Source organism: Amycolatopsis sp. WQ 127309 (genome assembly GCF_023023025.1).
Lineage (GTDB): Bacteria > Actinomycetota > Actinomycetes > Mycobacteriales > Pseudonocardiaceae > Amycolatopsis.
In genome coordinates this window covers 2994372-3049356 of record NZ_CP095481.1, presented here as the reverse complement: position 1 = coordinate 3049356, position 54985 = coordinate 2994372, and the positions used below count along the sequence as shown (strand labels likewise).

Annotated in this window: 58 protein-coding genes, 3 tRNA genes and 1 pseudogene (2 of these 62 only partly in view); 26 read left to right on the top strand and 36 right to left on the bottom strand. The window is 70.7% G+C overall.

Going from position 1 to position 54985, the window contains the following annotated elements; translation table 11 throughout:
• The 3 genes from MUY22_RS14090 to lanKC all read right to left on the bottom strand — a co-directional run.
• Positions 1-723 carry the 5' end (the start) of an ABC transporter ATP-binding protein gene (locus MUY22_RS14090; RefSeq protein ID WP_247060103.1) on the bottom strand. 945 nt of this gene lie to the left of the window's left edge, so only the first 723 of its 1668 coding nucleotides appear in the window; the start codon lies at positions 721-723; the stop codon falls past the left edge of the window.
• A gap of 128 nt (positions 724-851) precedes the next feature.
• A complete protein-coding gene (locus tag MUY22_RS14085) occupies positions 852-995 on the bottom strand; it encodes a SapB/AmfS family lanthipeptide (RefSeq protein WP_155548626.1) in 144 nt (47 codons plus the stop codon).
• A gap of 37 nt (positions 996-1032) precedes the next feature.
• Complete coding sequence (gene lanKC, locus MUY22_RS14080) at positions 1033-3597, bottom strand: class III lanthionine synthetase LanKC (protein ID WP_247060101.1); 2565 nt, start codon at positions 3595-3597, stop codon at positions 1033-1035.
• A gap of 444 nt (positions 3598-4041) precedes the next feature.
• Between lanKC and MUY22_RS14075 the strand changes: the two genes are divergently transcribed.
• The 3 genes from MUY22_RS14075 (at position 4042) to MUY22_RS14065 (ending at position 5730) form a co-directional block, all read left to right on the top strand.
• Positions 4042-4407: a hypothetical protein gene (locus MUY22_RS14075; protein WP_247060099.1), complete on the top strand. Its 366-nt coding sequence runs from the start codon at positions 4042-4044 to the stop codon at positions 4405-4407.
• 22 nt (positions 4408-4429) lie between these two features.
• Positions 4430-4801 (top strand): hypothetical protein, encoded by a 372-nt coding sequence (locus MUY22_RS14070; protein WP_247063877.1) that lies wholly within the window; start codon positions 4430-4432, stop codon positions 4799-4801.
• 224 nt (positions 4802-5025) lie between these two features.
• Positions 5026-5730 carry a trypsin-like serine protease gene (locus tag MUY22_RS14065; protein ID WP_371827612.1) on the top strand — a complete coding sequence of 235 codons (705 nt, stop codon included), beginning with the start codon at positions 5026-5028 and terminating at the stop codon, positions 5728-5730.
• Here MUY22_RS14065 and MUY22_RS14060 read toward each other — a convergent pair.
• Together MUY22_RS14060 and MUY22_RS14055 are read right to left on the bottom strand one after the other, a co-directional pair.
• Complete coding sequence (locus MUY22_RS14060; RefSeq protein ID WP_247060097.1) at positions 5727-6215, bottom strand: histidine phosphatase family protein; 489 nt, start codon at positions 6213-6215, stop codon at positions 5727-5729. The genes MUY22_RS14065 and MUY22_RS14060 overlap by 4 nt on opposite strands.
• Before the next feature lie 144 nt (positions 6216-6359).
• A tRNA-Lys gene (locus MUY22_RS14055) sits at positions 6360-6432 on the bottom strand.
• Between the two features lie 108 nt (positions 6433-6540).
• Here MUY22_RS14055 and MUY22_RS14050 point away from each other — a divergent pair.
• Positions 6541-7086, top strand: coding sequence for an AAA family ATPase (locus tag MUY22_RS14050; protein WP_247060095.1), 546 nt, complete (start codon positions 6541-6543; stop codon positions 7084-7086).
• Positions 7087-7104: 18 nt separating this feature from the next.
• Here the strand turns inward: MUY22_RS14050 and MUY22_RS14045 are convergent, their stop codons facing one another.
• Complete coding sequence (locus tag MUY22_RS14045) at positions 7105-7953, bottom strand: hypothetical protein (protein ID WP_247060094.1); 849 nt, start codon at positions 7951-7953, stop codon at positions 7105-7107.
• A gap of 210 nt (positions 7954-8163) precedes the next feature.
• Here MUY22_RS14045 and MUY22_RS14040 point away from each other — a divergent pair, with 210 nt between their 5' ends.
• Entirely contained in the window at positions 8164-8697 is a 534-nt protein-coding gene (locus MUY22_RS14040; RefSeq protein WP_247060093.1) for a DinB family protein, read from the top strand.
• Here the strand turns inward: MUY22_RS14040 and MUY22_RS14035 are convergent, their stop codons facing one another.
• Positions 8698-9330: a TMEM175 family protein gene (locus tag MUY22_RS14035; RefSeq protein ID WP_247060092.1), complete on the bottom strand. Its 633-nt coding sequence runs from the start codon at positions 9328-9330 to the stop codon at positions 8698-8700.
• Between the two features lie 549 nt (positions 9331-9879).
• Between MUY22_RS14035 and MUY22_RS14030 the strand changes: the two are divergent.
• Positions 9880-11448, top strand: a pseudogene (locus MUY22_RS14030) (adenylosuccinate lyase family protein); the annotation flags it as partial.
• A gap of 267 nt (positions 11449-11715) precedes the next feature.
• Positions 11716-12711, top strand: coding sequence for an SCO0930 family lipoprotein (locus MUY22_RS14025; RefSeq protein WP_247060090.1), 996 nt, complete (start codon positions 11716-11718; stop codon positions 12709-12711).
• Between the two features lie 18 nt (positions 12712-12729).
• Here MUY22_RS14025 and MUY22_RS14020 read toward each other — a convergent pair whose 3' ends face one another.
• From MUY22_RS14020 to MUY22_RS14010, 3 genes are all read right to left on the bottom strand, one after another.
• The gene (locus MUY22_RS14020) at positions 12730-13428 is read right to left on the bottom strand and encodes a DUF4383 domain-containing protein (RefSeq protein WP_247060089.1); all 699 of its coding nucleotides are present in this window, start codon (positions 13426-13428) and stop codon (positions 12730-12732) included.
• Between the two features lie 167 nt (positions 13429-13595).
• A complete protein-coding gene (locus MUY22_RS14015; RefSeq protein WP_247060088.1) occupies positions 13596-14804 on the bottom strand; it encodes an esterase family protein in 1209 nt (402 codons plus the stop codon).
• A gap of 147 nt (positions 14805-14951) precedes the next feature.
• A complete protein-coding gene (locus MUY22_RS14010; protein ID WP_247060087.1) occupies positions 14952-15914 on the bottom strand; it encodes an alpha/beta hydrolase in 963 nt (320 codons plus the stop codon).
• Positions 15915-16073: 159 nt separating this feature from the next.
• On the opposite strand from MUY22_RS14010, the gene MUY22_RS14005 reads away from it, so the two are divergent.
• From MUY22_RS14005 to MUY22_RS13995, 3 genes are all read left to right on the top strand, one after another.
• Positions 16074-16532, top strand: coding sequence for a MarR family winged helix-turn-helix transcriptional regulator (locus MUY22_RS14005; RefSeq protein WP_247060086.1), 459 nt, complete (start codon positions 16074-16076; stop codon positions 16530-16532).
• A 55-nt stretch (positions 16533-16587) separates the two neighbouring features.
• Entirely contained in the window at positions 16588-17430 is an 843-nt protein-coding gene (locus tag MUY22_RS14000; RefSeq protein WP_247060085.1) for an SAM-dependent methyltransferase, read from the top strand.
• A gap of 84 nt (positions 17431-17514) precedes the next feature.
• Positions 17515-17979, top strand: a complete 465-nt coding sequence (locus MUY22_RS13995) for a hypothetical protein (protein ID WP_247060084.1) — start codon at positions 17515-17517, stop codon at positions 17977-17979.
• On the opposite strand, the gene MUY22_RS13990 is transcribed toward MUY22_RS13995, so the two are convergent.
• Positions 17976-18905: a patatin family protein gene (locus MUY22_RS13990; protein WP_247060083.1), complete on the bottom strand. Its 930-nt coding sequence runs from the start codon at positions 18903-18905 to the stop codon at positions 17976-17978. The two genes, MUY22_RS13995 and MUY22_RS13990, sit on opposite strands and share 4 nt — an antisense overlap.
• Positions 18906-19009: 104 nt before the next feature.
• On the opposite strand from MUY22_RS13990, the gene MUY22_RS13985 reads away from it, so the two are divergent.
• Genes MUY22_RS13985 through MUY22_RS13975 form a run of 3 tightly spaced genes read left to right on the top strand, consistent with a single transcriptional unit; the run spans position 19010 to position 22568 of the window.
• Positions 19010-19552, top strand: a complete 543-nt coding sequence (locus tag MUY22_RS13985; protein ID WP_247060082.1) for a PadR family transcriptional regulator — start codon at positions 19010-19012, stop codon at positions 19550-19552.
• Entirely contained in the window at positions 19552-21564 is a 2013-nt protein-coding gene (locus tag MUY22_RS13980) for an NADPH-dependent 2,4-dienoyl-CoA reductase (RefSeq protein ID WP_247060080.1), read from the top strand. The genes MUY22_RS13985 and MUY22_RS13980 overlap by 1 nt, the downstream gene beginning before the upstream one ends.
• Before the next feature lie 26 nt (positions 21565-21590).
• Complete coding sequence (locus MUY22_RS13975) at positions 21591-22568, top strand: prephenate dehydrogenase (RefSeq protein ID WP_256475894.1); 978 nt, start codon at positions 21591-21593, stop codon at positions 22566-22568.
• A 64-nt stretch (positions 22569-22632) separates the two neighbouring features.
• On the opposite strand, the gene MUY22_RS13970 is transcribed toward MUY22_RS13975, so the two are convergent.
• Both MUY22_RS13970 and MUY22_RS13965 read right to left on the bottom strand, forming a co-directional pair.
• A complete protein-coding gene (locus MUY22_RS13970; protein WP_247060078.1) occupies positions 22633-22869 on the bottom strand; it encodes an antitoxin in 237 nt (78 codons plus the stop codon).
• Between the two features lie 23 nt (positions 22870-22892).
• The gene (locus tag MUY22_RS13965; RefSeq protein ID WP_247060076.1) at positions 22893-24860 is read right to left on the bottom strand and encodes an FUSC family protein; all 1968 of its coding nucleotides are present in this window, start codon (positions 24858-24860) and stop codon (positions 22893-22895) included.
• Between the two features lie 68 nt (positions 24861-24928).
• Here MUY22_RS13965 and MUY22_RS13960 point away from each other — a divergent pair, with 68 nt between their 5' ends.
• Together MUY22_RS13960 and MUY22_RS13955 are read left to right on the top strand one after the other, a co-directional pair.
• On the top strand, positions 24929-25378 hold the full coding sequence (locus MUY22_RS13960; protein WP_247060074.1) for an SRPBCC family protein: 450 nt from the start codon (positions 24929-24931) through the stop codon (positions 25376-25378).
• Between the two features lie 143 nt (positions 25379-25521).
• Positions 25522-26262 carry a polysaccharide deacetylase family protein gene (locus MUY22_RS13955; RefSeq protein ID WP_247063870.1) on the top strand — a complete coding sequence of 247 codons (741 nt, stop codon included), beginning with the start codon at positions 25522-25524 and terminating at the stop codon, positions 26260-26262.
• Here MUY22_RS13955 and MUY22_RS13950 read toward each other — a convergent pair.
• The 4 genes from MUY22_RS13950 to MUY22_RS13935 all read right to left on the bottom strand — a co-directional run bounded on the left by MUY22_RS13950 (position 26259) and on the right by MUY22_RS13935 (position 28938).
• Entirely contained in the window at positions 26259-26732 is a 474-nt protein-coding gene (locus tag MUY22_RS13950) for a carboxypeptidase regulatory-like domain-containing protein (protein ID WP_247060072.1), read from the bottom strand. The genes MUY22_RS13955 and MUY22_RS13950 overlap by 4 nt on opposite strands.
• Positions 26729-27334, bottom strand: a complete 606-nt coding sequence (locus MUY22_RS13945; protein WP_247060070.1) for an RNA polymerase sigma factor — start codon at positions 27332-27334, stop codon at positions 26729-26731. Before MUY22_RS13945 ends, MUY22_RS13950 begins: the two co-directional genes overlap by 4 nt.
• 422 nt (positions 27335-27756) lie before the next feature.
• Entirely contained in the window at positions 27757-28434 is a 678-nt protein-coding gene (locus MUY22_RS13940) for an SGNH/GDSL hydrolase family protein (protein ID WP_247060068.1), read from the bottom strand.
• Between the two features lie 9 nt (positions 28435-28443).
• Positions 28444-28938, bottom strand: coding sequence for a GbsR/MarR family transcriptional regulator (locus MUY22_RS13935; RefSeq protein WP_247060066.1), 495 nt, complete (start codon positions 28936-28938; stop codon positions 28444-28446).
• 93 nt (positions 28939-29031) lie between these two features.
• Here MUY22_RS13935 and MUY22_RS13930 point away from each other — a divergent pair, with 93 nt between their 5' ends.
• Both MUY22_RS13930 and MUY22_RS13925 read left to right on the top strand, forming a co-directional pair.
• Complete coding sequence (locus MUY22_RS13930; protein ID WP_247060064.1) at positions 29032-29928, top strand: ABC transporter ATP-binding protein; 897 nt, start codon at positions 29032-29034, stop codon at positions 29926-29928.
• Positions 29925-31559: an ABC transporter permease gene (locus MUY22_RS13925; protein WP_247060062.1), complete on the top strand. Its 1635-nt coding sequence runs from the start codon at positions 29925-29927 to the stop codon at positions 31557-31559. The genes MUY22_RS13930 and MUY22_RS13925 overlap by 4 nt, the downstream gene beginning before the upstream one ends.
• Here MUY22_RS13925 and MUY22_RS13920 read toward each other — a convergent pair.
• The 3 genes from MUY22_RS13920 to MUY22_RS13910 all read right to left on the bottom strand — a co-directional run bounded on the left by MUY22_RS13920 (position 31556) and on the right by MUY22_RS13910 (position 33667).
• The gene (locus MUY22_RS13920) at positions 31556-32554 is read right to left on the bottom strand and encodes an IS481 family transposase (protein WP_247060060.1); all 999 of its coding nucleotides are present in this window, start codon (positions 32552-32554) and stop codon (positions 31556-31558) included. The two genes, MUY22_RS13925 and MUY22_RS13920, sit on opposite strands and share 4 nt — an antisense overlap.
• 125 nt (positions 32555-32679) lie before the next feature.
• Entirely contained in the window at positions 32680-33006 is a 327-nt protein-coding gene (locus MUY22_RS13915) for a hypothetical protein (RefSeq protein WP_247060058.1), read from the bottom strand.
• A 115-nt stretch (positions 33007-33121) separates the two neighbouring features.
• Complete coding sequence (locus MUY22_RS13910; RefSeq protein WP_247060056.1) at positions 33122-33667, bottom strand: TetR/AcrR family transcriptional regulator; 546 nt, start codon at positions 33665-33667, stop codon at positions 33122-33124.
• Positions 33668-33764: 97 nt separating this feature from the next.
• On the opposite strand from MUY22_RS13910, the gene MUY22_RS13905 reads away from it, so the two are divergent.
• Entirely contained in the window at positions 33765-34238 is a 474-nt protein-coding gene (locus MUY22_RS13905) for a nuclear transport factor 2 family protein (RefSeq protein ID WP_247060055.1), read from the top strand.
• Here the strand turns inward: MUY22_RS13905 and MUY22_RS13900 are convergent.
• The 3 genes from MUY22_RS13900 to MUY22_RS13890 form a co-directional block, all read right to left on the bottom strand.
• Positions 34201-34989 carry a metal-dependent hydrolase gene (locus tag MUY22_RS13900; protein ID WP_247060054.1) on the bottom strand — a complete coding sequence of 263 codons (789 nt, stop codon included), beginning with the start codon at positions 34987-34989 and terminating at the stop codon, positions 34201-34203. The two genes, MUY22_RS13905 and MUY22_RS13900, sit on opposite strands and share 38 nt — an antisense overlap.
• A 59-nt stretch (positions 34990-35048) precedes the next feature.
• The gene (locus tag MUY22_RS13895; RefSeq protein ID WP_247060053.1) at positions 35049-35402 is read right to left on the bottom strand and encodes an STAS domain-containing protein; all 354 of its coding nucleotides are present in this window, start codon (positions 35400-35402) and stop codon (positions 35049-35051) included.
• A gap of 229 nt (positions 35403-35631) precedes the next feature.
• On the bottom strand, positions 35632-35940 hold the full coding sequence (locus MUY22_RS13890; RefSeq protein WP_247060052.1) for a WhiB family transcriptional regulator: 309 nt from the start codon (positions 35938-35940) through the stop codon (positions 35632-35634).
• A 162-nt stretch (positions 35941-36102) separates the two neighbouring features.
• Between MUY22_RS13890 and MUY22_RS13885 the strand changes: the two genes are divergently transcribed.
• The 3 genes from MUY22_RS13885 (at position 36103) to MUY22_RS13875 (ending at position 37779) form a co-directional block, all read left to right on the top strand.
• Positions 36103-36519 (top strand): anti-sigma factor, encoded by a 417-nt coding sequence (locus tag MUY22_RS13885; RefSeq protein WP_247060051.1) that lies wholly within the window; start codon positions 36103-36105, stop codon positions 36517-36519.
• The gene (locus tag MUY22_RS13880; RefSeq protein WP_247060050.1) at positions 36516-37295 is read left to right on the top strand and encodes a SigB/SigF/SigG family RNA polymerase sigma factor; all 780 of its coding nucleotides are present in this window, start codon (positions 36516-36518) and stop codon (positions 37293-37295) included. Before MUY22_RS13885 ends, MUY22_RS13880 begins: the two co-directional genes overlap by 4 nt.
• Positions 37296-37359: 64 nt before the next feature.
• Entirely contained in the window at positions 37360-37779 is a 420-nt protein-coding gene (locus MUY22_RS13875; RefSeq protein WP_247060049.1) for an ATP-binding protein, read from the top strand.
• Here the strand turns inward: MUY22_RS13875 and MUY22_RS13870 are convergent, their stop codons facing one another.
• Entirely contained in the window at positions 37780-38265 is a 486-nt protein-coding gene (locus MUY22_RS13870; protein ID WP_247060048.1) for a MarR family winged helix-turn-helix transcriptional regulator, read from the bottom strand.
• A 33-nt stretch (positions 38266-38298) separates the two neighbouring features.
• Here MUY22_RS13870 and MUY22_RS13865 point away from each other — a divergent pair, with 33 nt between their 5' ends.
• Together MUY22_RS13865 and MUY22_RS13860 are read left to right on the top strand one after the other, a co-directional pair.
• Complete coding sequence (locus MUY22_RS13865) at positions 38299-39276, top strand: aldo/keto reductase (RefSeq protein WP_247060046.1); 978 nt, start codon at positions 38299-38301, stop codon at positions 39274-39276.
• A gap of 18 nt (positions 39277-39294) precedes the next feature.
• Positions 39295-39933: a nitroreductase family protein gene (locus MUY22_RS13860; protein WP_247060045.1), complete on the top strand. Its 639-nt coding sequence runs from the start codon at positions 39295-39297 to the stop codon at positions 39931-39933.
• A gap of 303 nt (positions 39934-40236) precedes the next feature.
• Here the strand turns inward: MUY22_RS13860 and MUY22_RS13855 are convergent, their stop codons facing one another.
• The 3 genes from MUY22_RS13855 to MUY22_RS13845 form a co-directional block, all read right to left on the bottom strand.
• On the bottom strand, positions 40237-40986 hold the full coding sequence (locus MUY22_RS13855; protein WP_247060044.1) for a 3D domain-containing protein: 750 nt from the start codon (positions 40984-40986) through the stop codon (positions 40237-40239).
• Positions 40987-41119: 133 nt separating this feature from the next.
• Positions 41120-41758, bottom strand: a complete 639-nt coding sequence (locus MUY22_RS13850) for an alpha/beta fold hydrolase (RefSeq protein WP_247060043.1) — start codon at positions 41756-41758, stop codon at positions 41120-41122.
• Positions 41759-41768: 10 nt separating this feature from the next.
• Positions 41769-42461, bottom strand: coding sequence for an HNH endonuclease family protein (locus MUY22_RS13845; protein ID WP_247060042.1), 693 nt, complete (start codon positions 42459-42461; stop codon positions 41769-41771).
• A gap of 179 nt (positions 42462-42640) precedes the next feature.
• Between MUY22_RS13845 and MUY22_RS13840 the strand changes: the two genes are divergently transcribed.
• The gene (locus MUY22_RS13840; RefSeq protein WP_247060041.1) at positions 42641-43696 is read left to right on the top strand and encodes a tetratricopeptide repeat protein; all 1056 of its coding nucleotides are present in this window, start codon (positions 42641-42643) and stop codon (positions 43694-43696) included.
• A 73-nt stretch (positions 43697-43769) separates the two neighbouring features.
• Here MUY22_RS13840 and MUY22_RS13835 read toward each other — a convergent pair whose 3' ends face one another.
• Entirely contained in the window at positions 43770-44681 is a 912-nt protein-coding gene (locus tag MUY22_RS13835; RefSeq protein ID WP_247060040.1) for a LysR family transcriptional regulator, read from the bottom strand.
• Positions 44682-44768: 87 nt separating this feature from the next.
• Between MUY22_RS13835 and MUY22_RS13830 the strand changes: the two genes are divergently transcribed.
• On the top strand, positions 44769-46097 hold the full coding sequence (locus tag MUY22_RS13830) for an aspartate aminotransferase family protein (protein WP_247060039.1): 1329 nt from the start codon (positions 44769-44771) through the stop codon (positions 46095-46097).
• Here the strand turns inward: MUY22_RS13830 and MUY22_RS13825 are convergent.
• The 8 genes from MUY22_RS13825 to MUY22_RS13790 all read right to left on the bottom strand — a co-directional run bounded on the left by MUY22_RS13825 (position 46084) and on the right by MUY22_RS13790 (position 54703).
• Positions 46084-46467 carry a VOC family protein gene (locus tag MUY22_RS13825; RefSeq protein ID WP_247060037.1) on the bottom strand — a complete coding sequence of 128 codons (384 nt, stop codon included), beginning with the start codon at positions 46465-46467 and terminating at the stop codon, positions 46084-46086. The genes MUY22_RS13830 and MUY22_RS13825 overlap by 14 nt on opposite strands.
• A gap of 115 nt (positions 46468-46582) precedes the next feature.
• Positions 46583-47938, bottom strand: coding sequence for a cellulose binding domain-containing protein (locus MUY22_RS13820; protein WP_247060034.1), 1356 nt, complete (start codon positions 47936-47938; stop codon positions 46583-46585).
• Positions 47935-49563 (bottom strand): glycosyl hydrolase family 18 protein, encoded by a 1629-nt coding sequence (locus MUY22_RS13815; protein ID WP_247060033.1) that lies wholly within the window; start codon positions 49561-49563, stop codon positions 47935-47937. Before MUY22_RS13815 ends, MUY22_RS13820 begins: the two co-directional genes overlap by 4 nt.
• Positions 49564-49985: 422 nt before the next feature.
• A tRNA-Arg gene (locus MUY22_RS13810) sits at positions 49986-50059 on the bottom strand.
• 41 nt (positions 50060-50100) lie between these two features.
• Positions 50101-50190: transfer RNA gene (locus MUY22_RS13805), tRNA-Ser, on the bottom strand.
• Between the two features lie 65 nt (positions 50191-50255).
• Entirely contained in the window at positions 50256-51971 is a 1716-nt protein-coding gene (locus tag MUY22_RS13800; protein WP_247060032.1) for a phosphatidylglycerol lysyltransferase domain-containing protein, read from the bottom strand.
• A gap of 37 nt (positions 51972-52008) precedes the next feature.
• Entirely contained in the window at positions 52009-53988 is a 1980-nt protein-coding gene (locus MUY22_RS13795; RefSeq protein WP_247060031.1) for an acetoacetate--CoA ligase, read from the bottom strand.
• Positions 53989-54073: 85 nt separating this feature from the next.
• Positions 54074-54703, bottom strand: coding sequence for a dienelactone hydrolase family protein (locus MUY22_RS13790; RefSeq protein WP_247060028.1), 630 nt, complete (start codon positions 54701-54703; stop codon positions 54074-54076).
• 127 nt (positions 54704-54830) lie between these two features.
• Here MUY22_RS13790 and hisC point away from each other — a divergent pair, with 127 nt between their 5' ends.
• Positions 54831-54985, top strand: the 5' end (the start) of a protein-coding gene (hisC, locus tag MUY22_RS13785; RefSeq protein WP_247060027.1) for a histidinol-phosphate transaminase. It continues 901 nt past the right edge of the window; the window shows 155 of its 1056 coding nt (coding positions 1-155); its start codon is at positions 54831-54833; its stop codon lies beyond the right edge, outside the window.

Sequence of the window (54985 nt, the reverse complement as noted above, 5' to 3'; positions counted from 1 at the left end):
GCGCCAGACCATGCGGGCCTGCGTGCGCCAGATACCCATCCCGGCCAGGGTCAGCTTCGGCAGCGGGCGCAGCACGCGTTCGGCTTCGCGGTCGGCGGTGCCGGACGCGGCGATCGTGCGCAGGCCGACGACGGCGTCGACCATCCGGGCCGCGAGCTCGCCGGAAACCTGTTGGTAGGCAAGGACATCGTCGGCGGTGTGCTTGAGATGACTGCGAGCGAGCAGCAACGCGAACGGGATGCTGCCGAGGAACACGAGCGCGAGCCGCCAGTCCAGGAACGCGAGCAAAACCACCGCGCCGGACGAGATGACCAGCATCGAGCCGCACTGGACGACGATCGTGACGATGCCGCCGGCGCCGACGCAGTCGCCGGTGAGCCTGCTGATCGCGTCGCCCTCGGCGAACTTCGACCGCGTGCCGAGCGCGAAGAGCTTGTCCGACAGCGTGCGGCGCAGCCACGCGGACGCGGTCGCCGTCACGCGGGTGGTCAGGATCCCGCCGACGACGTCCGCGGCGATTTCCGCGCCGCCGACGAGCAGCAGCCACGAGACTTCAGGCCAGCTGGGACGGCCCGCGACGACGGCGTCCACCGCGGCCGCGAGCGCACTGGGCAGGAGCAGCCCGGCCGCGGTGGCGACCAGGGCCGTGACGACGATGGCGGCGAGTCTCGGTCGATCGAGGCCGGCCACCCGGGCCAGCAGCCGATCGGCGGAGCCGCGCATCTCACTCCTTCGGACGAGGTTCCGCGAAGGCGGAACCGGGGCCACAATGAACGTGCGGGAGCGGCGCACTTGGCCTGTGCCGCTCCCGCACTGTTCACCTAGGCACTACTTGCGTGCGATCCGCCAGGTCAGTGGCAGGTCAGCAGCGAGAGCGTGCTGTTGGTGCAGGAGGCCAGCAGGCTCAGGTTCGACGGCGCGCCGCCGCCGCCACCGTGACCACCGTTGAGCACCTCGGGGGTCTCCAGGGCCTGCAGCTCCAGAACGAGTTCCATGGTGTTCCTTTCGATTGTTCTTCGATTCCGCCGGTCCTCAGCGACCGGAGGTGTGGGGGGACGGCGTGCTGCCCAGGAAGGGCAGCACCTCCTTGCCGTCCAGGAGGCCGGCGAGCGAGAGGAGGATCCCCGCGCCGCCGGTGGTGACGTCCATCGACAACCGCAGCAGCTGGTTGCCGGGGAAGGCAAGCCCGCCGCGGAACGGCACCGCGTACCAGGCCAGCCGGGCCAGGTGCAGGTCGATCGCGTCGCGAACGCGTTGCTCGGGTTCGGCGCCCATGCCGAGCGCGACCGCGAGCCCGGACCGGCCGTAGAGCAGGCCGGGGTGGATGACGAACTCGCCGCGGCACGACTGGCGCAGCTCGGGCAGGCTCTCGCAGGCGTCGGCTTCGGGCCGGTGCCGCGCCAGCTGCTCGGCGACCATCAGGATGCCCGCGCTGCCGATGCCGGCGTACGGGAGCGTGCGCGTCGCGCCGTCCCGGACCTGCAGTGACGCGTCGTCGGCGAGCACGCATTCTTCGAGGTCACGGCTGAGCGCCTGGTCCGCGAACGCCAGCCAGGCGGGCTCGCCGGTGCGCTCGAACAGCCGGATGAACAGCAGCGCCGGCCCGGACCAGCCGGACAGCAGGCCCGCACGGGCGAACTTCCCGGGCGGCGCCGCGGTTTCGAGCGCCTCGGCCAGCCGGACGGCGGTGGTGAGCGCTTGCCGGCCGAACTCGTTGTCCTGCCGGGCCGCGGCGAAATGCAGCAGGGTCAGCCCGATGCCGGCCAGCCCGCCCTCGAGCGCGTGGTCGGTGGTCTGCTCGACGAGCCGCGCCGACGACGCCAGCAGCCGGCTCGCCTCGTCGTGGTGCCCGAGGTTCTCCAGCACGTAGGCGATGCCGTAGCTGCCGTCGTAGAACCCGGGCCGGGTCGGCGGGTCGCGGCGGACCGACTCGATCAGCCAGTGCTCGTGCTCGGGGAACCGTCCGACGCCGGTGACGTCGAGGGCGTGCAGCACGCCCGCGGCGCCGACGCCGAAGCAGGCGCCGCCGACCCGGAACTGCTCGATGTCGCCGGGGAAGAGCCGGTCCTGGCGCTGCGGTGTCGCGCTCGCGAGGATCGCCTCGGCGATCTGCTTGCGGACCAGCGGCCAGTCGGGTTTCTCCTGGTCGAGCTCGGTGTGGACCGGTGCCGGCTCCGTGGATTTCGCACGCGGAGCCAGCACCGCGACTGCGGCGTCGGCGTAGCCCTCGGGCAGGCCGAACCGGCGTTCGACGAAGTCGGCGATGCCGCGCAGCTTCGCCGGCGCCAGCTCCAGCAGCGCGGACAGCGGCAGGAAGAGCCACAGCCGCAGCGCCGCGAGAGCGTGCTCGTCGATTTCGAAGCCGACCCGGTCGGCCGGCGCGCGGAAGCCCGGCGCGCCGAGCGCGGGCCGTTCGCCGGACTCGACGTCGGCGGCCATCTCGAAGTCGATCAGCGAGACGCGGCTCTCGTCGTCTTCGTCGATCAGGATGTTCAGCGCGTGCAGGTCACCGAAGACGAAGCCGCGGGCGTGGATCGCCTCGACCGTCTCCTCGACCTTCGCCAGCACGGCCAGCGCGCGTTCGGCGTAGGCGGTGAGGTCGGCTTCGGTGGTGTCGCGCCTGGTCAGCGGGTAGTTGCGGGCCAGCCAGTTGCCGAGCGACGTGCCGGGCATGTACTCCATGGCGAGGTAGTGGTGCTCCCAGACGGTGAACTGTTCGATGGTGCGGGGCACCCCGGGGATGCCGGTGAGCTTGTCGAGCACGTCGTGCTCGCGCCGCAGCCGTTCGACGGCGTCGATCTGGGCCCGGTCCAGCCCGGCGTGGGGCCGCGCCTCCTTGAGGACGACCTGGTCGCCGCCCGCTTTCGGGTCCGCCAGGTAGACGCCGCCGCCGTTTGAGAAGTGCAGGGAACTCGTCACCTGGTACGGGAACTGCGACGGGTCGCCGGCCTTGCGCGCCGTGATGCTGCTCTGCAGGCAGGCCGGAATCTTCACCCAGTCGGGGACCGAGAACGTGGGTTCCCGTTTGTCCGGCACGAGCCTGCCGTCCGGCTTGCGGATCGCCAGGACGCGGTTGCCGTCGTGTTCGACCCACTGCTCGGCGAATCCACCGTAGCGGACGTACAGCGGGCCCGCACCGTAACGCAGGTCGCTCAGGATATAGGCCCCGTGCTCGCCTTCGAGGCGCACCGAAAGATCGTCGAGCACCCGCTTGAGCTCGTCTTCATTCGCGGGATAAATCGTGATCAGTTTCCCGCTGCCGTCGCGGGGCGCGTATTTCGAGTTCCGGGCGAGCAGGATCAACGGGGAGCGCAAGTGCTTGTAGGCGACCCGGTACTCCAGACAGTACTCGTGCACCCGCAGGAGCACCCGCCGAGCGTTCCCCAGGCCGGCCGAGACGTGGATTTTCCAGCCCTGACCGGGAAGTTCCCGGCCTTCGGGGTGCAGGACCCGCCACACGCCGCGCTGGGCCTCGATCCAACCGGCGTCCGGTGCGGGCAGGGCCGTGGCGTACTCGTCGACCGACGCACCGATTTCCTGTTGTTCGTCGTAGAACAACGGATCGGCGAAGCAAAATGCTTCGTAGCGCAGGTCCATCGAGATTGCCCCTCTGTGCGTTCCCCGGTGCGGCGTGGCCCGGGACGAGGAATATTCCCCCATGCCGAGCGGTCCCGCGCCAATCCGCCAACCCGGGGGTTCAACTGGGCTATCCGAGGTAGGCAAAAGCGACACTTACCAGGCAGTAGCTGAACACTGCGTGATTTCCACCAGGCAACCAACCACCCTGTCGGGGTGTAACACGAAGGTTTTTCGTCATTCCCGCAGGTCCGAACAAGAGCCCGCCGGAATAAACCGCCGAATTGGCAGAATGCCATCAAGGACACCTGGTGATCAATTTTCCCGGTATCGCGAGGTCAGGTCGGTTGTCCGGTCCACTGTGGATCACCCGGACGTGGCCCGCGCCACGCCCGCGGCCCTCGCTCGGCGGGCCGGCCGGTACCCCGGAGTAAGTTGACGCCCGCGGACCGGAAGGAGGAACTGGTGATCTTCGGATTCGCCGTGACGGTGGCCGTGGCCGCCACGCTCGTCGCGCTCTGGAGCTTCGTCCAGTCGGCCCGCAACCGGGAGCCGGACAACGCGCTCCTGATCGCGCTCGCGGTCATCGAGGTGCTGCTGGTCGTCCAGCTGGTGATCGGGATCGTGCTGCTCGCCGGCGGTGAGCGCCCCGGCAGCCTGGCGACGTTCCTCGCCTACCTGATCGGCTGCCTGGTCGTGCTGCCCGCCGGCGCCGCCTGGGCACTGGCCGAGCGGAGCCGGTCGAGCACGGTCGTGCTCGGCATCGCCTGCCTGGCCATCCCGGTGATGGTGCTGCGACTGAACGAGGTGTGGAGTGGAGCAACAGCGTAGGACGGCCACCGGCCCCGGACGGGTGCTCGTCGCCGTGTACGCGATCTTCGCGCTGGCGGCGACGTCGCGTGCGGGCGTCCAGATCAGCACGAAGTTCCACGAAGCGCCGCTCGCGTACATCCTCTCGGCGTTCGCCGCGGTCGTCTACATCGTCGCGACGATCGCACTGGCCCGCCGCGGCGACGGCTGGTGGCGCGTGGCCCTGACGGCCTGCTCGATCGAGCTGCTGGGCGTCCTGACCATCGGCACGCTGAGCATCGTCGACGCGGCCGCGTTCCGGCACCCGACCGTCTGGTCGGTCTACGGCGAGGGTTACCTCTTCATCCCGCTGGTCCTGCCGGTCATCGGCCTGTACTGGCTGCGCAAGACGGCCCCGACGCGCGTCACGGCCTGACGACGCGGTCGAGCAGCACGCCGGCCGTCGACGCGTCCGACCCGGGATCCCCGCCCTCGGGGTTGAGCACGGGAACAATAGGTAGCCCTCCTCCCGGAAATAATTGAGGGTTCGCCGGACGACTTTCGTCGGTTCCGGAAATTACCCGAACAATCGGACAATCCTCACGTTCGGTCCCCACCGGCCTTTTCCGTGCGGGTCTTCCGCACCCATGAGGAGTGAGCGTGAAAGTACGCTTCGGCAAATTGGTCCTGCTCGCCGCCAGTACGGCATTGGCGGTGGTCGGTCTCGCCGGCCCCGCGACGGCCCAGACGTCGATCATCGGCGGCAGCAACGCGTCGAGCGGCCCCTGGGCGGCGCGGCTGTTCGTGAACGGACAGCAGAACTGCACCGCGACGATCATCGCGCCGCAGTACATCCTGACGGCGAAGCACTGCGTCAGCAGCGCCGGCACGTACACGTTCCGGATCGGCAGCCTGGACCAGTCCAGCGGCGGCACGACGGCCACCGGCTCGACGATCACCCGCTACAACGGCGTCGCCGACCTGGCGATCGTCCGCCTGACGACGTCGGTGAGCGCGACGTACTCGCCGCTCGGCAACGTCGGCGACGTCTCGGTCGGCCAGAACGTCTCGGTCTACGGCTGGGGCGCGACGAGCCAGTGCGGCTCCGAGATCAACTGCCAGTCGCGGTACCTGAAGGTCGCGACGGTCCGGGTGAACTCCATCGGCTGCAGCGACTACACGGGCGGCGTGGCGGTGTGCGCCAACCGCGTCAACGGCATCACCGCGGGCGGCGATTCGGGCGGCCCGATGTTCGCCTCGGGCCGCCAGGTCGGCGTCGCCTCGACCAGTGACAGGTCGAACAACACGGCGTACACGAACATCACGCGTTACCGCAGCTGGATTTCCCAGGTGGCCGGAGTTTAGTTTCCCGGCAAATCCCGCGGCCGGAAGAATGCGGTCAGCTGGGCCCGGTCGAGCCGGGCCCAGCTTTCCGTGACTTCGAATACCGCGACGGCACCGGTCGGGAACGCGTCGATCGCAGTTCTTCCGGCAAGCTGGAAAGTCACTTCGCTGACACTGGGCTCGTGCCCGACGATGGCGAGCCTGGTGACGTCGTCGGGTGTTCGACGCGCGATCTCCAGGTAGTCACCGCCGTAGAGCGCATCGTCGTACTCGACCGGCGGCTGCTGTTCGAACTCCCCGGAGACGAGCTGCCAGGTCTCCCGCGCCCGGCGGGCGGTGGAGCAGCGGACACGCTCGGGCAGGTAGCCGTGTTCCTTCAGCCAGCGCCCGGCCTTGGGAGCGTCCTTGAGCCCGCGCGGCCCGAGAGGACGTTCGTGGTCGTCGACACCTTCCGGCCAAGCCGACTTGGCGTGCCGAAGGACGAGAAGCAACCGGGTCTGATCCACGTCACGACCTTCCCACAGGCACCGGCCGCACTCGACGGCTCGCGTGGAGACAGTCGGCCACCGATCGGTTCCGGTCCACGCGCGAAGCCTCCCACGCAACCGTGCCCGCCGGCGACGTGATAGCCGCCGAGCAGGGAACTCGAGTGGGCCGCCTGGGGCTCGAACCCAGAACCTACGGATTAAAAGTCCGCAGCTCTACCAATTGAGCTAACGGCCCGTGCTACCAGCTTAGCCGGGGCCCGCTCAGCCGCCCTCCGCGGGTGGATCAGGCCGCCTGGAAGGTCAAGACTGGTCTTGGCCGGCGGTGGTGCTCATGATGGCGTCCATGCCTGACGACGCCGGTTCGCTGCTGATCCTCACGGGCCCGCCCGGGGCCGGGAAGTCCACCGTTGCCCAGATGGTCGCCTCGGAGGCTGCGCGGGCGACCGTCCATCTGCACACCGACAGCTTCTACGTCTGGATCCGGACCGGGTTCGTGCCGCCGTACCTGCCCGAAGCCGCGCGGCAGAACGAGATCGTGCTCGGCGTGCTCGCCGACGCCGCCTGTGGCTACGCCCGTGGGGGTTATGACGTCGTCCTCGATGGCATCGTCGGGCCGTGGGCACTTCAGCCGTTCCGCGACGCCGTCGAGCGGGACGGTCTGGACCTGTTCTACGTCGTGCTACGACCGAGTCTGGAAGTGACCCTCGCGCGCGGGACCGCTCGTGAAGGACGGGAGCTCACCGAGGTCGAGCCCATCAAGGGGATGCACGGCGCGTTCGCCGCGCTGGGTGAGCTCGAGCGGTTCGTGCTGGACACCTCCGAGCAGAGCGTCGAGGAGACCGCGTCCGCCGTGCGGCACCGGGGCCGCACGGCGGACTTCGCGCTCTGAAGCTCCCTTATGGACGGATCAGCACGTCACGTACAGGCCCGTGTACGCCGTGCACTTCTTCGACGCCGCGTCGTTGGCCGTGTTCGGGTCGGCCGGGGTGCTCGCCGCGCGCTGGGCCGTGGCCGTGAACGCGCCCCAGGCGAGGATGCCGCCCTCGGACGTGAACTTGGCCGTCGCCGAGGCGCCCGGGGCGAGGGTGCCGATCGTGCAGCTCAGCGTCGCTCCGGTCTTGGTGCAGCCGGTCGTCGAGATGACCGAGCGGTTCGCACCCGGGTTGACCGTCACGCGGACGCCGGTCGCCGCGGCCGGGCCGGTGTTCGAGGCCGTGACCACGTAGTCGACGCGGGCGAACACACCGATGCGCGGGGTGGCCGTGAGCGCGACCTTGACGTCGGCCTTCGGCGCCGCCGTGATCGTGACGGCCGGGCCGTCCTCGACGCCGAACGCGTAGTTGTCGCCCGCGAACTGGTGCTGCAGCGTGAACTGGCCGCCGGTGGCGTCGTCCTTGACCTTGAAGGTGAACGTCACCGACCCGCTCTCGCCCGGGCCCAGGTCACCGACACCGCCGCGGTAGCTGCTGAAGTACGGCCCGCACGGCGCGATCGAACCGGTGCACGACACCAGGTCCACCAGGTCGACGATCGGCGATTCCTTGGTGTAGACCGCCGCTTTCGCCCCGGTGACCGTGAAGTCGGTCGGGTTGTAGAGCTGCTCCGTGACCGTGAACGTGTCGCCGGCGTGGAGGCTCGTGTCGCTGACGTCGATCGCGCTGGCGGGCGGGGCCGCGGACGCGACCGCGGGTGCCGCCAGCATGACCGCCGCGGCCAGCGCGGCCAGAACGGCGGCTCTTCGACCGGTTCGCTCCATAGTTTGTTCTCCTGTTTCCGAACCGAAGGGTGCCGCTCCGACCGGTGGGGACTGGTACCGCGCAGCAGGTGACGAAGATCAGATCGCCACTCCCGAAGATTCGTTACCTGGTCCGCGAAACCGTGTCTGAACTGGGCTTATCGGCCGTTGCCCGGTCACCGGCCGGCGCCGCGAACCGAAATTGTCGTACCCCTCTGGCACGCTCCGCACATGACCGAACACATCGTCTACGGGCCGCGGCTCACCGGTGAGCGCGCCGAGCTGACCCAGGTCGCGGGCGAGCTGCAAGCTCTGACCGAGACCGTCGACTACTACCGGCGCACGTTCGAGCTGAAGTGCGCCGGACTGGCTCCAGCGCAGCTGTCGAAGCGCTCGGTATCGCCGTCGACGCTGTCGCTGCACGGGCTGCTGCGGCACCTCACCGGCGTCGAACGGTGGTGGTTCCGGATCCAGTTCGCGGGCGAGGACGTCCCGAACCTCTACACCTCCGACGACGACCCAGACTTCGAGTTCACCGTGCTGGATGGTGACGTCGAGGAGGCGTTCGCCCTGTGGCACGCCGAATGCGAGCGGTCACGAGCGATCGTCGCGGCGAGCACAGTGGACTCGACCGGCACCCGGATCAGCACCGGCACGCCGTTCACCTTGCGCTGGCTGATGTTGCGGATGGTCGGCGAGTACGCGCGCCACTGTGGACAAGCCGACTTGATCCGCGAACGGGTCGACGGCGTGACGGGCGAGTGATCAGGCTTTGCGGAACCGAAGGAGGAGACCGGACACGAGCGGAACGACGATCCAGCAGGCGTAGGCCCACTGCGTGAAGAAAGCGACCGGGATCGACACGGCGAAGGCGGCGATCATCACGCCGGACCCGCGGTAAGTCCTGCCGAAGAGCTCCGGCGGGGTGTCCGTGCGGTACAGGTGGTGACGCTGGATCTGCCAGACCATCAGGAGGAACGCGGTCATCGCGATGACCTGCACGACGGCGTAGAAGACGAAGCGGAATTCGAACGCGCCGTCTTCGCCGATCACCTTCGTGGCGAAGGGCATGATCACCTGCATCAGCAGCCAGCTGAAGCTGATCCTGATCAGGCCGGCGTTCACCGTGGTGACGTGCTCGAACAGGCGGTGGTGGGCACGCCAGTGGCCGCCGATGACGGCGAAACTGATCAGGAAGGAGACGTATTCGGACTTGTGATCGCCGAGTGAGCGCAGCAGCTCGGTGCCGGTGATGCCCTCCGGCAGCGGCAGCTCGAGCGCGAGCAGGGTGATGGCGATGGCCACGACGGCGTCGGAGAAGAAGACGAGCCGCTCGGCGGCGAACAACCGTTCCTCGGATGCGGCGGCGGTGTCTTCGCCGGGTGTGGCGTCACTCATGGACGGAGAGCGTGCCAGACGCGACCGGGTGACAGCGGCGGAGGTCGTCTGACGTTCTCGGTGAGCCCGTTGCGCTTCCGGACGGCTTGCCTGGGTGAGGCATGCCCGCGCTCTTCGGCTGGTTCGCCTCGGTGAGTCCGCACGCGCCTCCGGCTGACGCGGCTCGGTGGCCCACGCTGACGGCGACTCGCCTTGGTGAGGCGCGCCCGCGGCTTCGGCTGGCTTTGCCCGGCGAGGCACGCACGCGGCTTCGGCTGGCCTTGCCCGGTGGGGCACGCTCCCGTCGACGGCTCACCGCCTGGCGAGGCACGCTCTGGCTCTCGGCTCACCGGCTTGGCGAGGCATGGCGGCGCTCTCGACGTACTGGCCTGGCGAGGCACGCTCACGCCTTCGTGTGCTGGTCTGGCGAGGCACGGCCGCGCCCTCGGGCTTACCGGCCTGGCGAGCGACGCTCGCGTCTCGACTGACCGGCTGGCGAGGCGAGGCACGGTCGCGCCTTCGGGGACTGCTCGGCCGGGCGGGAGGGCGGATGCGTGCGATGCTGGCGCTATGACCGTCGACCCCGATTCCGGGCTGTTGTCTCCGGTGCGGGCCGGGACTCCGGCCGAGACGTCGACCGGTGACGGAGCCTGGCTGCGCGCCATGCTCGATGCCGAAGCGGCGCTGGCGAGGGCGCAGGCTCGGCTCGGCACCGTGCCTCCGGCGGCCGCGGATGTGATCACCGAGGCGGCGGCTAGCGCGCGGATCGACGTCGTCGAGCTGGCGCGGGGGGCGCGGGCTACCGCGAACCCGGTCGTCGGGCTGGTCAAGGCGCTGACGTCGGCCGTCGGCGCGGTCGCGCCTGAGGCGGCCGAGTACGTGCACCGTGGCTCGACCAGCCAGGACATCTTCGACACCGCGATGATGCTGGTCGCCGACCGGACGCTGCGTCCGCTCGCCGATGACCTCGACGCCACGGCTGAGGCGCTGGCCGATCTGGCTCGCGCGCACCGGGACACGGTCATGGCCGGGCGGACGCTGACCGCGCACGCCGTGCCGACGACGTTCGGGCTCAAGGCCGCGGGCTGGCGCCGGCTGGTGCTGGACGCGGCGGTCCGAGTCCGGCGCGTACTGGACGGTGGGCTGCCGGTCTCGCTGGGTGGCGCGGCCGGAACGCTGGCGGCGTACGTCGAGTACGCGCGCCTCGCCGACGCCGAGCGTGCTGACGGAGGGCTCGGCAACGGCGGGCATGCCGCCGGCGTGCCCGCCGACGCTGGATCTGCCGGTGCCGGGACTGTCGGTGCGGTGCCGGCCGCTGGCGTGCCTGCCGACGATGGACTCGCTGACGCAAGCGTGGCCGGTGCCGGGGCTGCGGGCACCAAGCCTGCGGGCGTCAGCGCGGCCGACGGTGACTATGCGCAGCGGCTGACTGCGGCCTTCGCCGAGGAGACCGGGTTGGCCACGCCTGTGCTGCCGTGGCACTCGCTGCGGACGCCCGTCGTGGACCTTGCCGGTGCGCTTGCGTTCACTGCCGGTGCGTTGGGGAAACTGGCGGTCGACGTCGAGACGCTTACTCGGACCGAGCTGGGCGAAGTCGCTGAGCCGGCCGCAGCTGGGCGGGGTGGGTCTTCCGCGATGCCGCACAAGCGCAACCCGGTGCTGGCGACGTTGATCCGCTCTGCCGCGCTGCAGGTGCCTGTGCTGGCTGCAGGGGTTACGCAGTCGATGCTGGCCGAGGATGAGCGTTCGGCCGGGGTTTGGCATGCCGAGTGGCAGCTCGTCCGGGAGTGTCTGCGGCTGACCGGGGGTGCTGCTTACACGGCCGTCGAGTTGGCGCGGGGGTTGACCGTGCTGCCTGAGCGGATGCGGGACAACTTGGCGTCGACGCATGGGCTGATCGTCTCCGAGCGGTTGTCGGCTGCGCTCTCGCCGCTGCTTGGGAAGGCGGCGGCCAAGGAGTTGCTCGGCGAGGCGTCCCAGCGCGCGGTTCGTGAGGACCGGCCGTTGCGCGAGGTGCTGGACGAGCTGCCCGCGGTCACCGGTGTGCTCACCCCGGCGGCGCTCGACGCGCTCCTCGACCCGGCCGGCTACACCGGCGCGGCGGCCACGCTGGTCGACCGGGCCCTGGGCGACGGCGAACCGGCGGGCAACGCAGCGGCCACGACGGCGGGCAAAGCACCAGCCACCACGACGGGCGAGGCTGCGGCCACGACGGCCGACAAAGCCGCGGGCCGCGACGCGTAGTAGAGGACCGCACCTGGCCGCGTGGGCGGGCTCAGGGGGCCCGACCTGCGTCGGAAGGTTCGTGAAAATACTTTGAACCGCCTCCGCGGAGTGTCCGTGTAGTGGGTATCAGGCAGCCGCACCGAGCGGCGGACAATCCCAACGGACACAAGGAGAACTTCCATGCTTCGCACGCGCATCGCCGTCTCCGTCGCCGCTGCGGCAGCCGGGCTGGCAGTGCTCACCGCTTGCTCGGGCGCCGAAACCGCACAGCCCGTCATCGCTCCGGCGGCGGCTGGTGGCACCGGTGGCGGCCAGCTGGGCAACGCGGCCCCGGCATCGAACGAGTCGAAACTCGTCGTCGCCGATGTCGCCGCTGTGGGACAGGTACTGACCGACCAGAACGGCATGACCCTCTACCGCTTCGACAAGGACACGGCCAAGCCGCCGAAGTCCAATTGCGACGGTGACTGCGCCAAGGCTTGGCCGCCGATGCTGGCCACCGGGGACGTGCAGGTCCAAGGCGTCGACAAGAGTCTCGTCGGGAAGGTGACCCGGACCGACGGCACCGAGCAGATCACCGTCGGCGGGTGGGCGCTCTACCGCTACGCCAAGGACGCCAAGGCCGGTGACGCGACCGGCCAGGGTGTCGGTGGCGCCTGGTACGCCTCGAACGCCAAGGGTGGCAAGGCCGGCCAGCAGGCCGCGACCGGGACCGGCACCGAAGCCGGCGTCGTGAAGCTCAGCGCCACCAAGATCGACGGCCTCGGCGACGCGATCACCGACCAGAACGGCATGACGCTCTACCTGTTCACCAAGGACACCAAGAAGGCCAAGACGTCCGCCTGCAACGGCGACTGCCAGAAGACCTGGCCGCCGGTGCTCTCCAACGGCAAGGTCGAACTGCAGGGCATCGACTCGAAGCTGCTCGGCAGCATCAAGCGCGCGGACGGCACCGAGCAGGTCACCATCGGCGGCTGGCCCGTCTACACCTTCTCGAAGGACCTGAAGCCGGGCGACGCGAACGGCATGGGCGTCAACGGCACCTGGTTCGTCATCGAGCCCGCCGGCTGCAAGCTCGGCACCAACCCCGCGACCGCCGCCACCAGCCAGGCTCCGGCCAGCAGCGGCGGTACGGGGAGCAGCAGCTCCAGCGACTCGGGTGGCTACAGCTACTGACCACCCGAACCCACTGATCTAGTGCGCGAGGCCCGGCGGACGCTCTTCACGAGCGGCTTCCGGGCCTTGCTCGTTGCGGTCACGACGCAGGAACGGCCGGCGACGACGGGGCGCCTCGGTGTCCGCGACGGCGACGCGGTCGCGGTCGGCGGCGGAACCCTCGACGACCGGGACGCGTTCGGTCACCCGGTCGTTGTCGACAACACGATCACGGTCGGTGCGCTGCTCGACGACGGTCGGCTCGTCGGCCACCTCGTCTTCCTCGGGCACGAGAATGGTGCGGCGGGCCGGCAGGACGGCGATCAGCAGACCGAGCGCGGCGACACCGAGGTGCAGCCAGGTGTCGGCGGGACCGAGGTCCATCGGGTTGCCGGCGTTGGCGAAGGGGTTGTTCGAGATGAGACCGTCGATCATCAGGCCCCACACGAACAGGGCGCCGTAACCGATGAACAGCAGCCAGCCGAACGTCCGGGCGCGGCCCGAACCGAACGCGAGCAGCAGGCCGACCACGCCGGTGACGACGCGGACGAGGCTGGTCAGGGGATTGCCGGAGAACCGCCACAACCCGGCGTCGTGGTGACCGGCGAAGTTCCCGACGCCCGTCCTGGTGAATCCGATGATGCCGACGATGATGAACGCGATCCCGGCCAGTCCGGCCAGTACCTGCGCCGGCTGCAGGCCGCGAACCCGGATGCGTGCGCCTTTCGCGTGAGCCATGACTCCAGTCCTTCCCAGCATGTGGTGACGACTGTCACCGCACCCAGGTACCCCGCGACCACTGTGCGCGAAACGAGGCGAAAATCCCCAGACGTCCGATCACTGGCACCACACCGATGACAACGATGTCGGAAATCACCGGACCGTCCTCAATGGACGGTGAACGGCTACTGGTCGGTGTCGGCGAGCGCGCCGTGCGCACCCGAACGCGGCAACGGCCAGGGCTGCACGCCGCCGGTGGTCTCGACCTGTCGGCCGACCGGGCCGGGAGCCGTGCTGTGCGCGCCGATCCACGCGAGGACATCGGGAATCTGGGACTTGAAGGTGTTCATGTTGTGGCCGGCATCCGGGATCTTCCACGACGAAAACCGCAGTGGCGGCCGGGCCGCGTTGCGGATCTGGTCGATCGCAAAGCTTTCGTAGCTCTCTTTGTCGCCCGCGATGGCCAGGATGTCCACCGGCGACGGGTGCAGGCGCACGTTCAGCCGGACGTTGTTGGCGTCGTTGATGTCCTGCCGGCCGTGGAAGAGGTCCTCGGTCTCGGAGTCGACCTGCGCCTTGTCGTACCCGCTGACACTCACCGCCTGTCCGTACCACTGCGGGTGCCGGGTCACGAGGTTCATCGCGCAGTACCCGCCGGACGACCAGCCCGCGATCGTCCAGGCCCGGCGGTCCGGCGCCGCGCCGAGCTTCTGCAGCGCCCAGTCCCGCAGGTCCGCGGTCAGGTACGTGTCGTTCGCGGTGCCGTTCACCTCGTCGACGCATTCGGTGTCGTGGCCGACCTTCGGGACGCCGGTCGGGTCCGGCACGATCACCACGGTCGGCGGCAGCACGCGCTTGCCGATCGCCGCGTCCAGCTGCTCCGGCAGGTGGTAGCCGGCGGTGACGACCTCGGGGCCGGACGGGTAGTTCGGGATCCACTCGACCACCGGGAACTTGAGCTCCTTGAAGCCCGCGTCGAAGTACTGCGGCGGCAGGTAGACGGTGACGTCGCGGGTGATCTTGGTCCGGCGCCCGGTCACCTTCATGTGGACGACCGTGCCCTTGCCCTCACGAGCGTGCGCCACCGCGGTGTCCCGCAGCTTCTCGAGGTCCTCGCCGTTCTGCGCCGCCTCGGCGTCGGTGCCCGGCGCGGAGTAGACGCCGGTGCCGAGCAGCGAGCCGACCGTCGGGAAGAACCCGCCGATCATGTTGCCTGCCATGCCGGTGGAGACGACCAGGAGGACGACCGCGAGCAGGATCGTCGCGCTGCGCCACAGCCGCTTGCGCTTCCAGCGGTCCCAGAACCACGGCACCGCGATGATCGCGAGCAGCGTCAGCACGACCACGATGATCATGTTGACCGGCGAGTCCAGCCGGATGCTGCTCAGGTGCATGGGACGGGTCCTTCCAGGCGGGCAAAACGCGCGCCCGGATTGCGGGACTCGCGTATATAGCACGTTTGACCCACCACCCGCGTTGCGGCCCTGTGAGTTCCGTCATAGGGCCGCAACGCGTCGCGCACTCAGCGCTCTCTCAGGAATTCACTTCGCGAAAGCCCGCGACAGCACGGAGATCGCCTGCGTGATCGCGCCTTCGGCGGCGTGCGTCTCGCGCATCGAGTTCACCATCACGAAGTCGTGGATGATCCCCTGGTACCGCACGGCCGTGACGGGCACGCCGGCCTGACGCAGCTTCGCCGCGTACGCCTCGCCTTCGTCGCGAAGGACGTCCGCCTCGCCGGTGATCACGAGGGCCGGCGGCAGCCCGGCGAGCTCTTCGAGCGACGCGCGCAGCGGCGACGCCGTGATCTCCGCGCGCTGGGCCGGGTCCGTCGTGTACTGGTCCCAGAACCACTTCATGCCCTCACGGGCGAGGAAGTAGCCCTCGGCGAACTCCGTGTACGACGCGGTGTCGAAGTTCGCGTCGGTGACCGGGTAGAAGAGCACCTGCTGCAAGAAGGTGACGTCGCCGCGCTGCTTGGCGAGGATGGTGAGCGCCGCGGTCATGTTCCCGCCGACCGAGTCGCCGGCGACGGCGATGCGCGTGGTGTCGAGCCCCTTCCCGGCCCCGTGCTCGGCGACCCACTTCGCCACGGCGTAGCTCTGCTCGATGGCGATCGGGTAGCGCGCCTCCGGCGAGCGGTCGTACTCCGGGAAGACGACGGCGGCACCGGTCCCGGCGGCCAGCTCGCGCACCAGGCGCTGGTGGGTGTGGAAGTCACCGAAGACCCAGCCCGCGCCGTGGACGTAGACGATCACCGGCAGCGGACCCTCGACACCCGCCGGGCGGACGATCCGGGTCTCGACCTCGCCGGTCGGCCCACCGGGCACGGTCAGCACCTCGATCTCGGCGTCGGCCATGGCGATCTCGCCGTCCTGGACGCCGTCGACGGCCTTGCGACCCTCTTCCGGCGGCAGCTGGAACAGGTACGGCGGCTGGTCGGTGGCCTCGGCGAACGCCTGCGCGGCCGGTTCCAGAGCGATGTGGTGCGGGTTGGCGGTCATCTCTGCCTCCTCGGGGCGGGTGGAGCAAGCTGATGTCGTAAAGGTAGCTCTCAACCGGATTGTGCACAACTTAATTAAGCTCAATGAGATCAGGGGCACTTAAGTTGCCACGCACCACCCGATCGGGGACCATGGAGAGTTACGAGAGAGGAGGCCGCCATGACGGAGAACGGCTCACTGCGCCTGGACGACCAGCTCTGCTTCGGCCTGTACTCGGCGTCCCGCGCGGTGACGTCGCTGTACCGGGTCGTCCTCGCGGAGCTCGACCTGACCTACCCCCAGTACCTCGTGATGCTGGCGCTTTGGGAGCAGGACGACCGCCTGGTCAAGGAGCTCGGCGCCGAGCTGAACCTCGACTCCGGCACGCTGTCGCCGCTGCTCAAGCGGCTGCACGCGGCCGGGCTCGTGCTGCGCAACCGGCAGGTCGACGACGAGCGCGCGGTCATGGTCAGCCTCAGCGACGCCGGGAAGGCGCTGCGCGCCAAGGCCGTCGGCGTCCCGGACGCGATCGGCGACGCGATGGGCCTCGACGCAGCCGGACTCGCCCGGATGCGCGGCGAACTCGACCGTTTGACGGCGTCCGTGAACGCCTATCGGGAGGCGTTGTCCCCGGCGTGATCAAGACGCCGGCCTGGGTGGTTAGCATGGGCCACGAAGCAGGCAGGGGACGCGAATGATCAACCACGACGACGCGCTCAAAGCCGTCGAGAGCAGTCTCGACCGGCCCTCCGCCGCCCGGATCTACGACTACTTCATCGGCGGGAACACGAACTACGCGATCGACCGCGCGTTCGCCGAGAAGGTCCGCGCCCGGCTGCCGCTGATGGGCGAGTACTGCCTGACCAGCCGCCAGTTCCTCGGCCGCGCGGTGCGCGAGTGCGTGCGCGCCGGCATCCGCCAGTTCGTCGACATCGGTTCCGGGCTGCCGACGGCGGGCAACGTGCACGAAGTCGCCGACGAGACGCGCGACGAGCTCGACACCCGCGTGCTCTACATCGACAACGAGCCCATCGCGCTCGCGCACTCGACGCTGCTGCTCGCCGACACCGCCGACCCGGAGCGCCACCACGCGATCGCGGCGGACTTCCTGCAGCCCGAAGACCTCTGGGAGCGGGTGGCCGCCTCGGCCATCATCGACGTGCGGCAGCCGATCGCGCTGGTGATCAACGCCGTCATGCACTTCATCAAGGACGACCGGAACCCCGACCGGCTGCTCGCCTTCTACCGCAAGAAGCTCGCCCCCGGGTCGCTGCTGGTGCTGTCGCAAATGACCAACGAGAACCCGGTCAACGACGACGAGCGGCAGGCCCTGATCGACCTGCTCGAGTACTACGAGACCACGACCAACCCGGGGTTCCTGCGGCCGATGGCCGAGTTCGAGCGCTTCTTCGGCGGCTGGCCGATGCTGGAGCCCGGGCTCGTCTACGCGCCGGCGTGGCACCCGGACGACCAGACCGTGTTCGCCGGTTCGCCGTCCGAGTCGCGGGTGATCGGCGGCATCGCCCGCAAGCCCTGATCCACCCGGCTTCCACCCCCGGGTTGACGCTCCGGGGCGCCGGCGCGAGCACCGTGGTGTCCACGCACCGCGGAAGGGACGCTCGTGAACAGCTCGGTCAACATCCTCATCGGAATCGTCGTCGTGGCCTGGATCCTGTGGCGCCAGACGCAGAAGCGCCCGGTCCGGGAGGATCGCAAGCCGACCGTGCTGCTGATCCTGCTGGTGCTCGGGGTGCTCCAGCTGAGCTCGTACTTCAAGTCCGCGTCGTCGACGGGCCTGGTGATCGGCCTGCTCGTCGGCAGCCTGGTGCTGGCCGCGGGGTTCGGCGTGGTCCGCGGGTACACCGTGCGGCTCTGGCGCCAGGACGGGCAGCTGTTCCGCCAGGGCACCTGGCTCACGATCGTGCTGTGGCTGGCCGGGATCGGCGTCCACATCGGACTCGACGCGCTGATCGACAGCAGTGCGAAGGGCCTGGGCAGCGCGTCGATCCTGCTCTACCTGGCCGTTTCGCTGGGCACGCAGCGGCTGGTCGTCCAGTCGCGCGCGAACCACGCCGTGCGCGTCTAGGACGCTTCGCGCAGGACGTCGAGGACGGCGCTCTTGCCCAGGTCGACGGCCTTGCGCAGCACCTCGGGATCGCGTTCCAGCACCGCGACGTCCGGTGCGCCCATCGGCGGCCGGACGCTGAGGATGCGCGGGTCGGTCGCGAGGATCTCCTCGTCTTCGACGTCGCGGCGGTAGGTGTCGTGCCAGGCGGTGATCGTGCCCGGCGCCTGGCGGCGCAGGAACCGCGGCACGACGACGTCCTGCACCCGCGGCGGCCGCACCGGCAGCTCGTCCATGCGGCGGGTGCGCAGCACCAGCACATCCGTGGCGTCCTGGGCGAGCGCGGTGCGGAACGGGATCGGCTCGGCCACCCCGGCGTCGACGAACCGGCGCCCGGCCAGCGGGATCGGCGGCCCGGCCAGCACCGGCATGCAGGACGACGCCGCGAGCGCGACCTTGATCGCGTCGACGTCGTCGATGAAGGGGTGCAGGTCGGTGGACTCGCCGGTGTCGGCGTCGGTGGCCAGCGGGTGGAACGTCACCGGGTTGGCCAGGATCGCCGGGAAGTCCATCGGCTCCAGCACCGAATAGACCTGGTGGACGAGGTATTCGAGGTCGATCACGGCGCGACCGCGCAGGGTGTGCAGCGGGTTGATGATCCGGCGCATGACGACCGGGTTCCACCAGGTCCGCACGCCGGTCGAGGAGCGGCCGCAGAGCAGCCAGGCGCCGTTCAGCGCGCCGGCCGACGAGCCGTAGACGGCGTCGAACGCGGGTGTGACGCCCAGTTCGTCCAGCGCCAGGACCATGCCGCTCGAGTAGGTGCCGCGGCTGCTGCCGCCCTCGATGGCCAGCGCGAGGCGCCGGCCGTCCGTGCGTTCGCCCGGGACACTGCCGGTCGCCAGCCGTTCGGAGATCAGTTCGAGTACCGGGTGCACTCCTCCCATCCTGGTCTTTTACGGCGATTCGTCGACCCGTTTTGCCCCACCCGGGTGGGTGAAGTGATGCGCGCCTCGTTGCACTGCACCTAGTTGCATAGCACCCTCGGACCATGGCTTTGGAGCACGCGATCCTCGTTTCGCTGTCCGAGCGCGCCGGCTCGGGCTACGAGCTCACGCGCCGGTTCGAGAAGTCGATCGGGCTCTTCTGGAGCGCCACCCACCAGCAGATCTACCGCGTGCTGAAGCGGATGGAAGAAGCCGGCTGGGTCGCCGTCGACGTCGTCGCGCAGTCGGGGCGGCCGGACAAGAAGGTCTACACGGTCGGCGAAGGCGGACGCGCCGAGCTCGTCCGCTGGCTGGGCGAACCGGACCCGTCGGCCGGGCCGGTAGAACTCGCGGTCAAGATCCGCGGCGCGAGCTTCGGGGATCCCGGCGCGGTCGCCGCGGAGATCGTCCGGCACCGCTCCGCGCACGCCGAACGCCTCGACGTCTACCGCCAGATCGAGAAGCGCGACTTCCCCGCGCCCGGCGCCCTCCACGGCCGGCACCTGCACCAGTACCTGGTCCTGCGCGGCGGCATCCGCGTCGAGGAGGGCCAGGTCGAGTGGTTCGACGAAGTTCTCGCTGCTCTCCACCACGAGAAGGACGCCTGATGACCGACTACCCGAACTTGCTGGCCCCGCTGGACCTCGGCTTCACGACGTTGCGCAACCGCGTGATCATGGGGTCGATGCACACCGGCCTGGAGGACAAGGCCGCGCACTTCCCCGAGCTGGCCGAGTACTACGCCGAACGCGCCCGCGGTGGGGTCGGGCTGATCGTCACCGGCGGCTTCGCGCCGAACCGCACCGGCTGGCTGCTGCCGCTCGCCTCGAAGCTGACGACGGCCGCCGAGGCGCGCGAGCACCGGCAGCTCACCGCGCCGGTGCACGAGGCAGGCGGCAAGATCGCGCTGCAGATCCTGCACGCGGGCCGCTACGCCTACCACCCGCTGAGCGTCTCCGCGTCGAGCCGCAAGGCGCCGATCAACCCGTTCCGGCCGCGCGCGCTGACCGGCTACGGCGTGCGTCAGCAGATCCGCGCCTTCGCCGACTGCGCCGCTCTCGCGCGCGTAGCGGGCTACGACGGCGTCGAGATCATGGGCTCCGAGGGCTACCTCATCAACCAGTTCCTGGCCGAGCGCACCAACAAGCGCACCGACGCTTGGGGCGGCACGGCCGAGAAGCGCCGCCGGTTCGCCGTCGAGATCGTGCGGCGGACGCGCGAGAAGGTCGGGCCCGACTTCGTCATCATCTACCGGCTTTCGGTGCTGGACCTGGTCGAAGGCGGCCAGCGCTGGGAGGACGTCGTCGCGCTCGCGAAGGACGTCGAAGCCGCCGGGGCGACGATCATCAACACCGGCATCGGCTGGCACGAGGCCCGCGTGCCGACGATCGTCACGTCGGTGCCACGCGCCGCGTTCACCTGGGTCACCGGGAAGCTCAAGCCGCACGTCGGGATCCCGGTGGTGACGTCGAACCGGATCAACATGCCGCAGGTCGCCGAGGAGGCCTTGGCGAGCGGCCACGCCGATCTGGTGTCGATGGCCCGGCCGTTCCTCGCCGACCCGGAGTGGATCCGGAAGGCCGAGAGCGGCCGCGAGGACGAGATCAACACGTGCATCGCCTGCAACCAGGCCTGCCTCGACCACGCCTTCAAGCGCAAGCTCGTGTCCTGCATGGTGAACCCGCGCGCGGGCCAAGAGACGACGTTGACGCTCACCCCGGCGCGGCGCGTCAAGCACATCGCCGTCGTCGGCGCCGGGCCCGCCGGGCTGGCGTCCGCCACCGCGCTCGCCGAGCGCGGCCACCGCGTCGAGCTGTTCGAGGCGGACGACGAGATCGGCGGCCAGTTCGGCATCGCGCGGAAGATCCCCGGCAAGGAGGAGTTCGCCGAGACGATCCGCTACTACCAGCGGCGCCTCGAGGTGACCGGCGTGAAGCTGCACCTCGGCACACGCGTCACCGCGGCGGACCTGAGCGACTTCGACGAGGTCGTGGTGGCCACCGGCGTCGCGCCGCGGGTGCCGTCGCTGCCCGGCATCGAGCACCCGAAGGTGCTGTCCTACGTCGACGTCGTCCGGCACGGCAAGCCGGTCGGCGACCGGGTCGCGGTGATCGGCGCGGGCGGGATCGGCGTCGACGTCAGCGAGTTCCTCACGCACCTCGGCTCCCCCGCGCTCGACCTCGACGCGTGGATGACCGAATGGGGCGTCACCGATCCCGAGCGCGCGCCCGGCGGGCTGGCCGAGCCGAAGCCCGAGCCGTCGCCGCGGCAGGTCTACCTGCTGCAGCGCAAGAAGTCCGGGATCGGTTCCGGGCTCGGCAAGACGTCCGGCTGGGTGCACCGCGCCGCGCTGAAGGCGAAGGGCGTCGAACGGATCCCCGGCGTCACCTACGACCGCATCGACGACGCCGGTCTGCACATCACCGTCGACGGCCGGGCGCGGCTGCTGGAAGTCGACACGGTCGTCGTCTGCGCCGGTCAGGAGCCCGTGCGCGCCCTCGCCGACGAGCTTCGGGACCACGGGCGGCCGGTGCACGTGATCGGCGGCGCCGACGTCGCCGCCGAACTCGACGCAAAACGCGCGATCGACCAGGGCACGCGGCTCGCGGCCGCGCTGTAGCCCGGGAGGCGTCCGGCACTGGCAGGATGAACCCCGTGCGAGACGTATGCGTGATCGGGCTCGGGCTGATCGGCGGTTCGCTGCTGCGCGCGGCGGCCGCGAGCGGCCGCACGGCGTGGGGAGCGGCGGTTTCCGAAGTGGACGCCGACGCGGCGAGCAGAGCGGGGTTCGACGTCACGACCGACGTCGAGGCCGCGCTGCACCGAGCTGCCGCGGACGACGCGCTGGTCGTGCTGGCCGTGCCGCTGCCGGCCGTCGAAGACCTGCTGCGCCTGGTCGCCCAGCACGCGTCGCACTGCCTGCTCACCGACGTCACCAGCGTCAAGGCGCCGGTGCTCGACGCCGTCCGCCGCCGGGTGCCGTACACGCGCTACGTCGGCGGGCACCCGATGGCCGGGACGTCCCACTCGGGCTGGCTGGCCAGCGACGCCGCGCTGTTCCGGGGCGCCGCGTGGGTGGTCGGCGTCGAGGACGACACCGACCTCGAAGCCTGGGCCGAGGTGGCGCAGCTGGTGCTCGACCTCGGCGCGCACGTCGTGCCGCTGCCCGCGGAGTCGCACGACGAGGCCGTCGCGCGGATCTCCCACCTGCCGCACCTGCTCGCCGCGATCCTCGCCACCATCGGCGCCGAAGGCGGCCCGCTGGCGATGTCGCTCGCGGCCGGCTCCTACCGCGACGGGACGCGCGTCGCCGGGTCGAACCCGCACCTCGTCCGCGCGATGACCGAGGGCAACCGGGACGCGCTGCTCCCGATCGTCGACGAGGCTCTCGGACGGCTCGGCGCCGCGCGCGGCTCGCTGGCTTCGACCGGCGGCCTGGCGGCGACGATCAACGCCGGACACGAAGGCGCGCAAGCGATTGCGGCCGGCCTGGACGCCGAGCGGGCCGGCGTCCGGATCAGCCTGACCGCCCCGGACGCGCGGGACGGCCTGATCGCCCTCGGCGAGCGCGGCGGCCGGATCACCGGCCTCGCGGACGGCGTCGCGACCGGCGAGGTCCAGTAAAAGCCGTGAAGGACTCCTTACCGGCCTTAAGAGCCGGGAAGGAGTCCTTCACGGCTTTCGGGGACTACGGCTGAGCGGGCGGGGCCGGCGGGGCGGCCGGGGGCGGGTTGTCCGGGGTGTTGTCGAACTTGTTGAGGAAGTCCTTCGCCTTCTCGACGCCGCCGTCGATCTGCGAGTCGTGGCCGGCGAACTTCGACTTCGCGAAGTCGGCCGCCTTGTCGAGGCCCTGCTCGATCTTGTCGTTGTGCTCCCGCAAGGCGTCTTCGGCCTTGCCCTTCAACGCGTCGAAGTCGATTCCCATGAGTGCATTGAACAGCACTCGTGTCACGTACGCCTGTGGTAGGGCAAAAACCGCCTGACCAGCCGCAACGGCGTGTGTTCGACCAGGTCCGGCCCGCGGACGGCGTCGAACGCCGACTCGAGCTGGTCGACCACGCCGGCCAGCTGTTCGCTGTCGGGCAGCGGCACCGATTCCGGCGCCCGCTGCTCGCGGATCGACGCCGCGAGCTCCTCGATCGCCGTCGTCAGCAGCTCGACGTCCGACGGTGCCGGCGGCGCCACCCCACGCCCGATCGTGACGCCGACCTCGGTGACGGCGTCCGCGACGCGTTCCTGCGCGGCGATCACCGGCCACCACGCCACCGCCTGGCGGCCGTTGGCCGACGGCTCGACGACGACCTGCTGGAACGCCGTCCGCAGGTCGGCCAGCGCCCGGTAGGCCCCGCGCCGGGCCCGGGACCGCGCCAGCCGTGCCTCCCCCGACGACGCCTCGACCAGCGCGCACTCGACGTACTTCGCGACGGCGTCCAGCCCGTCGGCCAGCCGGCCGCCGACCTGCGGACGACGGCTTCCCGGCCACAGCAGGTACCCGAAGACGAGGACGATCACGCAGCCCAGCACCGTGTCGACGAGCCGGGCCACGACGACGTCCCAGCTCGCGGTGTTCGCCAGGTCCATCTGCAGGATGATCAACGGCGTGACGAACGCGCTGAGGATGCCGTAGTTGCGCACCTTCCCGACCGCGACGCCGCCGGCGAAGATCGCGATCAGCGCCACCAGGATCCAGCCGCGCCCGCCCGCGACCAGTACGGCGGCGCCGATCCCGACGCCGACGACTGTGCCGATCCCGCGCAGGACCGCGCGGCCGAACACCGAGCCGAAGTCCGGCTTCAGCACGATGCCGACGGTCAGGGTGAGCCAGTACGACCGCTCCAGCGGCACGAGCAGGCCGACGACCTCGGCGATCGCGACGCACAGCGTCAGCCGCAGGGCGGCGATCCAGGTCAGCGGGCCGGACGCGAGCGAGCGCCCCCAGTCCCGCAGGCGCCGGTACCAGGGAGCCTGCTCCCGGCGCTTCCGGTCGTCGCCCTTGCCGATCCGGACCAGCCCGGCGTAGAGCGCGGCCCGCAGCGGGTCGGCGTCGTCGGCCGGTTCCGGCGGCGGTTCGGGCAGCGGCTGGCTGGCCAGCACCGCGGCCGACAGCGCGACGAAGTGGTCGATGACGTCGCCGGACACCCGGCGGCCGGCGTTGACCAGCGCCACCGACGCCTCGACCGCGGGGGTCGTCGCCGAGAGCAGGTTGAGCAGCTGGCGGTAGGCGGCGTCGCGGCCGGAGAGCCACGAGCGCGCGGTGAGCAGCTGGTCGTAGGCGGTGTTCATGGCCGTGGTCAGCCGGTGGCGGGCCACCCGCGAGACGGCTTCGTCGGTCGCCGAGAGCATCGCGGCCAGCTCGACGTAGACGTGCGCGACGGCGCTGCGTTCGGCGCTCGTCGCGCGGACCGTCCAGGTGACGAGCGCGACCAGCAGGCTCCACGCGGCGCCGACGCCGAAGTAGCCGAGCAGGATCTCGACGCGGACGCCGGTCGCGTGCTGGCCGGTGCCGAGCACGCAGAACACGAACATCTGCAGCCCGGCGACCGAGGCGTTGCTGCCGGCCGCGCTGATCAGCGCGGACACCGCGGCGACCAGGATCACCGCGGGCACGGACAGCGCCGGCGTACCGCCGGTCAGCAGGCCGACGACGTACCCGGCGGTCGCGGCGAGCGTCGCGCCGCCCAGGCGTCGCGCGCGGTAGCGGTACGGGCCCGCCGACTCGGACAGCACGGCGGGCAGGGCGCCGGTCGAGATCAGGGCGCCGACGGCGATGTCGCCCGCCGCGAAGCCCACGGCCAGCGGGACGGCGAGGGCGAGCACGGCCCGGGCGACCATGTTCCAGGGCACCGGGACCGGCTTGCTCCGCAGCAGCTGGACGAGCCAGTGCGGCGCGGCGATGTCGGGACGCGGCGTGCTCACGCCCCCATCTTGACCTACGCTGCCGGGAACGCTTAATTATCGACCTGTCAACAACGCGGGAGGTTCCGGTGGGCCGCAAGTACTCCTTCGAGGTCAACCGCACGAGCACGGCGCCACCGGCGGCGCTGTTCGCGCGCGAGGCGGACGGCCCGCGCTGGGCGGAGTGGGGAAAACCACTGATCATCCAGGCGAGCTGGGCCCGGCAGGGCACCGATGAGCCGAACGGCGTGGGCGCCGTCCGCGCGGTCGGCCTGTGGCCGGTGCTGATCAAGGAGGAGACCGTCGAGTACGAGCAGGACCGCCGGCACGTCTACACGTTCTTCGGGAACAACCCGATCAAGGACTACCGGGCCGAGGTGTTCTTCACCCCGACCGTCGACGGCGGCACGCACCTGCGCTGGACCGGCTCGTTCACCGAGCCCGTGCGCGGCAGCGGCCCGATCCTGGCCGCCGGCCTGAAGAACGTCATCCGGCTGTTCTCGGCGAAGCTGGTCAAGGCGGCCGAAACCGGGCACTGACCTGGGTGCGCCAGGCCACACAAGATCGTTTGACGCAACTTCGCGCCCCACCCCCGCGTCACCCTTTCGGGTAGTCCTCGACTACCGCGTGAAAGGGGGACGTGGGGATGTTCAGCAAGAAGCGACACGGACGAGTGACAGCAGTGGTGGCCGCAGCGGTTTTGACGCTCGCAGCGTGTTCGAGCGCCCAGCCGGCGCCGCCCGAGCCCAGCCAGCCGAACCCGGCGCCCGGCGGCGGCCCCGGCTCGACGCCTGCCGGGCCCTACGCGTTCGGCACCGTGCAGCAGAAGGCGCCCGCCGCGGCGAACGGCGAAGTCCAGGTCGTCCGCAAGATCAGCACCGACAAGCCGTACGTCTTCCTCACGATGGACGACGGCGCGGTCAAGGACCCGGACGCGCTCAAGCTGATGCAGCAGTCCGGCACGCACCCGGTGCTGTTCCTGAACCAGAAGTACGTGAAGGGCCACGAGGCCTACTTCAAGCAGATCCTCGACGCGACCGGCGCGACGCTCGGCGACCACACGGTCGACCACCCGAACCTCAAGGGCAAGCCGTTCGAGTTCCAGCGCAAGGAGATCTGCGACGACGCCGACGACTTCCAGCGGGGCCTCGGCGTCCGGCCGGTGCTGTTCCGGCCGCCGTTCGGCAACTACGACCACAACACCCTGCGCGCGGCGGCCGCGTGCGGGATGCGCGTCGCGGTGCTGTGGACGGCCGCGGTCAACGACGGGCACGTCCAGTTCCAGGCCGGCGACAAGCTCAAGCCGGGCGACATCGTGCTGATGCACTTCCGGAAGACGTTCAAAGAGGACTACACGGCGTTCGTCGAGCAGGCGAAGAAGGACGGGCTCACGCCCGTCCCCCTCGCCGACTTCCTGGGCTAGAGAACGACGGTCGGGGTGACGACGGTCCGGCGGCACGTCACGTCACCCAGGTGCACCAGGATCTGCGTGGTCCCGCGGGGCACGTTGTCGAGCACGAACCGGCCGCCTTCGTCGGCGGTCGTGGACGTCGTCCCGTGCTCGGCCACCCGCACCTCGACGCCGTACTGGCCGGCCGGCACCAGCCAGCCGTCGATGCGGTGCTGCTTGCCGATCTTGGTCAGGTTGATCATCACGGTGAGGTCGCTGACGGTGAAGGTGATCGTGCCGGTGCCGGTGCCGCGCACGCCGGCGAGCGTGTCGAGCCGTTCCCAGCGGGCGACCTCGACGTCGAGGTCCTCCAGCGCGAGCGCGAACTGGACCCGTTGCACGAGGTCGTCCGGCGGCGGGTCCAGCTCGTCGAGGAAGCGGCCGATGTCGGCCAGGAGCACGTCGTCGGAAAAGGCCTCGCCCGGCGTCCCGAGGTCGTTCATCGGCTTCCCCCTTCACTGGCGAGGAGATCGCGCATCTGGTCGAGGCAGCGCCCTCTGGTCGGTCCGACGCTGCCGCGCGGCATCCGCAGCGCTTCGGCGACGAGCTGGTACTCCGCGCGGCCCGCGAGGACGGTCAGCCGGAGCAACTCCTGACAGCGGTGGGGCAGCCGGACGAAGGCGCGCCAGACCCGGCGGTCGCGGTCGGCGCGGACGGCTTCGTCTTCGGGAGCCGGTTGGGTGCTGGGCATGGCTTCGGCCACCTCGTCGCTCAGCGGGACGGGCTGGATGCGGCGGCCGTGCGGGTGGGTCGCTTCGCGCCGGGTCGTGGTGATCAACCAGGCGGCGAGCGCCTTGGGATCACGCAGCTTCCCGAGCTGGCTGAAGAGGGCGAGCCACACGGTCTGGACCACGTCCTCGGCGACCGAGCGGTCGAGCCCGTTGGCCCGGGCCACGTGCCAGACGAGCGGGGTGAGCTCGTCGACCAGGCGGGCCATCGCCTGGCGGTCGCCTTCTCTCGCCGCGTGCATGCAGGCGGCATGCAGCTCGGCGCCGGTCAGGCCCTCCCAAGGAGGATCAACCTCTGCGGTTTGCACGTCGGTCACCGTATCTGCCCCTCTTCGGAAACGTCTTCGAGTCGGCTTCGGCAGTATCGCGGGTCCTTCGGGGGGAAGGAGCGTGCAGGTGGATCTCGGATACATCAAGTCTCTTAGTTCGTCGGTCACGCTCGCGGTCAACGGCTGCGGGGGAGGTACCGGCCGACGCAGGCGTGTGGACTCGCGCCGGCCGGTACTCCCCTCCCTCACGGGCCCGCTCCCCAACGGGCCCCGCCGGATGACCCCTCCCCCGAAGGGCACCCGGCCGACGGCGTCCGGGGGCCCCCTCGGCTCCCGGCCACCGCGTTTTCCTCCGAACCCGGCACCCCCTGCCCGATCCGATCTCCGTGCTTGGCTGCTCCACAGGACGCAGTGGCGGGACCGCCAGATACACGAATGCCCGAGAATTTCCGAAGATCGACGGAATGCGGCTACTTGATCACCGAGAGTGCGGCGGCAAGCGTTTGCGCCCACCGCGCGTAGCCCGCCGGGCCCGGGTGGAAGCGATCCGGCGCGAAGGCCGCCGGGTCGAGCAGGCCGGGCGCCATCGGCACGTGCGTGACGCCGGGAACGCGCGCCACGGCGGCGGCCGCCGCGTCGAGCGCGGTCGACCGGGCGGCGAGGACGTCCCGCAGCGGCCGCGGCAGCGACGGGAAGCGCGCCATCGGCGGCACGCCGGCGAGGACGACGTCTACCGGCCCGAGCCGGCGGCGCAGGTCGACGACGAGAGCCAGCAGGTCACGCCGGTAGCCGGCGGCGGTCCGCAGCTCGATCGTGTCGTTGACGCCGAGGGCGATCACCACGAGATCGGCGGGCTCCACGAGCGGCGCCAGCTCGGCGCGGACGGTCCGGGCGTTGGCCCCGGTCCGCCCGACGGCCTGCCAGCGCACGGCCCGGCCGCCCGTCGCGAGCTCACGGGCGAGGCAGCCGGTCAGCGCCTCTTCGTGGGTGGCCGCGCCGACGCCGTCCACTGTGGACTCCCCGAGCACGGCCAGCCGGAACGGCTCCCCCGCGCCCGCGACGACGCCGTCGACAGGCCCGGCGGCCCCGGGCAGCCGCGGCGTCGTCCGCTTGACGTAGACCGCTTGGGCGGCGAGGAGGAGGATCACGCCTCGACGTTAGCTGGCGCGGTTCTTCTCTTCGCGCATCTTGTGCCAGCGCTCGTACATGTCGTTGAGCTCGCCGAGCATGAACGACAGGAAGTCCCGCATCTCCGCGAGCCGGTCGCCGGCGGGTGACCCCTCGCCCAGCGCGTCGATGCCGTTCTCGGCCGCGTCGCGCCACATGATGATCATGCGGTCGCGCTTGAGGAACGTGGCGTACCAGAGGTCGTCGAAGAGGCGGTAGTGGTCGCGGCGCTCGCCGGGCTCGCGTTCCTTGGCGACCAGGCCGATCTGTTCCAGGAAGCGCACGGCACCGGAGACGGCGGCCGGGCTGACCGACAGCTGCGAGGCCAGGTCGGCCGCGGTCAGGCGGCCTTCGTCGGTGGTCATCAGGGCCGCGAACACCCGCGCGGACATGCGTTGCATCCCGATCTGCGAGAGCACCAGGGCCAAGCTCTCGACGTACCGGCGGACGGCGTCTTCATCTCGCTTCGTGTCAGGCGTCGTCATCCGGCCATCCTCTCGCACCACCCAGTCAAGATCACTCAGTCTAGACATTTTCTTAACTTCACAACTTCGTGAAATCAGTGTAGCTTCCGAAGCATGGAAAATGCCATCGCGATCTCCGGCTTGCACAAGTCGTTCGGCCGGACGAAGGCCCTGGACGGCCTCGATCTGCAGGTACCTACTGGGGAAGTACACGGATTCCTGGGCCCGAACGGCGCCGGGAAGTCGACCACCGTCCGGGTCCTGCTCGGCCTGCTCCACGCGGATTCGGGGGACGTCCGGCTGCTCGGCGGCGACCCCTGGAAGGACGCGGCGAGCCTGCACCGCCGCCTGGCCTACGTGCCCGGCGACGTCAACCTCTGGCCCAACCTCTCCGGCGGCGAGGTGATCGACCTGCTCGGCCGGCTGCGCGGCGGCCTCGACGAGAAGCGGCGCGCCGACCTGCTCGAGCGGTTCGACCTCGACCCGAAGAAGAAGGGGCGGACGTACTCGAAGGGCAACCGGCAGAAGGTCGCCATCGTCGCCGCGCTGGCGTCCCGGGTGGACCTGCTGATCCTCGACGAGCCGACGTCCGGGCTCGACCCGCTGATGGAGGCGACGTTCCAGTACGCCATCCAGGAGGAGCGCGAACAGGGCCGCACGGTGCTGCTCTCCAGCCACATCCTCGCCGAGGTCGAGGCGCTGTGCGACAAGGTGAGCATCATCTCGGGCGGCCGCACGGTCGAGTCGGGCACGCTCGCCGAGCTGCGCCACCTGACGCGGACGTCGATCACCGCCGAGCTCGCCGGACCGCCCAACGGCCTGGCGACGCTGGCGAACGTCCACGACCTCAAGGTCGACGGCAACCGCGTCCGGTTCGACGTCGAGACGCGCTCGCTCGACGAGGCGCTGCGCCAGCTGACCCAGGTCGGCGTGCGGAGCCTGGTCAGCCGGCCGCCGACGCTGGAAGAGCTGTTCCTGCGGCACTACACGACCGAGGCGAGCGCGAAGTGACCGCGACCCTCGCCCGCGAAACCGAAACCGCGCCGGCCCACGAACTGGCCGGCACCTGGCACCTGACGCGGCTCGCGCTGCGCCGCGACCGCGTGACCCTGCCGATCTGGATCGTGCTGCTCAGCGTCATCCCGGCGAGCACCGTCAAGACGTTCGCGCAGTTCTACCCGACCGGCGCCGACCGCCTCGCGCTGCAGGCGGGCGCGACCGCCAACCCGTCGTACGCGCTGCTCTACGGGCCGCCGTTCGACCTGACCAGCGCGGGCGGGTTCATCGCCTGGCGCATGTGCGGGTTCCTGGCGCTGCTGATCGGGCTGATGGCGGTCTTCACCGTCACGCGGCACACGCGTGCCGAGGAGGACACCGGGCGCGCCGAGCTGCTCGCGTCCGCGGTCGTCGGCCGGTACGCGGCGCTGACCGCCGGGGTGCTGGTGGCCGGCGCGGCGAGCGTGCTGATCGGGCTGATCCAGGTCGGCTCGATGGTCGGCGCGGGCCTGCCCGCGGCCGGCTCCCTCGCCTTCGGCGCGTCGATCGCGTTGGCCGGGCTGGTGTTCACCGCCGTCGCCGCGGTCGCCGTCCAGCTCGCCGAGTACTCCCGCACGGCCAACGGGATCGGCACGGCCGTGGTCGGCGCCGCGTTCCTGCTGCGCGGCGCGGGTGACTCCACTGTGGACGCTCGCTGGCTGTCGTGGCTGTCGCCGATCGGCTGGGTGCAGCAGATCCGCGCGTTCGCCGGCGAACGCTGGTGGGTGCTGCTGCTGCCGGTGGCGCTGGCCTTGGTGATCGGCGCGGCCGCGTACTGGCTGCTCCCCCGCCGCGACGTCGGCGTCGGTTTCCTGCCGCCGCGGCCGGGCCCGGCGCGGGCGGCCGCGAGCCTGCGGTCCCCGCTCGCGCTGGCCTGGCGGCTGCACCGCGGCCCGCTGCTCGGCTGGACGATCGGGATGGCCGTCGTCGGCGCGGTGTTCGGCTCGATCGCCAGCGGCATCGGCGGTCTCGTCGGCTCGAGCCCGCAGGCGCAGCAGATCATGGAACGGCTCGGCGGCGCACACGGCCTCACGCAGGCGTTCCTCGCCACGATGGCCGGCATGTTCGCGATGGTCGCGTCGCTCTACGGCATCCAGGCCGTGCTGCGGATGCGCGGCGAGGAGACGGCGATCCGGCTCGAACCGGTGCTGGCGACCAGCGTCGGCAAGCTGCGCTGGGCGGGCGGGCACCTGGTGTTCGCGTTCCTCGGCACGGCGTTGCTGCTGCTGACCGGCGGCCTGTTCCTGGGGCTGGCCAACGGGTTGCGCACCCACGACGTCGGCGGCTCGGTCGGTGACGTGCTGAGCGGGATGCTGGTCCAGCTGCCCGCGACGTGGGTGGTGATCGCGCTGGCGGTGACGCTCTTCGGCCTGCGGCCGGCCTACTCGGCCGCGGCTTGGGGCGTCGGCGCCTTGGCGCTGCTGATCAGCCTGCTCGGCCCGATCGTCAACGCACCGCAGGGCGTGCTGGACGTCTCGCCGTTCCAGCACCCGCCGAAGCTCCCGAGCCAGCCGTTCGTGGCGACGCCGCTGGTCTGGCTCCTGGTGGTCACGGTGGTGGCGCTGGGCGCGGGGCTGATCGGCTGGCGCCGCCGCGACGTCGGCTAGCTGTATTGCCCTGTGAGGTTGAGAACGCGGCTGACAGGTGGTTGACCAGCTAGTGACGTGTGTCCTCGGTGGTGGTTGTAGGTGTGCAACCAGCCCGGCAGCGCCGCCCGGCGTTCGGTCTCGGTGCGGTAAGGCCGGCTGTAGGCCCACTCCTCGAGCAGAGTCCGGTTGAACCGCTCCACCTTGCCGTTGGTCTGCGGCCGGTAAGGCCGGGTGCGTTTGTGGGTGATCTGCGTGTCGCGCAGCGTGTCGCGCCAGAGACGTGAGCGGTAGCAGGAGCCGTTGTCGGTCAGCACCCTGGTCACGGTGATGCCGTAGCTGGTGAAGAACGCTCGAGCCCGGGTCCAGAACGCGGCCGCGGTCTCCTTGGTCTCATCGGTCAGGATCTCGGTGTAGGCCAGCCGGGAGTGGTCATCCACGGCGTTGTGCAGGTAGCTGTAGCCCAGGTTCGCGCGGCCACCGACCTTGCGGGGCCGGGCGGGGTCGCGGTGGGCGGCGCTGTTGCGCCCGCCGATGATGCGGCCGTGGACTTTGTGGCCGCCGCCGTCGGGGATGTTGCCGAGTTTCTTGATGTCGACGTGGACCAGATCACCGGGGGCGGCGTGCTCGTAGCGGCGGACCGGGCGGCCGGTGGCCCGATCGAGATGGGCCAGCCGGGCCAGCCGGTAGCGGGTCAGGACCCGATGCACTGTCGAGGGGTTCAGGCCGAGCAGGAAGGCGATGCGGGCCGGGCCCCACCGCCGGGTCACCCGGACGTTGATCACGCGCCGTTCGGTGCGGCTGGGTGTCCGGTTCGGGCTGGTCCGGGGCCGGGAGGAACGGTCGGTCATCCCGGCCTCGCCCTGGTTGCGGTACCGAGTGGCCCATCGTGCGGCGGTGGAGACCGATACCTGGAATCGTTCCGCTGCTCGTCGCAGTGGCCATCGGTCCTCGACGACGCAGCGGGCCAGGCGCAGTCTGCCGGTCGGGGTCAGGGGTGCGTTAGCGTGGGTCACGAGGGTCTCCGTTGGTCGGTGTAGACGTCGCAATCCACACCGAACCCGGAGGCCCTCCCTTATGCCAAGATCATCCGGTCACGTGTCGCACCGATCGCAACCTCCCCGGACAGAACAGCTAGCGCTCAGTCCTGGCTGGTGGTGGCGACCAGCGAGGTCGACGTCGGGGTCGGGGTGGTCGTCGACGGCGTCGGCGAGACCGTCACCTGCACGAGGGTGGTCGACGTCGTCGGCGGCACGGTTTCGACGGCCGTGACCGTGGAAGCGGGCGGGGCGGGGGCCGTGACCGTGACGGGCCGGATCGGTGCGGACGACGTCGGCGCCGGCTGGGTGGACTCGACGGGAGGCGGGGTCGGACGGCCCGCGACGAGCAGTGCGGCCACCAGCAATCCGGTGGCGAAGCCCGCCAGCCCGATCACCACGGCGGAGCCCCAGCTGGGTCGGGTGGACATCCGGGCACCCCCTCGCCACGCGCAGCGCAGATACGAGGAAACTCGCGTCGATCTTAACTCTCGTTACACACCTCCGGCGGCTGCCGAACCGGTGACCCGGCCCGGCAACTGCCGGTCACGGCGTCTTGAGCCCGTCGACCACCACGCGGACCAGGTGCCCGCTGCCCGGCGCGTACCGCTCGACGGCCAGGCAGCCGACCATCAGCGCCCGCAGGTCGTCGCCGTCGATGTCGGTGCGGACGGCGCCGACGGCCTGCGCGCGTTCGAGCAGCACGCCGAAGGCGCCGCGGAAGTCGTCACCCGCGTCGGCCTTGAAGCCGATGCCGCCGGCCTCGGTGAGGGCGTCGCAGATGGCGCGGTTGAGCGAAGCCTGCTTGATGACGCGGACGAAGTAGCCGAAGAAGACTTCGCCGGGGTCGGCCGCGTCGGCGAGGCTGCGGGCCTCTTCGGTGAACTGGGTGATGCGCTCGAGGACGACGGCCTGGAACAGCGCTTCCTTGCTGGGGAAGTGCCGGTAGACGGTGCCGGCCCCGACGCCGGCCAGCCGCGCGATGTCGTCGAGCGGCACGGCCAGCCCGTCGGCGGCGAACGCCTCTTCGGCGGCAGCCAGGACCTTCGCCCGGTTGCGCCGCGCGTCCGCCCGCAGGCCGGTCTTCTCCATCGAGTTCCTCCTCGTTGACAACCGGAACGATAGCTCCGTATTGTCGTAAGCGGGTGCACCGTTCCGATTCAACGCACATCTTCTCAGGAGAATTCCGATGCCACACACCGTGTCCGAGAACGTCACGGCCGCGACAGGATTGCCGAGCCCGGCGCGCGAGGTGTTCGACCGGTTCCTGGCGGCTTCGGTGGCGAACCGCTGGGACGACCTCGCCGACCTGTACGCCGAGGACGTGGTGGTCGAGATGCCCTTCACCCCGGCCGGCGTGCCCCGGCTGACGAAGGGCCGCGAGGAGCTCCGCCGCCGCTTCCGCGCCGCGGGCGGCGTCCGGCGGCTGGTCAAGGCGGAGAACGTCGTCGTGCACGAGACGGCGGACCCGGCGGTGCTGGTGGCGGAGTTCGACCTGCACGGGGAGATGGCGGGCGAGACGTTCGCCTCTTCGTACGTGATGGTCATGACGATCGCCGACGGCCGGATCACGCGCTCCCGCGACTACAGCGACACGGCCGCGGCGGCGGAGCGGATCCGCCGGTTCACGGCGTCGTCGCCTGCTGGCTCGCCGGCGGGATGAACAGGCGCTGGAACGTGCTCACCGAGTAGTCCCAGACCCCCGGCACCAGCAGGACCGCCAGCACCGCGAACACCGGGAAGATGAGCCGCTTCTCCACCTTCTTGCCGGTGCGGAAGCGCAACGCCCGCGGCGGCCGGATCTCGTACCAGGTCTCGCCCGCGATGGGCACCGGGAACAGGAACGGGCAGCCGGCTTCGGTCAGTGCGTCACCGAGGCAGTGCGTCAAGCAGCCCGCCGCGACCGCGACGCCGAGCCAGCCCGTGATCGAGGCCAGCTCGCCCGCGCGGTCCGGTGGGGCGGTGAAGAACCACCACGCCACCGCCGCGCCGCTCACCGGCAGCAGCCAGTCGCCCAGCGCGCCTTCCGCCAGCATCAACCCGAAGACCACCACGCCGACCACGGCCCACGGGCCGCCCGTTTCGGTGCCCCAGGACGTCAGCGCGCCCAGGCCGGCCGCGAACAGGACCGTGTGGGAGAGGTGGCGGTGCTTGCCCGTGACGTTCTCGTCGCGGGGGCCCTTCGTCAGGGCGTAGATGCCCGCCGAGACGCGGCGCAGCAGCCAGGACAGGGCGCCGGTCAGCCAGCCGAGGAGCCGGGACGCGCTCGCGCCGGGGTGGTCCAGGTCGGGCAGCAGGGCGAAGCCCGCTGTCGTCGCGGCGAAGACCACCGCTTGGTGCACCGAGCCCGCGCCGACCGCGGGCGCGATGGCCAGGCCCGCGCACCACCCGGTCAGGGCATGTGTGCGCCCCATCATCGTGCCGCCCCCAGGATCCGCGAACCAGAATCAGACCGCAGGACCGTAGCGGGGGATCAGGCTTGCGGGTCCTCCGACACGCTCAGGTGTTCGGCCACGCCGGTGAGCTCGATCACCCGGCTGACGGCCGGGCTCGGGACGACCGCGAGCTGGACGTCCTGCTCGCCGGCCTGGCGTTGGGCGCGCAGCACCACGTTCAGCGCGGAAGAGTCGAAGAAGGTCACCCCGGTCAGATCGGCGACGACCCGCTGCGCGCGCTTGTCCGCGATCAGGCCGGCCAAGGCCTCCTGCAGCTGCGGGCTGGTGAGCAGATCGAGCTCACCCGTGACCACCACCCGGGGCTCCGTCGCTTCGGTGTCCAGCGTGATGCCGAACCCGGGCGGGGTGGCGTTCTGGTCGGCTGCGGGCATGCAGTTTCTCCTCGTCAGGCGCTGCTCCTGCGCCGGGTACGCGCCTGTTGTCTCAAGCGGCAACCGTGTCACCGTGCCTTTCACAGCCCGGGCGGGACCCCGCGCCGGACACGGTCAAGGCAACTCCGGGACCAACCCTAACCCAGCCGGCGACCGAGCCCGCCACGGCCGCCGCCCTTTCGCGTGGAGTGGTCACGTGCGATCGGATCCTGCCTGCTCACGGTGCTGTTCAGTGCGCACTGACGGCCTTGCGCTCGGCCCGGCGCTGCCGGAGGAACAGCTGCCGCCGTTCGATCTCGCCGAGGCCGCCCCAGATGCCGTAGGGCTCCTGCACGGTCAGCGCGTGCGCGCGGCACTGGGCGAGCACCGGGCAGGCCTGGCAGATGGCCTTCGCCCGCGTCTCGCGCCGCTCGCGCGCCGAACCCCGCTCGTTGTCGGTGTGGAAGAAGAGACTGCTGTCCGCACCCCGGCACGAGCCGCGCAGTTGCCATTCCCACTCTTCAGCAACCACAGTGGGCAGCCGGCTCACGTCAGCCATCTCGTTCCTGCCTTTCCCCGGATCAGCACGTCGACCGCTATGTGCCCGCCGGTGGAGCGGATCAAACGCGGGTTTGGTTTGCTCACACCACGGGCATCTCGCTGACCGGGCGTCGAGGGACACCGCAAGTCACCCAGCGCGAGTGCGGAGAAAGGAACAAACGTGGAGGACAACGCCCCGCTCGTGCCGGGAGGCGCGCAGGTCATCGAGGTGCGGACGGCCGCGATCCCGCACGTGGTGCCGACGTTGCGCACCATCGTGGCCGACATCGCGATGCGCCAGGACTTCGACCTCGACGCCGTCGAGGACCTCCGGATGGCGGTGGACGAGGCGTGCTCACTGCTGCTGCCCGCCGCTTCGGACGGCAAGCTCACCTGTGTCTTCTCCTGGAGCGGGCCGCGCATCGAGGTTTCGGTGTCCGTGCTGTCGGACTCGCCCGACCACGGGGACGACACCGGCCTCTCCTGGCAGCTGCTGACCGCGCTCGCGACTTCGGCCGAGCGGACCGTGACCCCCGAGGACGGGCGCTACCTGTCCCGGGTCGACCTCGTCCGGGAGAGCCAGGCGGCCGGCTCGTGACCGATGCCGCCGGGAGCAGCGGGACGGGCCTCGACGTCGGCGCGCTGTTCACCCACCTCGCCGCGCTGCCGGCGGACTCCCCGGAACGGGAGCGCATCCGCGACACCCTGGTCCGCAACCACCTCGAACTGGCGCGCAACCTGGCGCGCAAGTTCCGCAACCGCGACGAGGCGATGGAGGACCTGGTCCAGATCGCCACGGTCGGGCTGATCCACGCCGTCGACCGGTTCGACCCGGCGCAGGGCACGGACTTCCTGGCGTTCGCGGTGCCCACCATCTCCGGCGAGCTGCGCCACCACTTCCGCGACAACAGCTGGTCGGTGCGGGTGCCGCGGCGGCTGAAAGAGCTGAACGCGAACATCTCCGGCGCCCGCGAAGAGCTCACCGTGCAGCTCTCGCGCGCACCGCGCCCGAGTGAGATCGCCGCGCGGCTCGGCGTGCCCATCGAAGACGTCTACGAAGGCCTTCGCGCCGGTCAGGGCCGCTACGGCGCGTCGCTCGACCACCTGCTGGAGAACGCCGCGCACACGCGGTTCGGGGCGCCGGACGCCGAGCTCGGCCAGGCCGAGCTGCGGGAGGCGCTGCGCCCGATGCTGGACAGCCTGCCGGACCGGGAGCGCAAGATCGTGGCGCTGCGGTTCGGCTCCGGGATGAGCCAGTCGGACATCGCGCGCCGCGTCGGCGTCTCCCAGATGCAGGTGTCGCGGTTGCTGGCTGCGACACTGAAGAAGCTGCGTTCGGGCCTGGACGAATCCGAGCTGGCCGACGGCACCTGATTAGCTGCGCAAAGCCGTGGGTACTTCGCGGACAGTACCGGAAACCACAGGGAGGGGGACCCCGATGACGACGTCGAAGATGCCGCAGCGCATCGCCGCGGCCGCACCACTGACGGTGCTTCTCCCGTCGGACGTCACCGCCCCGGCGCTGGCCCGTCGCGAGGTCCGCGCGGCCACGGCCGCCTTCGGCCTGGACGAGGCGCAGCTGGAGGACGTCCTGCTGGCGACCTCGGAGCTGGTCACGAACGCCTTCGAGCACGGCGAACGCCCGCAGCGCTTCGAGATGGAGTACGCCGACGGCCGGCTGACGCTGCGGGTGTACGACACCGGCCGGATGCTGCCCGAGCTGCGGGCGCCGTCGCCGGCCGAGGCGCGCAGCCGCGGGCTCGTGCTGGTCCAGGCGCTGTCCGAGGACTGGGGCTTCGAGCGCTGCCCCGGCGGCAAGTACGTCTGGGCGATCTTCCGCGTCTCGGGCACGGCCTAGTCACAGCAGTTCGCGGGCGGCTTCCGTCTCCCCGATCCGCTCGCGGAACGGCTTGCGGTCCAGCGCCTCGACGATCGCGTCAAGCAGGGCGCGCAGCGAGTGCGGCAGCTCGGCCTCCAGCGCGTCCCACGCCTCGTTCGTCGCCGCCCACTCGGCCTCCACCAGGGGCAGCACGTCGCGCGCCCGGTCCGTGAGCGAGATGATCCGCTGCCGCGCGTCGGCGCCGGGTTCGAGCGTCACCAGGCCGGCCCGGCTCATCTGGGCGACCGTCTGGCTGGCGGCCGAGTGCGTCACGCGCAGCTCCGCGGCCAGGTCCCGGATGGCCAGCGGCCCCTTCGCCAGCAGCGCGCGCACGACCGGCGAATACCGCGGCCGGTAGCCGTCGAGGCCGATGTCGCCGAGGAACTTCGCGACGTCGCCGTCGAGCAGTTCGAGGACGTGCCGCAGCCGGGTCCCCAGCCCGTCCGGACCCGAAGTCATGGCCATGACGGCCGATCATAGGTGTGCTTGGATCGCGACATGGAGAACCGGAAGATCACCCGCCTCGGCCGCGAGGTCTCGGTCGTCGGGCTCGGCTGCTGGCAGCTCGGCGCGGACTGGGGCGAGGTCGGCGAGAACGACGCCCTCGCCGTGCTGCACGCGGCGGCCGAAGCGGGCGTCACCTTCTTCGACACCGCGGACGTCTACGGCGACGGCCGCAGCGAGCGGCTGGTCGGCCGGTTCCGCGCCGACCACCCCGACGTCTTCGTGGCGACCAAGATGGGCCGCCGGGTCGACCAGGTGCCGGAGAACTACGTCGCCGCGCACTTCCGCGAGTGGAACGACCGGTCGCGCCGCAACCTCGGGATGGACACCCTCGACCTGGTCCAGCTGCACTGCCCGCCGACGCCGGTGTACTCGACGGACGCCGTCTACGACGCCCTGGACGCGATGGTCGACGAAGGCCGGATCAAGGCGTACGGCGTGAGCGTCGAGACGTGTGACGAGGCGCTGGCGGCGCTGGCGCGGCCGAACGTCGCGTCGGTGCAGATCATCCTCAACTGCCTGCGGCTCAAGCCGCTGGAGCGGGTGCTGCCGGCGGCGTCGGACGCGGGCGCCGGGATCATCGCGCGGGTGCCGCTGGCCTCGGGCCTGCTGTCCGGGCGCTACACGGCGAGCACCACCTTCGCCGCCGACGACCACCGGAACTTCAACCGTGGCGGCGACGCGTTCGACGTCGGCGAGACGTTCTCCGGCGTGCCGTACGAGGTCGGCCTGGCGGCCGTCGAGCGGCTGCGCGGGCTCGTTCCCGAGGGGCAGGCCCTCGCGCAGTTCGCCCTGCGCTGGATCCTCGACCAGCCGGGCCTGAGCACGGTGATCCCGGGCGCCCGCAACGCTTCGCAGGTGGCGGCGAACACCGCGGCGGCCGCACTCCCGCCGTTGCCGGAGGAGGCGGCGGCCGGCGTCCGCGCGACGTACGAGGAGCTGATCCGCCCGCTGGTGCACGATCGCTGGTAGGCCCGGCATGATGGGCCGATGATGACGCCCGAAGAGCTCCTGACGACCACCAGGACGGTCCGCAAGCGGCTGGACTTCGACCGGCCGGTGCCGATCGACCTGGTGAAGCACTGCATCCAGGTGGCGCTGCAGGCGCCGAGCGGTTCGAACACCCAGCGCTGGCAGTGGCTGGTCGTCACCGACGACGCCCAGCGCGCGGCGCTGGGCGCGATCTACGGCCGGGCGTGCCACGAGTACCTGGAGTCGGGCAACGCGGCGGGCAAGCTGTTCGCGGACGACCCGGCGCGGGCCCCGGTGCAGCAGCGGATCGGGTCGAGCGTGGAGTTCCTGGCCGACCGGATGGGTGACGTCCCGGTCCTGGTGATCCCGTGCCTGGAGACGCCGTCGGACGAGCTCCCGGCGGGCAACCAGGCGGGCCTGTGGGCGTCGCTGCTGCCGGCGGTGTGGAGCTTCATGCTGGCGGCCCGCTCGGTGACCCTGGGCACGGCGTGGACGACGCTGCACCTGAAGTACGAGCAGGAAGCGGCGGAGGTCCTGGGACTGCCGAAGAACGTCCACCAGGCTGCGTTGATCCCGACGGCGTTCTACACGGGCGAAACGTTCAAGCCGGCATCACGCCAGCCCCTGGACGACGTGCTGCACCTCGACCGCTGGTGACGTGGGCCGGAGTCCGGGACCGGCTGGCCGACCTGTCGGCCGCCGACCCGGACTTCAGCCGCTTCGGCGGACCGTAGGCGTGCGCGGCGCCGGGCCCCGCTACGGCCTTACCGGCTGAGCGCGCCGGGATCCGCGGACAACTGGCGGCCCGGGTTCCTCTCGACGCCGTTCCCGTTCACGGAGGCGTGGAACCGCGCCGAGCACCATCCGGCTCGACGGCCGCGAGCCATGAAGGCCTCCTTGCCGGAGCGAAGGGGGGACGTCGGCAAGGAGGCTTCACGGCCTTTCGGCGGCCAGGTGGCTCTAGCGCACCGTCAGCGTCAGCCGCTGGATGCCCCACGCGTCGGCCTGGGCGCCCGGTAGCCAGACGTCGACGATGTCGTCCTTGATCCAGCTGCCGATGTCCGCGGCGTAGCACTCGCCGTAGCCCGGGACCGAGAACCTGGTGCCCCACGGGATGTTGCGGGCGTCTACCGCGCAGAAGCCCGGGCCGGCGCTGTAGCCCAGCGCCGTCTGGGCGGCGTCGTTGTACGACGTGACGCGGTAGCTCAACGTCGTGCCCGCCGGGATGCGGTAGGCGGCGAGGTGGTTGCCCGTGTCGAGGCGGTACGCCGTGGAGATCTGGCCGAGCGAGCCGGGCGAGTTGTCCTCCGCCGTCATCGCGTAGAGCTGGTAGTTCGCGTTCTGGCACGGGCTCGCGTCGGTCACCGTGAGCGTCGGCTGGCCCCAGTCGGAAATCCACTGCAGCGCCTGGCCGTTGCGGAACGCGCGGTACGCCTTCGCGCCGCTGACGCGGGCGAACGTGAATGTCACCTTGCCGTCCGCGCCGAGGCCGCCGCTGACGGAACCCGGTGCGGGCAGCCGGTTCGACACGTTCGCGGCGCCGACGAGCGTGCCGGGGCCGTGGCCGCCGGTGACCGGGCGGTCCGGGATCGTGCCGGTGTAGAAGTGCTGGCACGCGGGCAAAGCCGCGGCGGACGCCGGGGCCGCGGGAGCCACGAGGAGGCTGCCGGCGGCGAAGGCCGTCAAGGCGATGATCCTGGCGAAGCGCATGACGGGGGAACCTCCATGGCGGGGACCGGAGCGGAGGTGAAACAGGTGGGAGGTGCGGGTTCGCCGCGCACCAGACGTTAAGTGGCCTGGACCACACAGTCAATAGGTCTAGACCTTTAAGTAACCAAAGCGACTAGAGGTAGCTGACCAGCTTCTCGGCGATGGCGGCCGGGTGGCTCAGCGGTGCGCAGTGCGGGCCGTCGGCTTCGTCCGGTTCGACGCCCAGCCGCGAGCGGGCCACGCGGCGCTGGAAGTCCGGCGTGAAGAACCGGTCGTCGCGGAAGAGCAGCGCCCGGGTCGGGACGTCCGGGTGGGCCGGCAGCGGCCACGGCTCGTCCCACTCCTTGCTCACCTGATCGCGCCCGCGCGCCTGACACTCGTCGGCCAGCTCGGACGGGACGCCGTTGAAGAACTGCTCGGCCTCGCTCAGCCCGGTCGGCGCCGCGAACCCCGTGTTCCCCCACCACTGCCCGGGCTGCTCCCCCGGCGCCGGGATCATCCCGGCCAGGTACACCAGCACCCGCGCGCGGACCTTCGCCGCGACCAGCGGCGCGGTGAAGCCGCCGTAGGAATGCCCGACGACGGCGACGTCCGTGCGGTCGCCCAGCGCGGCCAGCACCGTCTCGGTGAACTCCGCGAGCCCGGCCGCCGGGTCGGTGATCGGCAGGTCCGGGGTGACCGCGTCGTGGCCGCGGGCCGCGAGCTCGGGCACCAGCCGGTGGAAGTCCCAGCCGCTGCCACCGCCGCCGTGGATCAACGCGAACGTCGTCATGGCGGTCAGCTCAGCAGCGGCGCAGCATGTCCGTCAAGGCGGTCTTCTCGGCCTCGGTCACGGTCAGCCCGTAGTAGTGCTTCACGACGATCCAGTCGGTCGCGTAGGTGCACCAGAACGCCACGAGCGGCGGCTTCCACTGGTCGGGCGCCTTGTCGCTCTTCTGCTGGTTGAGGTTGTCGGTGACGGCGAACAGCTGCGGCCGCGTCAGGTCGTTGGCGAACTGGCCGCGCTTCTCGGTCGTCCACGTCTTCGCGCCGCTCGCCCAGGCCTGGCCGAGCGGGACCATGTGGTCGATGTCGAGGTCGGTCGGCTTCGTCCACGTCTCGCTGTCGTAGACGCTCGTCCAGGTACCGGACGTCGCCCGGCACTCCTTGTCCGTCTTGACGTCCTTGCCGTCGCGCTTCAGCACGACTTCCCGCGTGTCACAGCTCGACCCCTGGCTCGCCCAGTGCGGGAACTTCTCACGGGAGTAGCCGTCCATGGACGTCCGCGCCGCGACGGTCAGCTCGCCGAGCTGCTTCTGCGCGTCGGCGGCGTTGACCGGAACGGGCCCGGAGGGAGCAGCGGAAGACGTCGACGGGGCGGCTGGGGTCGCGCCCGCGCCTCTCGTCGCCCAATAGCCGAAAAGGGCGATCGCGAGGATCGCGACTACCAGCAGGGTTCGCTGCGTCACGCTGAGCCGAAAGCCGCGGGCCGCCAAGATTTTCTCCTCTCACCCAGGGGTGCGCGCGGCGTAGTCTTCCTGCTGACGACGTGGGAAAACCGTGTCGACACGACCGCCTGGCGCGAATGTGATCTCGCCCACCCCTAGCTGAGATGTCACATCGGGCCCATGAACTGCGACTACCGGAGCAAGGACCAGCCGGAGGGAGCAGGCCGATGCCCGGTCGGCTAAAGAAGTGGAACTCGAGCTTCGACGACTACGTGCAGCGCAAGGCCGCCGAAGGCGGCAACGTCGTCGCCATGGCCCGGATGGGTGCGGCGATGCGCGAGCGCGGGGAGCTCATCGAGGCCGAGTCGTGGTACCGCAGGGCCGCCATGGGCGGTGACCGCACGTCGATGACGGCGCTGGCGCACCTGCTCAACGAGCGCGGCCTCCTGGAGGAGGCCGAGCGCTGGTGGCACGAGGCGGCGCTGGCCGGCGACCCGCACGGGATGCTGAACCTCGCCCGCTCCTACGAACGGCGGGGCAAGCGCGACGACGCCCAGCACTGGTTCGGCGCGGCCGCGCGCACCGGCGACCTGTCCTCGATGGCCGCGCTGGGGCACCTGCTGCGTGAACAGGGCAAGACCGAAGAGGCCGAGTCGTGGCTGCGGCAGGCCTCCGACGCGGGCTACACCGGCGCGATGATCGACCTGGGCATCCTGCTGCGCGACCGCGGCCAGGCGGCGGAGGCCGCACGGTGGTGGCGCGCGGCCGTGCTGGCCGGCGACCTCGGGGGCGCGTGCCAGCTGGGCAGGCAGGCCGAGCGGCTGGGCCGGCCCAGCGACGCCGAGACGTGGTACCGGCAGGGCGCGACCGGCGGCAACGTCGAGGCGATCGTCCGGCTCGGGCTGCTGCTGCACCGCCGCGGCGACCTCGAAGAGGCCGAGAACTGGTACCTCGACGCCGCCGAGCGCGGCGACCCGGCCGCGATGACGAACCTCGGCGTCCTGGCCCGCAACCGCGGCGACGAGGGCGAGGCCGCCGCTTGGTACCGCAAGGCCGCCGAGCACGGCAGCGTCCCGGCCCTGACCAACCTCGGGCACCTCGCCGAGCACCGCGAGGACCTCTCCGAAGCCGAGCAGTGGTTCCGCCGCGCGGCCGAAACGGGAGACGTCCAAGGCATGCTCAGCTTGGCCCGGATGCTCCGGTCGCGAGGGGCCGCCCACGAGGCCGAACTGTGGCTGGCACGGGCGGAGCACGCCCAGGGCGACCACGAGCACCAGCACTGATTCCGGACTACTCCTCAGTCCACGCGACGCTCGCCGGACGAGCCCGGTCGCGGACACCGAGAAATAGCCGCCGCTACGACCTCCCGGCCCATTCGGCCAGGGCCGGGAGGTCCGGCTGCTGCCGCAACGCTTCCAGCACCACGTTCACCGCCGCCCTTAACGGCGACCCGCGGCGTACCACCGCCGCTATCGTGCGGTTCACCGGTGCCGTCAGCTCTCGCGTTGCCACCCGGTAGCGGCGGTCCACCGCCAGGCCCGGCAGCAACGCGATCGACAAGCCGGCCTCCACGTGCTGCAACGTCATCAGGTAGTTGGCGAAGCGGCACACCACCTTCGGCTCGAAACCCGACTCGCGGCACAGCCTCAGCGTCAGGTTCGCCATGTACGACTGCGGGACGTCCAGCGCCCACGGCTCGTCCGCGTACGCCGACAGCGAGACCGGGCCGCGGGGGCCGCCCGGGGGTGTCACCAGGACGATCGGGTCGGCGGCCAGGCGGACGATGTCCAGGTCCGGGCCCAGGGGCAGCTCGACGAAGTCCGTCGTCGTGATGATCACGTCCGCGTCGCCGCCGCGCAGGGCGGGGATGCTCTCGTGCGGTTCCAGCTCCAGGAGCTCGACGTCCAGGTGCGGGTACGTCGCCGCGAGCCGAGTCACCGCCGGGACCGCCATCGTGTGGATCGCGCTCTGGAACGCGCCCAGCCGCACCAGGCCGACCGGCTCGTCGCCGAGGCCGCGCAGCTCCGCCTCGACCGTGTCCATGTGGTCGAGGATCGCCCGTGCGCGCCGCGCCAGCATGAGCCCGGCGGGTGTCAGCCGGACCCGGCGGCCGGTGCGTTCCAGCAGCTGGGTGCGGGTTTCCGCTTCGAGCACGGCCAGCTGCTGCGACACGCTCGACGCGCTCAGGTTCGCGTCCTGCGCGACCGCGCGGCCCGTGCCCAGGGTGTCGAGCCGGCTCAGCAGCCGCAGGCGCCACGGGTTCAACATCGACTCATTGTTGTGCAGTAAAACCGAACAAGAAAGTCGGAATTGTGAGATGGACGTGACGCTCGGACCGGACTTACCGTCGAGAGCATGGCTGCTCCGACTTACGAGACCACCTCCGCAGACGCCTTCTGGGCCGACGCCGACAAGCACCTGGTCCGCTACGGCGGCGCCTTCACCCACGAGATCATCGACCGCGCCGAAGGCAGCTTCGTCTTCACCGAAGACGGCCGCCGGATCCTCGACTTCACGTCCGGCCAGATGAGCGCGATCCTCGGGCACTCGCACCCGGAGATCGTCGACACCGTCCGGCGGCAGGTCGGGAAGCTCGACCACCTGTTCAGCGGCATGCTGAGCCGCCCGGTCGTCGACCTCGCGCGCCGCCTCGCCGAGACGCTCCCGGCACCGCTGGAGAAGGCCCTCCTCCTGACGACCGGGGCCGAGTCCAACGAGGCCGCGATCCGGCTGGCCAAGCTCGTCACCGGCAAGCACGAGATCGTCTCGTTCGCCCGGTCGTGGCACGGCATGACGCAGGCCGCGGCGAGCGCCACCTACAGCGCCGGCCGCAAGGGGTACGGCCCGGCCGCGCCCGGCAACTTCGCCATCCCGGCGCCCAACCGCTACCGGCCGGACTTCACCGGCGCCGACGGCGAACTGGACTGGCGGCGCCAGCTCGACTTCGGCTTCGAGATGATCGACGCGCAGTCGGTCGGCAGCCTGGCCGCGTGCCTCGTCGAGCCGATCCTCAGCTCCGGCGGCATCATCGAGCCGCCGCCCGGCTACTTCGCCGCGCTGCGGGAAAAGTGCCGCGAGCGCGGCATGCTGCTGATCGTCGACGAGGCCCAGACCGGCCTCTGCCGCACCGGCGACTGGTACGCCTTCGAGCGCGACGGCGTCGTCCCCGACATCCTCACGCTGTCCAAGACGCTCGGCGCCGGCCTGCCGCTGGCCGCGGTGCTGACCAGTGCCGAGATCGAGCAGGAGGCGCACGACCGCGGGTTCCTGTTCTTCACCACGCACGTCGCCGACCCGCTGCCGGCCGCCGTCGGCAACACCGTGCTCGACGTCCTGACCCGCGACCGCCTCGACGAGCGCGCGCTGCAGCTGGGCGGCCTGCTCCGGCACGGCCTCGAGCGCATCGCGCACCGGCACGAGGTCGTCGGCGACATCCGCGGCCGCGGGCTGCTGGCCGGGCTGGAACTGGTCGTGGACCGCGAAACCAAGCGCAGCTCGGACGAACTGGGCGCGCGCGTCACCAGCCGCTGCCTCGAACTGGGGCTGCACATGAACATCGTGCAGCTGCCCGGCATGGGCGGGGTGTTCCGGATCGCCCCGCCGCTGACGGCGTCCGAAGAGGAGATCTCCCTCGGCCTGGCCATCCTCGACGAGGCGATCGGAGACGCCGTCAAGACGCTTTGACCGGCCTGAAGAGGTTGACCAGCGTGCCGTCCGGGTCGCGCAGGAGCAACGACCGGTTGCCCCAGGGCATCGTCGTGGGCTCGGTGACGAACTCGATCTCGCCCTGCTTGAGCCGGGCGTACTCGGCGTCGACGTCGTCGACGAGGAACTCGATGATCGCGCTGTGGTTGTCGGCCGGCCGCGCCGAGCCCGGGCTGAAGATCCCGACCGTCCGCGTGCTGCCGATGGCGAGGGTGAACGCCGGCGTCGCGACCTCGGCGAAGTCCGGCGTGGCCCAGGTCGCCGGCAGGCCGGTGACGTGCTCGTAGAAGCCGACGAGCCGGGCGACGTCGTCGGTGATGATGCGCAGCGAGGCGATCTGTGTGGTCATGCCGACGACGGTAGAACCGATACCGGACAGGATCCGCCCGGTATGGGACGCGGTATGAGAAAGGCCTCCTTGCCGGCCCGGGGAGCCGGCAAGGAGGCCTCTTCTCAGGACAGCGTCAGAAGCCCGCCGTCACCCTGGTGAAGTCCCAGTCGTTCTGCGCGATGCCACTGCACGCCGCCTGCACACCGCCGCCGGGGCAACCGCGGTCGCGGTTGACCGACCAGAACGCCAGGCGGCCGATCTTGTTCGTCTTGGCCCAGTTCGTGATCTGGGTCCACGTCGAGAGATCGGTCAGCTCCTGCTGGTCGGACAGGCCGTTCATGCCCGAGATGCCGAGGTGGTTGTACGCCGTGGCGTCGTTCCACCCGAACGTCGACTTCAGCTTGTCCCGCAAGCCGTTCGCCGCGCCGGTCGTGCTGGCGTACATGTTGGCGCCGCCGCCGAAGTCGAACGGCATGATCGTGTAGATGTCGACCCCGGCGCCCAGCGCCTTCGACTGGTCGATGAGCCGGTTGCCGTAGTAGTTCGGGCCGGTCGTCGAGGTGCCGAAGGTCAGGATCGTCTGGATCCCGGGGTTGTTCTGCTTCACGATCTTCAGCGCGTTCAGGATGCGGTCCTGCACGGCCTCGTTCTCGAACTCGTCGGAGTTCTCGATGTCGATGTCGATCGCCTTGAGGCCGTACGCGTTGATGACCTGCTGGTAGGCGCCGGCCAGCGCGGCCGGCGTCGAGCAGTTCGGGCCGAGCTTGTTGCCGCTCCAGCCGCCGAACGACGGCACGACCTGGCCACCCGCCGCCTTGATCTGCGCGATCGCGGTCGCGTCCGCGCTGCCGCTCAGCGGACGGCTGCTGTCCCACGCCGGGTTGCAGCCACCGGAGGCGTTGACGAACGCCATGGTGAACCACTTGACGCCGGTCGCGTTCATCACCGTCTGCGGGTTCGGCGGGTTGCCCCAGCCCATGTAGAGGTACGGCGCGCCGCGGCCACCCGGCTGGTTCGGGGGCGTGGTGGTCGGCGGCGGTGTCGTCGTGGGCGGGGTGGTGGGCGTGGTCGTCGGGGTGGTGCCCCCGGCCGTGCACGCGCCGCCGTTGAGCTTGCAGTTCGCCGGAGCGGAGTACGCGCCCGAGTACGTCACGTTGAACCCGAAGCTCGCGCTACCGCCGTTGCCGACGTTGCCGTTCCACGTGTTCTTGACCGTGACGTGCTGGCCGGCCGCCGTGTAGCTGCCGTCCCACAGCGACGCGATCTTCGCGCCGCCCGGCAGGTCGAACTCCACCGTCCACGTCGGCAGCGTCGAGCCCGAGCCGTTGGCGATCGTGTACTTGCCCTCGTAGCCGGTGCCCCAGTCGGAGCCCTTCGCGAAGGTCGCGGACACGCCGCCCGCCGCGTTCGCCGGAGCGATCACGAACACGGCACCGACCGTGGCGGCCGCGGCCGCCAGCCCGAGTGCGGACAACCAGCGGCTTCTCAAGACAGGCCGTTCTTGATCGCGCTGATCAGCTCGCCGTTGGTGGTGTCACCGGTCAGCTCCCAGAAGAAGGCGCCGCCGAGGCCCTGCTGCTTGGCGTAGGACATCTTGCCGCCGATGGTCGCCGGGGTGTCGTAGCTCCACCAGTTGCTGCCGCACTTGGCGTACGCGGTGCCGGCGAACGTGCCGGTCGACGGGCAGCTGTTCTTCAGGACCTTGTAGTCCTCGATGCCCGCCTCGTACGTGCCGGGCGCGGCGCCGGTCGCGGTGCCACCCGGCGTGCTCTGCGTGACGCCGGTCCAGCCGCGGCCGTAGAACCCGATGCCCAGCAACAGCTTGCTCGACGGGACGCCCTTGCTCTTCAGCTTCTGGATCGCGGCGTCGGAGTAGAAGCCCGGCGTCGGGATGCCCGTGAAGTTGGTGAGCGGCGAGTGCGGCGCCGTCGGACCCTGCGGCGCCCAGGCGCCGAAGTAGTCGTAGGTCATGACGTTGAACCAGTCGACGGACGCCGCGGCACCGGCGTAGTCGGCGACGTCGAGCTTGCCGCCGTTGCTGCCGTCCGCCGTGATGGCCGAGGTGACCAGGAACGACGAGCCGAACTTGGACCGCAGCGCGGACAGCAGGTTCTTGTAGGCCGCGGCACCGCTGGTGTCACAGCTCAGGCCGCACGAGTTGGGGTACTCCCAGTCGATGTCGATGCCGTCCCAGATGTCGGCCCAGCGCGGGTCCTTCAGCAGGTTGTAGCAGGACTGCGCGAACGCGGCCGGGTTCTGCGCGGCCTGACCGAAGCCACCGGAGTACGTCCAGCCGCCGAACGACCAGATCACCTTGAGCCCGGGGTGCAGCTTCTTCAGCTTGCGCAGCTGGTTGAAGTTGCCGGCCACCGGCTGGTCCCAGGTGTCGGCGACGCCGTCGACACTGCCCGCGGCGTCGTAGGTCTTCTGGTAGTCGGCGTACGGGTCGTCGTTGGCCGTGCACTGGCCGTTCTTGACGTTGCCGAACGAGTAGTTGATGTGGGTCAGCTTGCTCGCCGAACCCGAGGTCTCGATGTTCTTGACGTGGTAGTTGCGCCCGTAGACGCCCCACTGCACGAAGTAGCCGACGTTCTTCAGGCCGCCCTGCGGGGGCGGCGTGGTGGTGGTCGTCGTCGGCGGCGTGGTCGGAGTGGTCGGCGTCGTGGTCGGCTGCGTCGGGGTCGTCGGCGTGGTGGTCGGGGTGCCACCGCCGGCGTCACAGGAGCCGCCGTTCAGCTTGCAGTTCGCCGGCGCCGAGTAGGTGCCGGAGTAGCTGACGTTGAAGCCGAAGCTGACGCTCGCGCCGTTGCCGACGTTGCCGTTCCAGGTGTTCTTGACGGTGACGTGCTGGCCGGCCGCGGTGTAGCTGCCGTCCCAGAGCGACGCGATCTTCGCGCCGGACGGGAGGTCGAACTCGACCGTCCACGCGGCCAGCGTCGAGCCGGAGCCGTTGGCGATCGTGTACTTGCCTTCGTAGCCGGTGCTCCAGTCGGAGCCCTTGGTGAAACTGGCGCCGACACCGCCGGCCGCGCTGGCCGGCACGGTGACCAGGCCGACCGCGATCGCGCCGACCGCGGTGAACAGACCGAGGAGGTGCCATCTCTTTCTGGACATTCGTCTCCCTTGACGCAGGTGCTTTGTGCGACGTTCCGGGCACGGCGTTCACGAACACCACCGACGGGGACCAGTTGGTGTTTTTGTGCCGTTTGCGAAGACGGTACGTGGTCCAGACCAATTAGGGAAGCACGAGTACGGAGAGTGCCGAAGGGCGGCTGAACGGCTTAAACCTGTGATCGGCGTTGCCGGTTCGGTGGTCCAGTCCAGTTACGCAAAGCAGTTTTCGCGCCATCGACATCCGCACGCACGGGCCATGCCGCTCAGGATCGATTCCGAACCCGGACACGCCCTCGCGACACGACTTCCCAGGCGCGGGACAAGAAGGAAACCCGGTCCGCTGCGGGTGAACCATCGAGGTGCACGGACACACAAAAGAGCCCCCTCTTGCGAGGGGGCTCTAGTGCTGTCTCAACCAGACGTGCGCCCGAAGGGATTCGAACCCCTGACCTTCTGATCCGTAGTCAGATGCTCTATCCAGCTGAGCTACGGGCGCGTGTTCAGTTGTAACCTAGCACCCGGCGAACCGAGTACCAGCGGAGGCTCCGGGATTTGAACCCGGGAGGGGGGGTTACCCCCAACCGCATTAGCAGTGCGGCGCCATAGACCAGACTAGGCGAAGCCTCCTGGGCCCAACGACCACTGCTCAGATAGGTTACACACCCCCCGAACCCCCTCGGTAACCACCCCCCTCACGCCCGGCGCAACAGCCTGAGCAGGCGTGGAGATCGTCCGCCGAGGCCTTCCGCCTCGAACGTCGCGATGCCGACGCGCGGGAGTTCGCGGACGCCCGGGTACACGAGATAGCGCGGGACCCAGCGCGGCTGGAACTTGGCGTTGAACTTGTAGAGCGTCTCGATCTGGATCCAGCGCGAGAAGAAGTGCAGCACCTTCGCCGCCGTCTTGGCGACCGGGCCGGCGCCGATGCGCTGGCCCTGCTCCATCAACGCCCGGAACGCCGCGAAGTTCAGTGACACCTGGCCGACGCCGTGGCGGGCCGCCGACAGCAGCAGCTCCGAGATCATCAGCTCGTTGACGCCGTTGTCGGCCGTGCGGTCGCGGCGCATGACGTCCAGCGACAGGCCCGTCGGTCCCCACGGGACGAACTGGAGGACGCCGCGCACCCGGCCGCCCTGCTCGGCCGTCACCAGGACCGACCCCTTGTCGCCCATGCGACCCAGCGCCATCGAGAAACCGCGCTCGGTGTCCGTGCCGCGCCAGTTGGCGGCCAGCACCTCCAGCTCGGCCAGCTCGCCGGGGCGCAGGTCTTCCGTGCGCCGCACCAGGACCTTGTAACCCGCGCGCTTCGTGCGGGCCGCCGCCTGGCGGACGCCGCGCATGACGCGGCCGTCCAGCGTGAAGCCGTCGACGTCGACGACCGCCTCGTCGCCGATCTCCAGGACCTCCAGGCCGAAGCGGGCCCAGACCGTCGCGCCCAGTTCCGAGACGCCCATCGCCGCGGGCACCCAGCCGTTGCGCCGGCAGACCTCCAGGTACTCCTCGATCGCGCCCGGCCACGCCTCGTGGTCGCCCAGCGGGTCGGCCGAGCAGAGGGCGACGCCGGCGATCACGCGGTAGGTGACCGCCGCCTTGCCCGTGCGGGAGAACACCGCGAACTTGTCGCGGCGCAGCGCGAAGTAGCCCAGCGAGTCACGCTCGCCGTGCTCGTCGAGCAGCTTGCGCAGGCGGTCGACCTCGTCGTCGGTCAGCCGCGGCGCGGGCTCGGCCGAGCGCAGCAGGAAGTACGCCGACACCAGGATGGCCGCGATGCCGAACAGCAGGCCGACGGCCGCCGTCAGGTCCTCCAGCCACATGCCGTGGAACACCGCCGGCCCGCTGACGCCGACCAACGCCAGCGCCGACTCCGCCAGCCGGTCCGGGAAGCTCATCGGCTCCAGGACCGCGCGCGAAGCGACCGACAGCAGGATGAGGTTGAGCACGAACCCGGCCAGCGCGAGCTCGACGAAGCTCCGCACCGCGCGCCAGCGCCCGACCACCGGGTCCGGCTTCGCGACGAAGTACTTCCTGGTCGCGATCAGGCCGACCAGCAGCACCACCGACACCAGGCCGGCGCCGAAGACGTGCTTGAGCCCGATGTGCGACACCGTGAGCAGCACCGTCGCACCGACCGCCAGCTGCCACGCGCGCCGCTTGCGCCGCCGCAGCCCGGCGGCCAGCAGCACCAGCAGGACCCCCGTGACCAGCGCGACGGTCGCCGCGGCGACCGTCGCCTCCTGCGGCAGCTCCAGCCACTCCGACAGATGCCCGCGCAGGTTCCGGCGCCCGGCCGGGACCAGGACCGCGACGAGCGTCATCAGTCCGGCCAACCGGGTCACCCAGGTGATCACCCCCACGGAAGTGGCCCCCGCCACCCGCCAGGTGGTCTGCGCGCGAGTCCCCGTCACCACCTGTACAACCCGTTGTGGACGATCATGCTTCCCCCATCTACCCCCCGGCGAGCTCCACGAACGGCGCCAGCGCCGCCGGGTTGGCCAGCGCGTCGCGGCTGACCGCCCGGTCCGGGGCCACACCGGCGAGGATCTTCTTGACCGGTACCTCACACTTCTTACCGTTCAAGGTACGAGGTATCTCGGAAACCACTACGAACCGATCGGGTACATGGCGCGGTGACAAGGCGCTACGGAGCTCTTTCCGCAGCGTGGGCTCGATGTCGTCGATCTCGACGCCGCCGGCGAGCACGACGAAGCAGAGCAGCTGCCCGTCCTCGTTCCCGGCCGCCGAGGTGTCCACGACCAGCGAGTCCGCGATCTCGTCGTAGCCCTCGACGACCCGGTAGAACTCCGCCGTGCCCATCCGGACGCCGCCGCGGTTGAGCGTCGAGTCGCTGCGGCCGTAGATGACCGCCGAGCCCCGGTTGGTGATCCGGATCCAGTCGCCGTGGCGCCACAGCCCCGGGTACATCTCGAAGTACGCCTCACGCAGCCGCGAGCCGTCCGGGTCGTTCCAGAAGAACACCGGCATCGACGGCATCGGCTTGGTGATGACCAGCTCACCGACCTGCTCGACGACGGCGTTGCCGGCCTCGTCGAAGGCGTTGACCGCGGCCCCGAGCGCCGGGCAGGACAGCTCCCCCAGCCAGACCGGGACGTCGGGCGCCGACGCGACGAACGCCGCGCACAGGTCGGTCCCGCCGGAGACCGAGCAGATCTGCACCCGCCCGCCGACCTCGTTCACGATCCACCGGAAGCCCTCGACGCTCAGCGGCGCGCCGGTGGAGCCGAGGGCGCGCAACGCCGTGAGGTCGTAGCGCTCGGCGGGCTTGACGCCGGCCTTCAGGCAGCTCTGGATGAACGGCGCCGACGTGCCGAAGTACGTGACGCGGTGCTGCTCGGCCAGGTGCCAGAGCGCGTTGAGGTCCGGGTAGCCGGGGTTGCCGTCGTAGAGCACGATCGTCGTGCCGACGAGCAGGCCGGAGACGAGGAAGTTCCACATCATCCAGCCGGTGGTGCTGAACCAGAAGAACCTGTCGCCGGGGCCGAGGTCGGTCTGCAGGGCGAGGGCCTTGAGGTGCTCCAGCGTGATGCCGCCGTGGCCGTGGACGATGCCCTTCGGCAGCCCGGTGGTGCCCGAGGAGTAGAGCACCCACAGCGGGTGCGCGAACTCGACCGGCTCGAACACCAGCGGCGCGCCCTCGTGCTTCGCGAGCAGCTCGGCCCAGTCGTGTGTGCCTTCCAGCCGGCCGTCGCCGACGTACTCGACGAGCACGGTCGCGGCCAGCGAAGGCAGCTTCTCCCGCAGTTCGGCGACCGTGGTGCGGATGTCGAACTGGCGGCCGCCGTACGCGTAGGCGTTGACGGCGAAGAACAGCTTCGGCTCGATCTGCACGAACCGGTCCGCGACGGCGCGGACGCCGAAGTCGGGCGAGCACGACGACCAGATCGCGCCGATGCTCGCCGCGGCGAGGAACGCGACCAGCGTCTGCGGGCAGTTCGGCGCCAGCGCGACGACGCGGTCGCCCTTGCCGACACCCAGTTCGGCGAACGCCGCCCGCGCCGCGGCGACCTGCGCGCGAAGGTCGCCGTACGTCAGCTGATCCGCGAAGCCGTCTTCACGGTGGAAGATCACCGCGGTCTCTTCGTCGCCCTTCGCGGCACCGGCGACGCCGGGGGTGAGCGCGTGCTCGGCGTAGTTCAGCGTGCCACCCGCGAACCAGACGGCGTCCGGCATCCCGCCGGAAAGCACCTCACCCGGCTGGTCGTGCCAGCGGACACCGAGGAAGTCCGCCACCGCGGCCCAGAAGTCCGGTCCGCGCTCGATGGAGAACTCCCAGAGCGACTGGTAGTCGTCCACCTCGACGCCGCGTTCGGCGCCCAGCCACCGGCGGAACGCCTCGATCTGGGTGTCGGCAACGTGGCCCGGCTCGGGGCGCCACAGGACTTCGGGAGCGTCGGCGGTGTGCGTCACGCCCCGAGCCTAATCCCTCTGATCAGGAAGTCACCGTGGTCGGAACCGACACGGGCCGGGCACCAGGAGTGGTGCCGGCCCACACCTACCGCAGGTGGGCGTCGAACCAGTTGAGCGTGCGCTGCCAGGCCTCCGCGGCGGCGCCGGGATCGGCGTCGAAGCGGTGGTTGGCGCCCGGGTAGTGGACGACGTTGGTGGCGACCTTCGCCGACGCGGCCGCGTCACGCAGGCGCTCGACCTCCGCGCCGCCCGCCGCGTCGCCGGAGTCGCCGTACATGCCGAGCCACGGGCTGGTGAGCTTGCCGGCGATCTCGACCAGCGCGGGCAGCTCCACGGCCTGCTGGCCGCCGACGCTGACCGCGGCGCCCAGCTTCCGGTGCGAGGCGACGACGAGCGCCGCCGTGCCGCCGAGGTCGAAGCCCATCACGCCGAGGAGGTCGCCCTGGACGCCGCGTTCGACGAGCCAGGCGAGTGTGATGTCCGTCGCGTCGAGCAGGTCCTGCTGGGTGAGGGGCTGGCCGTCGAGGTGGGGCGTGACGGTCAGCCAGCCCTCCGTGGCGAGGCTGGCCAGCAGCAGTTTCACGCCGTCGGTGACGCCGTCCGCTTCGTGCAGCACGACCAGGCCGCCGCGTAGCGCGCCTTCGGGTTCCGCGAAGGTGAGGCGGCGGCTGGGGCCGTCGGTGCGCTGGTAGTCCACGGTGCTGGTCGACGTCATTGCGCAACTCAATCACCTCGGGGTGAACAGAAGGAACCCCGAGGTCCCGCCAGAAGGGAGTCGCGGGACGGCGGCCGGGAAAGATACGGTGGACGGGCCGTCCCGCCGATTACCAGGAGCGCCGAAGATGTCGTCCGTGTCCCCGCGTGCCGATCTCGAATCGTTGCCGAAATACGTCCCTGGCCGGACGATCCAAGGCGCGATCAAGCTGGCGAGCAACGAGGTGCCCGGCGGCGCGCTGCCGAGCGTCGCGGCGGCGATCGCCGAGGCCGCGGCCGGTAT

Coding starts and splice junctions, on each gene's coding strand:
- MUY22_RS14040 (WP_247060093.1), top strand. CDS start 8,164: ATGACCGAACACATCGTCTACGGGCCGCGGCTCACCGGTGAGCGCGCC.
- MUY22_RS14085 (WP_155548626.1), bottom strand. CDS start 995: ATGGAACTCGTTCTGGAGCTGCAGGCCCTGGAGACCCCCGAGGTGCTC.
- MUY22_RS14005 (WP_247060086.1), top strand. CDS start 16,074: ATGACGGAGAACGGCTCACTGCGCCTGGACGACCAGCTCTGCTTCGGC.
- MUY22_RS13815 (WP_247060033.1), bottom strand. CDS start 49,563: ATGTCCAGAAAGAGATGGCACCTCCTCGGTCTGTTCACCGCGGTCGGC.
- MUY22_RS13850 (WP_247060043.1), bottom strand. CDS start 41,758: ATGACGACGTTCGCGTTGATCCACGGCGGCGGTGGCAGCGGCTGGGAC.
- lanKC (WP_247060101.1), bottom strand. CDS start 3,597: ATGGACCTGCGCTACGAAGCATTTTGCTTCGCCGATCCGTTGTTCTAC.
- MUY22_RS13980 (WP_247060080.1), top strand. CDS start 19,552: ATGACCGACTACCCGAACTTGCTGGCCCCGCTGGACCTCGGCTTCACG.
- MUY22_RS13830 (WP_247060039.1), top strand. CDS start 44,769: ATGGCTGCTCCGACTTACGAGACCACCTCCGCAGACGCCTTCTGGGCC.
- MUY22_RS13950 (WP_247060072.1), bottom strand. CDS start 26,732: ATGAACGACCTCGGGACGCCGGGCGAGGCCTTTTCCGACGACGTGCTC.
- MUY22_RS13860 (WP_247060045.1), top strand. CDS start 39,295: ATGATGACGCCCGAAGAGCTCCTGACGACCACCAGGACGGTCCGCAAG.
- MUY22_RS13970 (WP_247060078.1), bottom strand. CDS start 22,869: ATGGGAATCGACTTCGACGCGTTGAAGGGCAAGGCCGAAGACGCCTTG.
- MUY22_RS13890 (WP_247060052.1), bottom strand. CDS start 35,940: ATGGCTGACGTGAGCCGGCTGCCCACTGTGGTTGCTGAAGAGTGGGAA.
- MUY22_RS13790 (WP_247060028.1), bottom strand. CDS start 54,703: ATGACGTCGACCAGCACCGTGGACTACCAGCGCACCGACGGCCCCAGC.
- MUY22_RS13875 (WP_247060049.1), top strand. CDS start 37,360: ATGACGACGTCGAAGATGCCGCAGCGCATCGCCGCGGCCGCACCACTG.
- MUY22_RS14010 (WP_247060087.1), bottom strand. CDS start 15,914: ATGACCGCCAACCCGCACCACATCGCTCTGGAACCGGCCGCGCAGGCG.
- MUY22_RS14045 (WP_247060094.1), bottom strand. CDS start 7,953: ATGGAGCGAACCGGTCGAAGAGCCGCCGTTCTGGCCGCGCTGGCCGCG.
- MUY22_RS13990 (WP_247060083.1), bottom strand. CDS start 18,905: ATGGGAGGAGTGCACCCGGTACTCGAACTGATCTCCGAACGGCTGGCG.
- MUY22_RS14000 (WP_247060085.1), top strand. CDS start 16,588: ATGATCAACCACGACGACGCGCTCAAAGCCGTCGAGAGCAGTCTCGAC.
- MUY22_RS13895 (WP_247060053.1), bottom strand. CDS start 35,402: ATGCCCGCAGCCGACCAGAACGCCACCCCGCCCGGGTTCGGCATCACG.
- MUY22_RS14020 (WP_247060089.1), bottom strand. CDS start 13,428: ATGGCTCACGCGAAAGGCGCACGCATCCGGGTTCGCGGCCTGCAGCCG.
- MUY22_RS13865 (WP_247060046.1), top strand. CDS start 38,299: ATGGAGAACCGGAAGATCACCCGCCTCGGCCGCGAGGTCTCGGTCGTC.
- MUY22_RS13975 (WP_256475894.1), top strand. CDS start 21,591: ATGAACCCCGTGCGAGACGTATGCGTGATCGGGCTCGGGCTGATCGGC.
- MUY22_RS13930 (WP_247060064.1), top strand. CDS start 29,032: ATGGAAAATGCCATCGCGATCTCCGGCTTGCACAAGTCGTTCGGCCGG.
- MUY22_RS13910 (WP_247060056.1), bottom strand. CDS start 33,667: ATGGAGAAGACCGGCCTGCGGGCGGACGCGCGGCGCAACCGGGCGAAG.
- MUY22_RS14050 (WP_247060095.1), top strand. CDS start 6,541: ATGCCTGACGACGCCGGTTCGCTGCTGATCCTCACGGGCCCGCCCGGG.
- MUY22_RS14015 (WP_247060088.1), bottom strand. CDS start 14,804: ATGCACCTGAGCAGCATCCGGCTGGACTCGCCGGTCAACATGATCATC.
- MUY22_RS13825 (WP_247060037.1), bottom strand. CDS start 46,467: ATGACCACACAGATCGCCTCGCTGCGCATCATCACCGACGACGTCGCC.
- MUY22_RS14035 (WP_247060092.1), bottom strand. CDS start 9,330: ATGAGTGACGCCACACCCGGCGAAGACACCGCCGCCGCATCCGAGGAA.
- MUY22_RS13855 (WP_247060044.1), bottom strand. CDS start 40,986: ATGCGCTTCGCCAGGATCATCGCCTTGACGGCCTTCGCCGCCGGCAGC.
- MUY22_RS13935 (WP_247060066.1), bottom strand. CDS start 28,938: ATGACGACGCCTGACACGAAGCGAGATGAAGACGCCGTCCGCCGGTAC.
- MUY22_RS13840 (WP_247060041.1), top strand. CDS start 42,641: ATGCCCGGTCGGCTAAAGAAGTGGAACTCGAGCTTCGACGACTACGTG.
- MUY22_RS14025 (WP_247060090.1), top strand. CDS start 11,716: ATGCTTCGCACGCGCATCGCCGTCTCCGTCGCCGCTGCGGCAGCCGGG.
- MUY22_RS13870 (WP_247060048.1), bottom strand. CDS start 38,265: ATGGCCATGACTTCGGGTCCGGACGGGCTGGGGACCCGGCTGCGGCAC.
- MUY22_RS13905 (WP_247060055.1), top strand. CDS start 33,765: ATGCCACACACCGTGTCCGAGAACGTCACGGCCGCGACAGGATTGCCG.
- MUY22_RS13900 (WP_247060054.1), bottom strand. CDS start 34,989: ATGGGGCGCACACATGCCCTGACCGGGTGGTGCGCGGGCCTGGCCATC.
- MUY22_RS13835 (WP_247060040.1), bottom strand. CDS start 44,681: ATGTTGAACCCGTGGCGCCTGCGGCTGCTGAGCCGGCTCGACACCCTG.
- MUY22_RS13985 (WP_247060082.1), top strand. CDS start 19,010: ATGGCTTTGGAGCACGCGATCCTCGTTTCGCTGTCCGAGCGCGCCGGC.
- MUY22_RS13915 (WP_247060058.1), bottom strand. CDS start 33,006: ATGTCCACCCGACCCAGCTGGGGCTCCGCCGTGGTGATCGGGCTGGCG.